44 protein-coding genes and 1 tRNA gene (1 of these 45 running past the window's edge) are annotated in these 57671 nt (G+C 56.4%); 26 read left to right on the top strand and 19 right to left on the bottom strand.

What is annotated here, in order from left to right:
• Window positions 1-2489, top strand: partial view of a UPF0182 family membrane protein gene (locus AC1EKG_RS06295; RefSeq protein ID WP_004807616.1) — the 3' portion only. 505 nt of this gene lie to the left of the window's left edge; only the last 2489 of its 2994 coding nucleotides appear in the window; its start codon lies off the left edge, out of view; it ends in the stop codon at window positions 2487-2489.
• A 72-nt stretch (window positions 2490-2561) separates the two neighbouring features.
• Here the strand turns inward: AC1EKG_RS06295 and AC1EKG_RS06290 are convergent, their stop codons facing one another.
• Complete coding sequence (locus AC1EKG_RS06290; RefSeq protein ID WP_004807619.1) at window positions 2562-2939, bottom strand: fluoride efflux transporter FluC; 378 nt, start codon at window positions 2937-2939, stop codon at window positions 2562-2564.
• 1 nt (window position 2940) lies between these two features.
• Window positions 2941-3402 carry a fluoride efflux transporter FluC gene (locus AC1EKG_RS06285; RefSeq protein ID WP_004807622.1) on the bottom strand — a complete coding sequence of 154 codons (462 nt, stop codon included), beginning with the start codon at window positions 3400-3402 and terminating at the stop codon, window positions 2941-2943.
• Window positions 3403-3435: 33 nt separating this feature from the next.
• On the opposite strand from AC1EKG_RS06285, the gene aroD reads away from it, so the two are divergent.
• From aroD to AC1EKG_RS06230, 11 genes are all read left to right on the top strand, one after another.
• Window positions 3436-4125 (top strand): type I 3-dehydroquinate dehydratase, encoded by a 690-nt coding sequence (gene aroD / locus AC1EKG_RS06280; protein ID WP_048706855.1) that lies wholly within the window; start codon window positions 3436-3438, stop codon window positions 4123-4125.
• 47 nt (window positions 4126-4172) lie between these two features.
• Window positions 4173-5009, top strand: a complete 837-nt coding sequence (locus AC1EKG_RS06275) for an inositol monophosphatase family protein (protein ID WP_004807625.1) — start codon at window positions 4173-4175, stop codon at window positions 5007-5009.
• Between the two features lie 2 nt (window positions 5010-5011).
• Complete coding sequence (locus AC1EKG_RS06270) at window positions 5012-5635, top strand: TetR/AcrR family transcriptional regulator (RefSeq protein ID WP_004807627.1); 624 nt, start codon at window positions 5012-5014, stop codon at window positions 5633-5635.
• A gap of 139 nt (window positions 5636-5774) precedes the next feature.
• On the top strand, window positions 5775-6488 hold the full coding sequence (locus AC1EKG_RS06265) for a biotin--[acetyl-CoA-carboxylase] ligase (RefSeq protein WP_004807628.1): 714 nt from the start codon (window positions 5775-5777) through the stop codon (window positions 6486-6488).
• Window positions 6485-8239, top strand: a complete 1755-nt coding sequence (locus AC1EKG_RS06260) for an acetyl/propionyl/methylcrotonyl-CoA carboxylase subunit alpha (RefSeq protein WP_004807630.1) — start codon at window positions 6485-6487, stop codon at window positions 8237-8239. Before AC1EKG_RS06265 ends, AC1EKG_RS06260 begins: the two co-directional genes overlap by 4 nt.
• Window positions 8236-9795 (top strand): acyl-CoA carboxylase subunit beta, encoded by a 1560-nt coding sequence (locus AC1EKG_RS06255; RefSeq protein ID WP_004807632.1) that lies wholly within the window; start codon window positions 8236-8238, stop codon window positions 9793-9795. The genes AC1EKG_RS06260 and AC1EKG_RS06255 overlap by 4 nt, the downstream gene beginning before the upstream one ends.
• A 20-nt stretch (window positions 9796-9815) precedes the next feature.
• On the top strand, window positions 9816-13319 hold the full coding sequence (locus AC1EKG_RS06250) for a fatty acid synthase subunit beta domain-containing protein (protein ID WP_481067784.1): 3504 nt from the start codon (window positions 9816-9818) through the stop codon (window positions 13317-13319).
• Window positions 13316-18832 carry an acyltransferase domain-containing protein gene (locus AC1EKG_RS06245; protein WP_481067783.1) on the top strand — a complete coding sequence of 1839 codons (5517 nt, stop codon included), beginning with the start codon at window positions 13316-13318 and terminating at the stop codon, window positions 18830-18832. The genes AC1EKG_RS06250 and AC1EKG_RS06245 overlap by 4 nt, the downstream gene beginning before the upstream one ends.
• Window positions 18832-19299: a holo-ACP synthase gene (locus AC1EKG_RS06240; RefSeq protein ID WP_004807639.1), complete on the top strand. Its 468-nt coding sequence runs from the start codon at window positions 18832-18834 to the stop codon at window positions 19297-19299. Before AC1EKG_RS06245 ends, AC1EKG_RS06240 begins: the two co-directional genes overlap by 1 nt.
• On the top strand, window positions 19296-19895 hold the full coding sequence (locus AC1EKG_RS06235; RefSeq protein WP_004807641.1) for a biotin transporter BioY: 600 nt from the start codon (window positions 19296-19298) through the stop codon (window positions 19893-19895). Before AC1EKG_RS06240 ends, AC1EKG_RS06235 begins: the two co-directional genes overlap by 4 nt.
• A gap of 50 nt (window positions 19896-19945) precedes the next feature.
• On the top strand, window positions 19946-20713 hold the full coding sequence (locus AC1EKG_RS06230; protein ID WP_004807642.1) for a glutathione binding-like protein: 768 nt from the start codon (window positions 19946-19948) through the stop codon (window positions 20711-20713).
• Between the two features lie 54 nt (window positions 20714-20767).
• Here AC1EKG_RS06230 and AC1EKG_RS06225 read toward each other — a convergent pair whose 3' ends face one another.
• Together AC1EKG_RS06225 and AC1EKG_RS06220 are read right to left on the bottom strand one after the other, a co-directional pair.
• Window positions 20768-22258, bottom strand: a complete 1491-nt coding sequence (locus AC1EKG_RS06225; protein ID WP_004807644.1) for a DUF1846 domain-containing protein — start codon at window positions 22256-22258, stop codon at window positions 20768-20770.
• A gap of 295 nt (window positions 22259-22553) precedes the next feature.
• Window positions 22554-23390 carry an aldo/keto reductase gene (locus AC1EKG_RS06220; RefSeq protein ID WP_004807646.1) on the bottom strand — a complete coding sequence of 279 codons (837 nt, stop codon included), beginning with the start codon at window positions 23388-23390 and terminating at the stop codon, window positions 22554-22556.
• 171 nt (window positions 23391-23561) lie between these two features.
• Here AC1EKG_RS06220 and AC1EKG_RS06215 point away from each other — a divergent pair, with 171 nt between their 5' ends.
• The gene (locus AC1EKG_RS06215) at window positions 23562-24806 is read left to right on the top strand and encodes an EndoS/ChiA family endoglycosidase (RefSeq protein WP_004807648.1); all 1245 of its coding nucleotides are present in this window, start codon (window positions 23562-23564) and stop codon (window positions 24804-24806) included.
• On the opposite strand, the gene AC1EKG_RS06210 is transcribed toward AC1EKG_RS06215, so the two are convergent.
• On the bottom strand, window positions 24787-25785 hold the full coding sequence (locus AC1EKG_RS06210) for a LacI family DNA-binding transcriptional regulator (protein WP_160309218.1): 999 nt from the start codon (window positions 25783-25785) through the stop codon (window positions 24787-24789). The genes AC1EKG_RS06215 and AC1EKG_RS06210 overlap by 20 nt on opposite strands.
• A 181-nt stretch (window positions 25786-25966) precedes the next feature.
• Here AC1EKG_RS06210 and AC1EKG_RS06205 point away from each other — a divergent pair, with 181 nt between their 5' ends.
• The 6 genes from AC1EKG_RS06205 to AC1EKG_RS06180 are packed head-to-tail and all read left to right on the top strand — an operon-like array spanning window position 25967 to window position 34514.
• Window positions 25967-28957 carry an alpha-mannosidase gene (locus tag AC1EKG_RS06205; protein ID WP_004807651.1) on the top strand — a complete coding sequence of 997 codons (2991 nt, stop codon included), beginning with the start codon at window positions 25967-25969 and terminating at the stop codon, window positions 28955-28957.
• Window positions 28957-30114, top strand: a complete 1158-nt coding sequence (locus AC1EKG_RS06200; protein WP_004807653.1) for a glycoside hydrolase 5 family protein — start codon at window positions 28957-28959, stop codon at window positions 30112-30114. The genes AC1EKG_RS06205 and AC1EKG_RS06200 overlap by 1 nt, the downstream gene beginning before the upstream one ends.
• Window positions 30104-31372 (top strand): family 20 glycosylhydrolase, encoded by a 1269-nt coding sequence (locus AC1EKG_RS06195; protein WP_004807654.1) that lies wholly within the window; start codon window positions 30104-30106, stop codon window positions 31370-31372. The genes AC1EKG_RS06200 and AC1EKG_RS06195 overlap by 11 nt, the downstream gene beginning before the upstream one ends.
• 20 nt (window positions 31373-31392) lie before the next feature.
• Window positions 31393-32703 (top strand): ABC transporter substrate-binding protein, encoded by a 1311-nt coding sequence (locus AC1EKG_RS06190; RefSeq protein ID WP_004807655.1) that lies wholly within the window; start codon window positions 31393-31395, stop codon window positions 32701-32703.
• 18 nt (window positions 32704-32721) lie between these two features.
• A complete protein-coding gene (locus tag AC1EKG_RS06185) occupies window positions 32722-33642 on the top strand; it encodes a carbohydrate ABC transporter permease (protein WP_004807657.1) in 921 nt (306 codons plus the stop codon).
• A complete protein-coding gene (locus AC1EKG_RS06180) occupies window positions 33639-34514 on the top strand; it encodes a carbohydrate ABC transporter permease (RefSeq protein ID WP_004807658.1) in 876 nt (291 codons plus the stop codon). The genes AC1EKG_RS06185 and AC1EKG_RS06180 overlap by 4 nt, the downstream gene beginning before the upstream one ends.
• Here AC1EKG_RS06180 and AC1EKG_RS06175 read toward each other — a convergent pair.
• Complete coding sequence (locus AC1EKG_RS06175) at window positions 34511-35533, bottom strand: S41 family peptidase (RefSeq protein ID WP_081499197.1); 1023 nt, start codon at window positions 35531-35533, stop codon at window positions 34511-34513. The two genes, AC1EKG_RS06180 and AC1EKG_RS06175, sit on opposite strands and share 4 nt — an antisense overlap.
• A gap of 172 nt (window positions 35534-35705) precedes the next feature.
• Between AC1EKG_RS06175 and AC1EKG_RS06170 the strand changes: the two genes are divergently transcribed.
• On the top strand, window positions 35706-37082 hold the full coding sequence (locus AC1EKG_RS06170) for an NAD-dependent succinate-semialdehyde dehydrogenase (RefSeq protein WP_004807662.1): 1377 nt from the start codon (window positions 35706-35708) through the stop codon (window positions 37080-37082).
• A gap of 53 nt (window positions 37083-37135) precedes the next feature.
• On the opposite strand, the gene AC1EKG_RS06165 is transcribed toward AC1EKG_RS06170, so the two are convergent.
• From AC1EKG_RS06165 to AC1EKG_RS06125, 9 genes are all read right to left on the bottom strand, one after another.
• A complete protein-coding gene (locus AC1EKG_RS06165) occupies window positions 37136-38653 on the bottom strand; it encodes an MFS transporter (RefSeq protein ID WP_004807665.1) in 1518 nt (505 codons plus the stop codon).
• Between the two features lie 195 nt (window positions 38654-38848).
• On the bottom strand, window positions 38849-39733 hold the full coding sequence (locus AC1EKG_RS06160; RefSeq protein WP_048706859.1) for a YsnF/AvaK domain-containing protein: 885 nt from the start codon (window positions 39731-39733) through the stop codon (window positions 38849-38851).
• Between the two features lie 515 nt (window positions 39734-40248).
• Window positions 40249-40322, bottom strand: a tRNA-Met gene (locus AC1EKG_RS06155).
• Window positions 40323-40377: 55 nt separating this feature from the next.
• Entirely contained in the window at window positions 40378-40899 is a 522-nt protein-coding gene (locus AC1EKG_RS06150) for a dihydrofolate reductase (protein ID WP_004807669.1), read from the bottom strand.
• 5 nt (window positions 40900-40904) lie between these two features.
• A complete protein-coding gene (locus AC1EKG_RS06145) occupies window positions 40905-41720 on the bottom strand; it encodes a thymidylate synthase (protein WP_004807671.1) in 816 nt (271 codons plus the stop codon).
• Between the two features lie 2 nt (window positions 41721-41722).
• Entirely contained in the window at window positions 41723-42490 is a 768-nt protein-coding gene (locus AC1EKG_RS06140) for an HMG-box domain-containing protein (protein WP_004807674.1), read from the bottom strand.
• Window positions 42491-42492: 2 nt separating this feature from the next.
• Window positions 42493-42903, bottom strand: coding sequence for an OsmC family protein (locus AC1EKG_RS06135; protein WP_004807677.1), 411 nt, complete (start codon window positions 42901-42903; stop codon window positions 42493-42495).
• Window positions 42904-42930: 27 nt separating this feature from the next.
• Window positions 42931-43425 (bottom strand): YdcF family protein, encoded by a 495-nt coding sequence (locus tag AC1EKG_RS06130; protein ID WP_004807679.1) that lies wholly within the window; start codon window positions 43423-43425, stop codon window positions 42931-42933.
• Window positions 43422-43937, bottom strand: coding sequence for a DUF2505 domain-containing protein (locus AC1EKG_RS06125; protein ID WP_004807681.1), 516 nt, complete (start codon window positions 43935-43937; stop codon window positions 43422-43424). The genes AC1EKG_RS06130 and AC1EKG_RS06125 overlap by 4 nt, the downstream gene beginning before the upstream one ends.
• Window positions 43938-43975: 38 nt before the next feature.
• Between AC1EKG_RS06125 and AC1EKG_RS06120 the strand changes: the two genes are divergently transcribed.
• Window positions 43976-45439: a sensor histidine kinase gene (locus AC1EKG_RS06120; RefSeq protein ID WP_040315299.1), complete on the top strand. Its 1464-nt coding sequence runs from the start codon at window positions 43976-43978 to the stop codon at window positions 45437-45439.
• Between the two features lie 59 nt (window positions 45440-45498).
• Here the strand turns inward: AC1EKG_RS06120 and AC1EKG_RS06115 are convergent, their stop codons facing one another.
• Both AC1EKG_RS06115 and AC1EKG_RS06110 read right to left on the bottom strand, forming a co-directional pair.
• Window positions 45499-45747: a WhiB family transcriptional regulator gene (locus AC1EKG_RS06115; RefSeq protein WP_004807683.1), complete on the bottom strand. Its 249-nt coding sequence runs from the start codon at window positions 45745-45747 to the stop codon at window positions 45499-45501.
• A 147-nt stretch (window positions 45748-45894) separates the two neighbouring features.
• Window positions 45895-48687: an FtsK/SpoIIIE domain-containing protein gene (locus AC1EKG_RS06110; RefSeq protein ID WP_004807685.1), complete on the bottom strand. Its 2793-nt coding sequence runs from the start codon at window positions 48685-48687 to the stop codon at window positions 45895-45897.
• Window positions 48688-48786: 99 nt separating this feature from the next.
• Between AC1EKG_RS06110 and ligA the strand changes: the two genes are divergently transcribed.
• The gene (gene ligA / locus AC1EKG_RS06105) at window positions 48787-51186 is read left to right on the top strand and encodes an NAD-dependent DNA ligase LigA (protein WP_004807687.1); all 2400 of its coding nucleotides are present in this window, start codon (window positions 48787-48789) and stop codon (window positions 51184-51186) included.
• Here the strand turns inward: ligA and AC1EKG_RS06100 are convergent.
• A complete protein-coding gene (locus AC1EKG_RS06100; RefSeq protein WP_004807689.1) occupies window positions 51157-52413 on the bottom strand; it encodes a phospholipase D-like domain-containing protein in 1257 nt (418 codons plus the stop codon). The two genes, ligA and AC1EKG_RS06100, sit on opposite strands and share 30 nt — an antisense overlap.
• A 76-nt stretch (window positions 52414-52489) precedes the next feature.
• Between AC1EKG_RS06100 and gatC the strand changes: the two genes are divergently transcribed.
• From gatC to AC1EKG_RS06080, 4 genes are read left to right on the top strand one after another with little or no spacing between them, the layout of a single operon-like run.
• Entirely contained in the window at window positions 52490-52786 is a 297-nt protein-coding gene (gene gatC / locus AC1EKG_RS06095) for an Asp-tRNA(Asn)/Glu-tRNA(Gln) amidotransferase subunit GatC (protein WP_004807690.1), read from the top strand.
• Entirely contained in the window at window positions 52787-54289 is a 1503-nt protein-coding gene (gene gatA, locus AC1EKG_RS06090; protein ID WP_004807692.1) for an Asp-tRNA(Asn)/Glu-tRNA(Gln) amidotransferase subunit GatA, read from the top strand. It begins immediately after the preceding gene.
• The gene (gene gatB, locus AC1EKG_RS06085; protein ID WP_004807693.1) at window positions 54286-55785 is read left to right on the top strand and encodes an Asp-tRNA(Asn)/Glu-tRNA(Gln) amidotransferase subunit GatB; all 1500 of its coding nucleotides are present in this window, start codon (window positions 54286-54288) and stop codon (window positions 55783-55785) included. Before gatA ends, gatB begins: the two co-directional genes overlap by 4 nt.
• A gap of 2 nt (window positions 55786-55787) precedes the next feature.
• The gene (locus AC1EKG_RS06080) at window positions 55788-57212 is read left to right on the top strand and encodes an NAD-dependent malic enzyme (RefSeq protein WP_004807695.1); all 1425 of its coding nucleotides are present in this window, start codon (window positions 55788-55790) and stop codon (window positions 57210-57212) included.
• A gap of 178 nt (window positions 57213-57390) precedes the next feature.
• On the opposite strand, the gene AC1EKG_RS06075 is transcribed toward AC1EKG_RS06080, so the two are convergent.
• Window positions 57391-57671: hypothetical protein (locus AC1EKG_RS06075; protein ID WP_285444862.1), on the bottom strand; the 281-nt coding region annotated here is incomplete at its 5' end.

Below are 57671 nucleotides of genomic sequence, written 5' to 3'. Positions count from 1 at the left end.
CTATTTGGGGATTTGACCTATCCTTCTTCACATTCCAGTTGCCGCTTCTAGACTTGTTGTCCTCGGCAACTCTTGCAATGGTCGCAACTGCGGCCGTGGCGACCGCGGTCATCTACTACTTGGGTGGGGCAATTCAAGTAACCCCGAAGGTGCACGTGCGGCGTGGTGCTCGTATTCACCTGGGCATCCTCGCTGGCATCTTGTCGCTGCTGGTGGGACTGCGCTACATCGTTGGGCGTTTTAACATGCTGGCGCAGCAAGGTGGGCCTACAGATGGCGCAATGTACACGGACATTAACGCGGCGCTGCCGGCGAATACCATCCTGGCCGTGATCAGTGCGCTGATCGCCATTCTGTTCTTTGTGGCGGCATTCAAAGGCACCTGGCGCCTTCCCGTTGCGGGCCTGGTCGTTCTAGTGGTGTCCTCACTGGTAATTGGCTTCGGCTACCCGATGCTGATGCAACGTTTCAAGGTGGATCCGAACGCGAAGGCACTGGAATCTACCTACATTCAGCACAACATCGACGCTACTTTAGCGGCGTTCGGCATGGACGATCTGGAATACAAGACCACCTCGGCAACAACAAAGGCCGAGGCCGGACAGTTGGCGGAAGACCAGGCTTCGACCTCGCAAATCCGTCTGCTAGACCCCGAGATCATTTCCCCGACCGTGCGGCAATTACAGCAGTCACGCCCCTATTACACCTTCCCAGAGCAGTTCGCCGTCGACCGCTATAAGGTAGATGGCGAAAAGGCAGACACGGTGATCGCGGTTCGCGATATAAACCAGGAAGGTCTCTCGCAAGGGCAGCGTACGTGGGTTAACGATCACACGGTCTACACTCACGGCTTCGGCGCAGTGGCAGCTTTCGGCAACAAGGTCACCCCGGACGGGCTACCGGCTTACTGGGAACATTCGATTCCTTCCCGCGGCAAGATGGGCGACTATGAACCGCGCATCTACTTCTCGCCGCAAAGCCCGCAGTATTCCGTCGTGGGGGCGCCCAAGGGCAGTGCCCCGCAGGAACTCGACTATCCAGACGACAATGCGGAATCAGGCCAGGTAAACAACACCTTCCAGGGCAATGGTGGTCCTTCGCTTGGAAACTTCTGGAACAAGTTCCTGTATGCTCTGCGATTCCAGTCCACTGACCTGTTCTTCAGTGACCAGGTAAACGAGAAGTCGCAGATCCTCTACGATCGCGATCCGTCCTTGCGCGTGGCAAAGGCCGCCCCATACCTGACGCTGGACCGCAAGCCGTACCCGGCAGTGGTTGACGTGGATGGGGACCCGAAGACGCCGAAGCGTCTGGTTTGGATCGTGGACGGGTACACAACCTCGAACGCGTATCCGTACGCAGAACACGTATCGGTAGATTCTGTCACTGACGATTCGCGTACTAACGACGAGGAGCAGTTCACTCCGCGCAGCCAGATCAACTACATGCGCAACTCGGTGAAGGCCGTGGTGGATGCCTACGACGGCTCCGTCTCGCTGTACCAGTGGGACAAGCAGGATCCGGTGCTGCGCACCTGGCAAAAGGTTTTCCCCGGAAAGATCAAGCCGATCTCAGAGATCTCCGGCGACCTTATGGCACACCTGCGCTACCCAGAGGACCTATTCAAGGTGCAGCGCAAACTGCTAGAGACCTATCACGTCACCCAAGCTGAAAAGTTCTACACCGGTGGCGACCAGTGGAAGCTGTCTGAAGATCCCACGGTGTCGGTACCAAAGAACGAGTCTGCTCCGGTGCAGCCGCCGTACTACCTGACCATGAAGATGCCTTCGCAGCCCAGCGCTGAATTCTCGCTCACCTCGGTGTTTATTCCCGGTGGCGGATCGAAGCGTGCAGCAATGGCAGGATTCCTGGCAGTGGATTCCGAAACCGGTTCTGAGGCCGGCAAGGTCCGAGAAGGATATGGCAAGCTGCGTCTGATGGCGCTGCCGTCCTCGACTACGGTCCCTGGGCCCGGGCAGGTACAGAACAACTTCAACTCGGATCAACGGGTATCGAAGGAATTGAACTTGCAGGACCAGCAGGGCACCAAGGTTTTGCGTGGCAACCTGCTGACTTTGCCAGTTGGTGGCGGCCTGCTGTACATCCAACCGGTCTACGTGCAGTCAACAGGTACCACTTCCTACCCGCAGCTGCGTTCCGTCCTGACCTCGTTCGGTGACAAGGTAGGCTTCGCGTCTACGCTGGAAGAATCTCTGAACCAGGTCTTTGGCGGTGACGCCGCAGCGTCGACCTCATCGGTAATTGGCGGCGAGGGTGCAAAGAAGCCCACTGCCGAAAAGGTTGAGCAGAGTGCAGACCAGAAGCTGCAAAGCGCCTTGCAGGATGCCAAGGCTGCCCTGGACTCGGGCGGAAAGGCCCTGTCTAACCAGAATTGGAGCGAATACGGCAAGTCGCAAGAAGCGCTCAAGAAGGCTCTTGAGGAGGCCGTAAAGGCTGACCAGGAGCGGGCAAAAGCTAAAACCAAGTAGCCGGCGCGTACAATAAAATAAGGATCCGGGCTTCGGCTCGGATCCTTATTTTATTGCGAAAAAACTACAGAACTACAGCCAAGTATTGGCCAGTGCGATGCCCGCAGCACACAGTGCCATCCCTAGGATCACCGGCAAGATTGCCAGCGCCAACCCGCGGGCGACTTTGCCTCCTCTTATGGCATTGACCGCCTCTAACATGGCAGTTGAAAAAGTGGTGAAACCACCTAGAAAACCGGTGGCAAGCAGGTAGTGTCCCGAGGCCCCAAGTGGCCCATCAGCCGAGAGCGCAGCAACGATGCCTATCAGAAAGCAGCCGACCATGTTAACAAGGACTGTTCCTGCCATAGACCAAAATACTTTGGTGAGCGCATCAATGCAGTAGCGGCAGACCGCTCCTAGCGCGCCCGCCAGAGAGGCGCCGAGTAGAAGTATGACGGAAGGTATCATGCTAATCCCTTACCCTGATCAACCAGGACAAACCGATCTGCCCACAAAGAAGGCCGGAGATCGCCGCAGCCAGTCCCAGCGAAATTATGGCCCCGCCCTCAACAATTGCAGACAGTGATGGCCCTTGCGCGGAATTGGACATGGCAAGGGCGAAAGAAGAAAAGGTAGTGAAAGATCCCATGAACCCAGTGCCGAACAGCAAATAGTACTTGTCGAAGACACTGGAGATGCGGTTCTCGCGGGCACGAGCTGCCCGCCCGGCAATAAAGCCGAGCAGAAAAGCCCCAAGTACATTGACAATGGCTGTCGACCAGGGAACCACTAGCCAATCTAGGGGAAGGTTCTGTTCCAACAGGTCAAAGAGTGCCCTGGCTAGTGTTCCGAAAAAACCGCCAGTTGCCACTAGCGCGATATTTTTCAGGCTCCACACGTGCCAGAGCGCAGGATTTTTTCCAAAGCGCATAAACTCAGGTTATCGCAATGCAATATAGGGGGAATGGTGAGGGAAGTTTACCTGGCAGACGTCGCGTTGGGCAGTGGGCGAGCCAAAATTATCGTGGCTGTGGCATCTGCCGAGGACGTGCGCCTAGCACTCGAATCAGAATGCGACATTGTAGAGGTGCGCGCCGACCTGGCCCCCACCGAATGGGAGGAACTGCTGCAAGCAGTGCGCGGCAGGCGCCCAATTTTGGCCACCGTGCGTTCTGAATCCGAGGGCGGCAAATGCCCCGACGCCCTTTACGAAGAAACAGTCACCCGCTTGCTAGCGCAAAGTCCTGAGGCCATCGATGTACAAGTAGACCATCCCGCGGCGGCCACCCTGGTGCAACGCGCGCACGAAGTGGGGTGCAAGGTAGTGGGCTCGTTCCACGATTTTGCGGCTACGCCCTCGGTAGAAAAGATCTGCGAAAAATTTGCGGACGCCAGCGAGCTGGGCGCCGACGTGTGCAAGGTTGCACTCATGCCACATGGTGGAAAGGACGTGCTTACCGTCCTAGAAGCGCTCCGCCTAACAGCCGCCGAAATAAATAGGCCCCTTATAGGTATTGCCATGGGGAAGGTGGGGCAGCTATCTAGGCTGGCCGGGCCCGATTTCGGCAATTGTGCCACCTTCGCTGCAGCTGGAAATGCTTCCGCTCCAGGGCAGCTGCGGGTAGATCAACTCCGGCAGATTATTTGTGACTAAGCCGCATTTTGCGCAAAAAAATGTTTTTGATGTGGGAACCTTAACACATGGAATCCTATTCGTTGCCAATTTCGGAAGCTACCAGGGACGGGCTGTGGGCGCACGCCAAAGACGTTGCTATTCAGGCCGCCCAGTTGGCAGCAAAACGCGCAAGTGAGGGCAAGAATGTTCTTGCCCAGACCAAGTCTTCGCCGGTGGATCCGGTAACCCAGGTCGATCGCGAGGTCGAATCCCTAATTAGGCAGCGCCTCAAGCAGGTCCGTCCCGATGACGGCCTCATGGGCGAGGAAGCGGGGATCGAAGGCGGCAATACGGGCCTGTTCTGGATCATAGATCCGATCGATGGCACTGTGAATTTCATTCGCGAAGTCGCCCCCGCGGCAGTATCTATTTCTTGCGTGTACGGTTCCGTAGATCCGACTACCTGGGTGCCCGTAGTAGGAGTGGTAGCCGAGATCGGTACGGGCAGGCTGTACCATGCTGGCGCCGGCGCGGGAGCCTACTTGGGTGACACCCCAATTCATGTCTCCTCCCTGCAGGATCTAGACCTGGCTCTGGTGGCTACCGGGTTCGCTTACGATGCGCAGGTGAGGGCCAGGCAAGGCAAGTTTCTTGCGACGGTGACCGCAGATGTCGCAGATGTCTACAGAAGGGGGAGCGCCGCCCTCGACCTGTGCGCCCTTGCCTCCGGCGCGGTAGACATTTTCTACGAAGAAACGTTGCAACCGTGGGATCTAGCGGCGGGCAGCTTGATCTGTAAGGAAGCGGGTGCCCTCGTGAGCGACGGGCAAGGCGGTCCGGCATGCGAACATATGCTTACGGCTGCAAACCCCACGTTGGCTAATATTTTTAACCAGAGAATTTCGTCTACTTACTGGGAGTAAAAGTGGCATCAGAGTTTGAGACTGCGAACAAACTGATCGATGCCACAAGGCAGATAGTAGTTTCCCAGGGCATAGAAGGGTGTTCACTCGAGAAGATCTGCTCCAAGGCAGGCTTTACCAGGGGTGCCTTTTATTCGAATTTCTCCACTAAAGATGAACTGTTCGAAGCCCTTGCCGAGGACGAATACGCCCGCCTCATAGATGGGCTTACCGAGACCGTGGAAGGCTGGCGGCAGCAGGATCCCAGTGAGGCAACTATGGAGAAGTTGCTCGACGAGGTTTTGCAGGTACTACAGCTTGATCGTGATTTTTACGTGCTGCATTCCGAATTGCTGAACCGTTCGGTACGCGACCCGAAGTGGGGGATGCGCCTGGCCTACATAAATGCCGAGTTCATCCAGAAGATTGCAGCCGTGTTGCAGACTATTGCCAAAGCTACCCACCGGCATTTGGTCGTCGACGCTATTCCGCTAGCGCATGCGGTTGTTGGGGTGGCGCTTCGCGCTGCCAACATTGGGGCCATGCGCACTGCGTTGAAAGGTGAACCGCTAGTGCACACGGAGCCAGCGGCTGATGTGATCAACATGTTGCTGACTTTAATTTATGCCGCTACCGAGGGCCACTAGGTCGTACAAAACAGCTTAAAACTGCCGCAAACCAGCCATGGGCAGCGGTAATGATGGACCACAGATACCGAATGGTATTTGAGTGAAGCAGCTTCCTTCCGAAGAATGTCTAGCGATAAGACACCGGAAGGAAGAAGCATTGAGCTCCAAGATTACTTTTCTGTCTGAGGTAGGCTCCACGCAAGATGTGATGGCGGAGCGCATTGACGAGGGCGCAGAACCGTTTGAAATGTTGGTTGCCCATTCTCAGACTGCTGGTCGTGGGCGCATGGGACGGACTTGGGTGTCCGGCAGGGACCGCGGTCTTTACGCGTCTACGTACCTTCATCTTCCCGAATACAGTGTGGACGAATACGGCTGGGTTACGCTGCTTGCCGGTATTGCTACCCAGGAAGCGATCTGGCAGTACGGTGTGAGGCCAACACTGAAGTGGCCGAACGATCTGCTGCTAGACGGTGGGAAGGTATGCGGCATTCTTACTGAGCTGCACGGGCCCGGACAGTTCGTAGTGGGCGTCGGACTGAACCTTACGCAGGCCCCCGACGTTGATCGGCCCACGGCTTCTCTTTCCCAGGTCATTGCCCCTCCCAGCGTCGAGGAAATGGCGCGAACACTGAGCGAGAGTCTGAAGAAGATCTTTACTACCGTAAAACCTGGCCCAGAAGCGGCCGCCCTATACCGCCAGCGTGCCCTGTTTGGCGTGCGCATCCAAGTACACACCCCGGCAGGATTGATTGCCCCTGCTATTGCAACGGACATTACCGATTCTGGCGCCTTGGTGCTGGTAGAAGACCAGGGCAAGGAAAAGCTCATTACCTGCGGTGATGCCGAGATCGTAAAGGGCCTGAAATGAAAAAATTAGAGAAGATCCTTATTGCCAACCGCGGTGAAATCGCCCTCAGAGTGGTTCGCACGGTCAGGGAAATGGGCCTGAAATCAGTGGCCTGTTACGCGGATGAAGACATCAATACCCTTGCTGTCAGAGAAGCTGACGAAGCATATGCCCTGGGCGGACTCCGCGCAGGAGACACCTACTTAAACCACGACGCCGTCCTTGAGGTAGCTCGCAAATCCGGTGCTGACGCTATTCACCCCGGCTACGGGTTCCTTTCCGAGAACGCTGAGTTTGCACGCAAAGTCGCGGAAGCGGGCATCACCTGGATCGGGCCGAAAGCGGAGGTAATCCACGCCCTCGGCGATAAGATTGATGCGCGTGCACTAGCGAAAGATGCCAATGTGCCCACAATTCCAGGTTCGGCAGGCCCCGTGCGCACCGAGGCCGAAGCGGCCGCCCTAGCCGAACAGATCGGGTATCCGGTGCTGCTCAAGCGAGCCGACGGCGGTGGTGGGCGCGGAATTATCCGCATCCGGTCCCGGAAAGATCTAACCGATTACTACTCGGTCAGTTCCCCAGAAGCACTGGAACTTACTTTCTTAGAAAAGATTTGCGAGCACGCCCGCCACGTCGAGACACAGTGCATGCGGGACGTAGAAGGAAACTTCGCCGTAGTTTCCACCCGCGACTGCTCGGTACAGCGCCGAAATCAGAAGCTGGTTGAAGAGGCCCCCGCGCCCTTGCTACCGGAAGGAATCGAACAGAACCTCACCGACTGGTCGAAGCGACTGTTTGAACAGGCCGGCTACGTCGGGGTGGGGACGTGCGAATTCCTGGTCTGCGACGGACAGGCCTATTTCCTGGAAGTCAACCCCAGGTTGCAGGTAGAGCACACGGTATCCGAAGAAGTCACCGGGCTCGATTTAGTGGCCGAGCAGATTCGGATCGCCCGCCACGAAACCCTAAGCGAAGTTCCTGCCGTGCGCGGTCACGCAATCGAAATTCGCATTACCGCGGAAGACCCGGGAGCAGACCTGGCCCCCGCAACTGGGCGAGTGCATTCGCTTTCCTGGCCAGGAGGCGCCGGTGTTCGTATCGACTCATTCCTAGAGCCAGGTTCGGTAATTGGCCAAAACTTCGATTCGCTCATCGGCAAAATTACCGTCCATGCGCCCACCCGCGACCAGGCGATCGCGCGTCTGCTCCGAGCCCTCGCCGAGACCCGCGTTGAAGGGGTACCCACCTCTAAACCGGTATTCGAAAAGGTACTCAGTTCCGCAATATTTGCGAACGTACACCACTACACCTCGTGGTTCGACGAGAACCACGTAGTCGATTCTTTGGGGCTGGAGCCCTTCAAAGCAAGCGATGCAAAGACAGTGGCGCCGGTAAAGATGGCCCTCGAAATTGACGGGCGGCGCCACAGCGTCGTCCTCGACGAAAAAGCGCTCGCGGTCTTTGGATCCGCCGGCCCGGCAGGGCCAGTGCGCCCTCGCCAGCCGCTGCGCGGAGCACGCAAGACCACTGCGGTGGCAACTACCAGCGATGACTCGGGTGCGGTCGTTTCACCAATGCAGGCCACCGTTGTCAGGGTGGCGGTAGAGGACGGCCAGAAGGTCGAAGAGGGCGACCTGGTAGCTGTCATTGAAGCAATGAAAATGGAGAAATACCTGTACGCGCCGGCGGCTGGGATCGCGCGGTGCTTGGTCAGCCAGGGGGACACCGTGGCTTCCGGACAGGTCATCGTAAGAGTGGGAGAGGAAGAATGAACCCCACCGTTGATATCGATCGCAACAAGGTTGCCAAGCGCGTCGAACAGCTGACGGATAAGGCTGAGGAGCGTGCCCGCGAGCGCCAGCATGCGAAGGGGCGGGGAACTGCCCGCGAGCGCATCAATCAGCTGGTAGACGAGGGGAGTTTCCAAGAGATTCACACCTTTGCGGGCGGCAATATTGATGCCTCCTACTTGGGGTGTGCCGTGATCACTGGGTTTGGTCAGATTAGCGGGCGTCCCGTCGCGGTGTATTCGCAGGACTTTTCCGTGAAGGGAGGTACGCTGGGCGAGGTTGAAGGGCGCAAGATTTGTCATCTTATTGATGAGGCGTTGCGCCTTCGCATCCCCGTGTTCGCGCTGCTGGATTCTGGTGGTGCGCGCATTCAGGAGGGCGTTGCGGCCCTGGCGCAGTACGGCAACATTTTTAAAAAGATTTCTGAAGCCTCTGGGATTGTGCCCCAGATTTCGGTGATTTTGGGGCCGTGTGCTGGCGGCGCTGTTTATGGGCCTGCCCTTACCGACTTCATCATTATGACGAAGCGGTCTTCCTATATGTTTGTTACTGGTCCGAAGGTTGTGCGAGCGGTCACTGGCGAGGACGTCTCTTCAGAGGATTTAGGTGGGGGCGACTTGCATAACACCGTTTCTGGGGTGGCCCACTACCTCGCTGAGGACGAAGAGGATGCGTTGCAATTCGCCCGTTCTGTCTTCACCTATTTGCCGTTGCACTGTGAAGAAGAGGTCCCTAGGTATGACTATGAGCCTGATCTTGAGGGCGAGGCACTAGCAGCCCGCGTCGGAGACTTGGTGCCGTCCTCGGCGAAGCAGCCCTACGACATTATCGAAGTCATCGAGGCGTTGGCTGACTACGGCGAATTTGTGGAAATACAGGAACTATTTGGCCGTTCCATAGTGGTGGGATTCGCCTGCTTTGATGGCCGTTCGGTTGGCATAGTGGCAAATCAGCCGGCCTTTGACGCGGGCACATTGGACGTGAATGCGTCCGAGAAAGCCGCTCGTTTCGTGCGTTTTTGTGATGCCTTCGGCCTGCCGGTAGTTACGTTGGTTGACGTTCCGGGGTACCGTCCCGGTACCGAGCAGGAACGGGCCGGCATCATTAGGCGTGGCGCAAAGCTAATCACCGCCTACGCTACGGCAACTGTCCCACTGGTAACGGTCATTTTGCGGAAAGCTTACGGGGGAGCCTACATCGTCATGGGGTCCAAGTCGTTAGGCGCTGACTTCAATTTCTCATGGCCGCAAACCGAGATTGCGGTGATGGGATCCGAGGGCGCGGTAGACATCATTTTCCGCAAGCAGCTGCGCGCTGCCGGACAAGAGGGAATAGACGTTGCTGAGCAGCGGCGCCTCTACCAGGAGCAGTACCAGCGCGAGGCAATCGGACCGAATCTGTCGTTGGAAAAGGGAGAGTTAGATTCCCTAATCAACCCCAAGAACACAAGATCCACAATTATCCGCTCCCTGTCCGTACTAGAGCGGAAAGCCCGGTCGTATCAGACCTCTAAGTATCACGACAACGCGCCCCTGTAGGGCATAGGAATGGATTGTAAATGAAATCGTTTTTTGAAGATTTGAACGCACCCTACGCCCTAATTTTCGGCGGTCAGGGAAGTGCGTGGGGACCTCAGCTATCTGCCCTGTTGCACAGCTCTTCCATTGCGAAGGAAGTGGGCGCTTCTTGGCAGAAGGCGAAGGAAAAGGTTTCGCCTCTTGCATTGCAGATTGCAACGGCTGCTCCGGGTGCGCTAGACCGTCTGGAAGCTCTCTTTGGGGGCGAGGGTGTTAGCGCGGACAAGAAGTACATTGACGCCCCCCTTTCGGTACCCGGCATCACTTTGACCCAGTACGGTGCGGTAGTCGCGCTGGCACAATCTTCGCTGGCATTGCGCGAGAAGGCACCGCTTGCCTTTCTCGGCCACTCCCAGGGCGTGTTGGGTGCCGAGCTCGCCCGCGCATACGCCGCCGGCAAGCAGGAAGAAGTAGTCGACGTGTTGGCACTGTCCCTGCTCGTTGGCACCGCTGCTGCCCGAGCCACTGCTCTGAAGGGGGCTCTTGGGACAGCCGATACCACCCCCATGATGTCCCTGCGAGGGGTAGACCTGCGTTTTGTCGAGGAAGTATGCACCGACTCGGTCTCGCTTGCCGTCTACAACGGTGACAAGGCATGCGTGCTTTCGGGGCGTCCTCGTGACCTGGAAGTAGCTCTGGCCCGGCTGGAAAACAAGGTAGAGGAATTCAATGCCTCCATTACCCAGCACCGCAGCGGCGGCAACCTGATCAATCTACAGGTGGATCAGCTCGAAGTGGCCGTCCCATTCCACAATAAACTCCTTGTAGAAGCGGTCGAAGAAGTAAGCGAATGGGCGGCCAAGTGCGGCATTGACACCGACTTCGCCCGTCGTCTGGCACATGCCATTCTGGTCGCGCCCACCAAGTGGCCGCAAGTCCTTGAAGAGGCCCACAACCAGGGTGCAAAGTGGTTCATCAACGTTGGCCCCGGCCCCGTCCTCGCGCAAATCACCGCCCCTCTTCTGGCCGGTTCCGGCAGTGGAGTAGTAGACGCCGGCGAGGAGAGCGCCCGCCAGGATCTAGACACGCCTGGCTTCGTCGTGCCCGCCCCGCTCGATTACACCGATTTCGCCCCGAGGCTGAACCAGCTTCCGGACGGCAAAGTGAGCGTTTCGACTAAGTTCACTCGCCTGACCGGCTACAGCCCAATCATGCTTCCGGCAATGACCCCCACCACGGTCGATGCCGGAATTGTTGCCGCAGCCGCGAACGGCGGTTACTGGGCGGAACTTGCTGGTGGCGGCCAGTATTCGCCAGAAGTGCTAGAAAGCAACTTGAACAAGCTCTCTGCTTTGCTTCAGCCCGGCCGCGCCGCACAATTCAACTCCATGTTCTTCGACCGCTACATGTGGAACCTCCAGTTTGGGGTTCAGCGGATTGTCCCGAAAGCCCGCGCGAACGGAGCCGCAGTCAACGGCGTAACTATCTCGGCGGGTATTCCGGAAGTCGAAGAAGCAACCAAGCTACTCGAAACTCTAGGCGCAGAAGGCTTCTCTTACGTCTGCTTCAAGCCTGGTACCGTGGAACAAATCCGCCAGGTGCTCGCCATTGCGAAGGCCGCGCCGGAGCGCGACATCATCATGCAGGTCGAGGACGGAGCTGCCGGCGGACACCACTCCTGGCAGTCCCTAGACGAACTGCTGCTCGCTACCTACCATGACATCCGCAAGGCAGGGCGCGTAGTGCTAGCCGTCGGCGGAGGCATCGGCACCCCGGAGAAGGCCGCTGAATACATTTGCGGCAAGTGGTCTCTGGCCTACGGCCGTCCGCCGATGCCAGTGGATGCCGTGATGGTTGGTACCGCAGCCATGACCGTGAAGGAAGCTACGACCTCGGCCGCTGTGAAGCAATTGCTGAAAGACACCCCCGGTATTTCTGAAGGGTGGATTGGTCGCGGCGAGGAACGCGGCGGCATCACCTCCGGGCTGTCCCACCTGGACGCGGACATGTACGAGATTGAAAACTCCTCTGCTAAGGCATCGCGTCTAATTCACCAGATTGGCACCGACGCCGTCGAACTCGAAAAGCGGCGCGATGAGGTAATCGAAGCGATCAACAAGACCGCCAAGCCCTACTTCGGGGATTTGGAAAAGATGACCTATGCGCAGTGGGCAAGCCGCACTATCGAATTGTGCTACCCCTGGGCAGACCCCACCTGGAATGACCGCGTCTGGGACCTGTTCCGGCACATCGAGGCTCGCCTAACCGAAGCCGATCACGGCGAAGTCGAAACCCTATTCCCGAATCTAGAAGACATCGAGGACGGGCCTGCCGCCCTCGAAAAGCTTCTGGCAGCATATCCGTCGGCACGCGACATCAAGGTCATCGCTACAGATGCGGCATGGTTTATTGATCTGTGCCGCAAGTACGTCAAGCCGATGCCTTTCGTGCCGGTGATCGACACCCAGATCGCCCGCTGGTGGGGGAGGGACACTCTTTGGCAGTCCCACGACGAGCGCTTCTCTGCCGACGCCGTCCGCATCATCCCCGGCCCGCTGTCTGTGGGCGCAATCGATCGCATCGACGAACCGATTGCAGACATGTTTGCCCGCTACGAACAGGGCGTGCTTTCACAGATTGAGGGCCAAGCCCGCCCCATCTACGCACGTCTGGCTGAAGCAGCTGACGTGCGCGCGTTCCTGGCCGCAACTCCGCTGCTCGAATGGAACGGCAACTTGGTAGAAAACCCGTTCCGGCACTCTCCATCCCAGTGTTCCCTGCGGGAAGACGAGGACGGCCTGACCCTGGTTATTGCCTGCGATAGCATCTGGGACGGCATGGACAATCCGCCTTACGCGGTGCCCGCCCTCGAACTGCCCCTGTCGCTGCCGGAGAGCTGCGCTCGTGGCGGTTACCCGGTCGTGGACATGGAACGCATGTCTACTACCGCCTTCAAGCTGCTGGCTGGGGCTGCGGGCGTTGGTTCTATCGCTACCTCCGGCGAAGCAATTGAGCAGATGCCGCAGATCGTTGCTGGAGCGGGCTTTGGCGAAGTACGCGATGAATTCCTGCTTGGCCAGAACCTGGGCGCTGCCCATAGTGCGGTTACCGGTGCCGCGCTTGAGGGCGAGCTGGCCCCCTGGGTGCCGGACGCACTGGTTGGTCCTTGCTGGCCCACTATTTACGGCGCGCTGGGTACTGCAACCTACGGTGATTACCCGGTTATTGAGGGCCTCATTAACGCAGTTCACCTAGACCACACGGTTCGCTTGAAGGCAGAGGTGCCATTTGGCAAGCGCGTTCACACAGTAGGCCGGTGTGCAGCGGTAGAGGAATCTTCTTCCGGTCGTCTGGTCCGCGTGGAAGTGTCCCTCTTCGATGGTGATAAAGAATTTGCTCAGCTCATCGAACGCTTTGCCATCAGAGGGCGAGTCTCCACTTCGGATCCGGCAAGCCCGGCTCCGCTGCCATACGACACTGAGGTGGACGATACCCCGCGCCTGCTGCTGCGGCGCGTGCAGGTATACAGGCTCCTGCCGAGATGACCCCGTTTGCTAATGTTTCTGGCGACTTCAACCCGATTCATACTTCTTATTCCGCAGCGCGGATGGCTGGGCTGAAGGCTCCGCTCGTGCACGGCATGTGGCTGTCGGCTACTTCCCAGCACGTCATCGAGGCAGAACTGGATAAGCAGGCTGGGCACACGATCACTTCGTGGACCTACGAGATGTTCGGCATGGTCAATTTGAACGACCAGATCTCTATCTCGGTTGAGCGCGTTGGCCGGGTCCGTTCCGGCGGCCTGATTTTGGAAGCCACTTGCAAGATTGGTGACGAGCTCGTCTCTCGAGGTACCGCTGTCACTAAGGCTCCGGTTACCGCCTATGTTTACCCAGGTCAGGGTATTCAGAAGCAGGGGATGGGCCAGGACGATCGGTTGCAGTCGAAGAGTGCCCGGCAGGTATGGCAGCGGGCGGATCGTTTCACTCGCACCAGGCTCGGCTTCTCGATTCTGACTATTGCCCAGGAGAATCCGACTGAACTGAAGGTAGCTGGCGAAACTTATCGCCACCCGCGTGGGGTCATGAACCTGACTCAGTTCACCCAGGTTGCCCTTGCCACTTTGGCATACGCGCAGACTGAGCGGCTCAAGGAAGAGGGCGTATTCCTCGAGGGGGCTAAGTATGCTGGTCACTCGCTAGGCGAATACAACGCGCTTGCTGCCTGTGCGGATATTTTCCCGCTCGAGAAGGTAATCGAGATTGTTTACCAGCGTGGTTCTGCAATGCATCACCTGGTGGAGCGCGATTCGCAGGGGCGGTCTAACTACGCAATGGGCGCATTGCGCCCGAACCAGTTTGGTGTCACTGACGAGGGCATCCGCGACTACGTGGCTTCGGTTGCGAAGAAGAGCGGGCAGTTCCTTGAAATCGTGAACTACAACCTGGCTGGTGCGCAGTACGCCGTCGCAGGCACCCTGGCAGGGCTCGCAGCTTTGGAAGAAGATGCCACTGCAAGGGCGAAGGCATGGGGTGGAAAGCCGCCGTTCATGCTGATCCCCGGTATTGACGTTCCGTTCCATTCTTCGGTGCTGCGCCCCGGGGTAAATGAGTTCCGGCAGAAGCTAGACGACGCAATTCCGCAGGTCATTGACGTTGAGAAGCTGGTAGGGCGGTACATTCCGAACCTGGTGGCTCGCCCCTTCGAAGTGACCGAAGACTTTGCCAAGGAGATCCTGGAAGTAGTGCCTTCCGAGGCCGTAGCTCAGCTGCTTTCTGACGGTTTCACTGACTCCAATGCCGCCGCCCGCACACTTCTTATTGAACTGTTGGCGTGGCAGTTTGCTTCTCCTGTCCGCTGGATCGAGACCCAGCAGCTGCTGCTTTCTGCGCCCGAGGATGGAGGCCTTGGCGTACAGCAGTATGTCGAGGTGGGTCTTTCCTCTTCCCCGACACTAGCGAACCTTGCGGATAAGACTCTGAAGCTGCCGGCACTGTCTGACAGGCATGTCGACATCTTGAACGTGGAACGCGACGCGCAGCGGGTATACCAGAAAGACACCGTGTCTTCGGTGGCTCCGGCCGTGCCGGCTGCCCCTGCCAAGGCACCCGTTGAAACGAAGAGCCCAGAGGCAGCGCCCGTCGCTGAGCCTGCTGCGCCCTCGAGCCCCGCGCCAGCTCCTGCTGGAGCAGCTGCCGCACCGGAGCTCTCCTTTGACGCCGGCGATGGCATCACGTTCCTGTTGGCCTATTCGAACAAGCTCAACCTGGATCAGGTTGAGGATGCTGACACGGTAGAAACTCTGACCAACGGCATCTCCTCGAAGCGAAATCAGCTGCTCATGGATATCGCTGCGGAACTGTCGCTTCCTGGCGTGGATGGGGCAGAAGAAGCAGACGTGAAGACGCTGCGGCAGAAGGTACGTACCCTGGCGTCCTCCTACGCGCCATTCGGGCCTGTCCTCTCTGACATCGTGGCTGCAAAGCTGCGTGCCCTTCTAGGGGGCGCCGGCCTCGACGTGGATTACGTGGGCACTCGCCTGTCCAGCTACTGGGCGCTACCTGCAGGCTGGGAGCCGAAGGTTATCGAGGCGCTTGTCTTAGGAACTAGGGAGGGCGACTCCGTCCGCGGTGGTTCCCTGTCTAGTTTGGCGGCGACGGTTTCCTCTAAGGCACAGGCAGATGAAGTCATCGATGCTGCGGTGCAGCTGGTGGCTGCTGCCGAGGGCGTCACTGTTGCTCCGGCTACGGCTGGCGGCGCCGGCGGAGGCGGGGTAGTAGACTCCGCCGAGCTGAATGCGCTGCGCGAGGACGTGCTGGGTGCTGACGGTATTTTGGCTTCGCTCGCAAAGAGCGTGCTGGACCAGCTCGGTACAACTGCGGCAACTGCCTTAGTTCCCACCAGCGATACCGAGCTACTTGGCGCGGTAGAAGCCGAGTTGGGCACCGACTGGCAGAAGTTCGTTCGACCCGCCTTTGACGCCAATAAGGCGGTCCTACTGGATGATCGATGGGCGCTGTACCGCGAAGATTTAGCACGAGCCGCAGCAGCAATTGAGCGAGGCGAACAGCGCGATGCAGACGATCGCTGGGACGGCGCCGGCGCTACCATCGCTGCGCAGGCCCGTTGGTATGCTCGTCATTCCAAAACACCTGAGTTCTTTGAAGCGGTAGCCGAGCGGGCGGAACGCACTGCTAACTTCGAATTTGCCCAGGACGTCGCCCTCGTTACGGGGGCAGCGCCGAAGGCCATTGCGGCCCAGGTAGTAGCGCGTCTGCTACATGGGGGCGCAACGGTCGTGATGACGGCTTCGCGAGTCAGCGATGCCCGTCTGAAGTGGGCCAAGGAACTATACCGCGAACACGCTCGAGGTGAAGCTGCACTGTGGCTCGTCCCCGCGAACATGGCATGTCTGCGCGACGTGACCGCTCTTGTGCAGTGGGTTGGCAGCGAACGCCGAGAATCCGTAGGCGGCAAGACCACCGTCACTAAGCCAGCACTCCTGCCAACACTGGCCTTCCCGTTTGCTGCTCCGTCCGTGCTCGGTCGCCTGGGCGAAGATCCTCGCAAGGGATTGAATGAATTCAGGCTTCTGGTCACCAGCGTGGAAGCTACGATTTTCGAACTGGCTCAGCTGGGCGCCGACACTGCCATTGGGCATAAGGTGCACGTGGTTCTGCCCGGTTCGCCGAACCGGGGTACCTTCGGTGGTGACGGTATGTACGGCGAGGCCAAGGCCGCTTTGGACGCCATCTGCAACAAGTGGAAGGTGGAAACTGGTTGGCCCGATCGCATCACGTTGGCTCACCCCCGAATTGGGTGGGTGAAGGGCACCAACCTGATGGGTGGCAACGACGCAATCGTCCCCGCTGCCGAGAAGGCTGGCATCCATGTATACGACACTGCCGAAATTGCTGACGAACTGGTTCGCCTAGCAGGGGCGCAGGTGCGTGCGCAGGCCGAACAGGCCCCCGTAGATGCAGATCTTACGGGCGGCCTGGCAGATGCCAAGGTATCTTTGCCGGAACTGGCCGCTCAGGTGGAACGAGTCTCGTCTGCTCCGGAGCCGGAGGCCGCTGCGGTGACCATCCCTGCTCTGCCGAGCCCGCGTTTGCCGCGCCAGGCAGTAACCGAGTGGGAAAAGGTAGAGACCTCTCTGGACGATATGGTCGTCATCGTCGGCGCCGGCGAAGTCGGCGCCTGGGGTTCTGCACGCACCCGTCTAGAAGCTGAGCGAGGCATTGAGCCCGCCAACCTCTCGACTAACGCAGTCATCGAGCTGGCATGGATGATGGGCCTGCTCACCTGGAAGGATGCTCCCGCATACGGCTGGTACGACCAGGATGACGAACTGGTGCAAGAAGAGCAGATCCACGAGCGTTTCGCGGCCGAGGTCGTGGCCCGCTGTGGCATCCGTCCGTTTGCGAATGATTCCATTCTTCGCGAGGGCGGCTCTAACGACGTGACTACCATGTTCTTGCCGAACCCGGTCACCTTTGCGGTTGATTCTAGGCAGGTGGCGGACGCCTACAAGCAGGCCGACCCGTCCCATACGGAGGTCTTCTTCGATGGCAAGTGGCAGGTGCGCAAGTCTGCCGGTTCTAAGGTCCTCGTGCCTACCTTCGTGCCTCTTACGCGTACGGTTGGCGGGCAGCTGCCTGAAGGATTCGATCCTTCCCGCTGGGGAATTCCTGCGGGAATGGTGGAAGCCCTGGATCGCATTGCCGTGTGGAACCTGGTTACCGCCATCGACGCGTTCACCTCTGCTGGCTTTACGCCCGAGGAACTGCTGAATGTCGTCCACCCCGCCGACGTCGCTTCGACTCAGGGCACTGGTATTGGCGGTATGGAATCCCTGCGTGAGGTCTTCCTCTCGCGCTACCTAGGCGCAGAGAGGCCACAGGATATCCTGCAGGAAGCACTGCCAAACGTGGTGGCGGCTCACACGATGCAGTCTTACGTGGGCGGTTATGGTTCCATGATCCATCCGGTAGGGGCGTGTGCTACTGCGGCTGTTTCGGTAGAAGAAGCGGTGGACAAGATCGCCCTCGGCAAGGCCGACTTCGTTATCGCAGGCGGTATAGACGACATCTCGGTTGAATCCCTAACGGGCTTCGGCGACATGAATGCGACCGCCAACTCGCAGGAGATGGCCGACAAGGGGATTGCTCCCAGGTTCTTCTCGAGGGCGGGCGACCGTCGCCGTGGCGGTTTTGTGGAAGCTGCCGGTGGTGGCACGCTACTCCTTGCTCGCGGTTCCGTAGCAGCGAAGATGGGCTTGCCAGTACTGGGCGTCCTTGCCTACGCCAGGTCGTTTGCCGACGGCGCACACACCTCTATCCCGGCTCCGGGATTGGGCGCGCTCGCCGCTGGCCGCGGAGGAACCGAAGGCCACTTGGCTAACGTCCTTTCTAAGCTTGGCTTGTCCGAGGACGACATTGCGATCGTGTCTAAGCACGACACCTCCACAAACGCGAACGACCCGAACGAGGCGGAACTGCACTCGCGGCTCGCTAAGGCTCTGGGGCGTTCGGCTGGTAACCCGCTCTACGTGGTATCTCAGAAGTCACTGACTGGGCACGCGAAGGGAGGGGCTGCACTGTTCCAGGCCGTCGGTCTTACCCAAATCATAGCTTCTGGCATAATTCCGGCAAACCAGTCTCTGGACTGCATCGATCCGGTAATGCGCCAGTGGGAAGAACTCGTCTGGCTGCGGGAACCGTTGGCCCTTGGCCGGCCCATCAAGGCTGGGGTACTCACCTCGCTTGGCTTTGGACACGTATCCGCTCTGGTGGTTATTGCCCATCCTGGTGCGTTCTACGAACGCCTCACCAGCGAGCAGGGGGCGCAAGCCGCCGCCTTGTGGCTGGAGCGCGCCAACGAGCGACTCGCCGCCGGTGAGTCTGCACTGCAGCGCAACATGCGTGGGCAGGCAAGGCTGTTTGCCGCTCCTGTGGCAAGGCGTTTCAGCGGCGACGAACAGGTAGATCACGAGGCCGAAGCAGCTTTGCTGCTAGACCCGACAGCGCGACTCAAGCTGAACGGAAAATACCTGTAATGACCCATGTGGTGGGGCTCGGCTGCGACGTGGTGGATATTGATTCCTTCGCGTCGCAGCTGAGCGAGCCCGGCTCCCTACCAGGAGCATTCTCCGCTGCCGAACACGCAGTGGTGACTAAACGTTCAGCAGCATTCGCGCCCCAGGTGCGAGCGCAGCTGGAAACTGCCTCTTATGCAGCCCGCTGGGCAGCTAAAGAGGCAGTAGTAAAAGCGTGGTCGACGGCGCTCCTTGGATGCGCCCCCGTTCTCGCCGATACGGCCGAGATATGGCCGCAAATAGAAATTTTGAATGACCGGTGGCGGCGCCCCTATGTGCGCCTAAGTAGGCAACTTGAAAGAGCTATAGCGCAATCGCTTTGCTGTGCCATCGAAGAAATGACCTGGCTAATTTCAATAAGCCACGATGGTCCAACCGCCTATGCCACCGCAATTTTGCAAGTAACTAGCAGTGAGGAAAAACGATGAAAACTGTAGCTGTGAAACCAACCGTACTAGTTGACTATCTATCGGCAAGAAAGAGCTGGGTCGCAGACTGCGCCCTGGCTCTTCTAGGCGCCGCGGTAGTGGGCCTGTCGGCACAACTATCCGTACCCATGTGGCCGGTACCTATTACGGCACAAACACTTGCTGTGCTGCTCGTTGGAGCTGCACTGGGAGCCCGCCGGGGAGCTTTGTCCATCACGTTCTATCTACTGATTGGTGTGGCAGGTGTGCCCTGGTTCGCCGGCATGACTGGCGGTCCGGCCTCCTTCATGAAGCCGTCCTTCGGATATATCATCGCCTTCATCGGTTCCGCCTGGGTTAGCGGTCGTATGGCCGAACGACGCTGGGATCGGAGCTTCGGCAAGACGCTCGGAGCCTTTGCCGCAGCGGCCGTCATTCCTTACACCATCGGTGTGCCATACATGGCCATGGTGCTGGCCGCCCTCGGGAAGCCGCTGTCTTTTGCCGAGGCAATCAATCTTGGCGTCACCCCCTTCCTAATCGGGGACACGGTCAAGTGCATAATCGCCGCAGCTATCATGCCCGCCGCGTGGAAGCTGCTAAGTAAACTTTCGTAGGTTGCCTCCTCCTTGCCTCGCATCTGTTTTAATCGGGGCAAGGAGGAACAATGATTCAATCTTTGCGTTTCGGTGAAGAACTAATCCCTGAAGCGGGCCGCTACCACCTAGTAGTTTCGCCCACCTGCCCATGGTGTCGCCGGGTAGCAATAGCTCGGCGTATTTTGGGCCTGACAGATGCGATCGCCATCTCGGAGTCTGTTGGCACTGGCGCCGACGGCTTTATTTTTGATTCGGGGTGTGGCTTCGACGAAACATTACGGGTGCGCACGGCCCGTGAACTCTACCGGCGCCAACAGGATTGGAATCCCGGCGATTCAACCACGGTGCCGGCGCTTGTAGACCTAACAACGTCCAAGATCGTTGCCAATGAGTCTGCCGACCTACTTATTGACCTGGCAACCCAGTGGAAGCAGTTCCACAAAGAGGGCGCACCAGACCTATACCCCGCCTCGATGCGGGATCAGCTAGCCGACCTCGACCAGGAAATTCACCAGAAGGTAAACAGCAAAGCCTATCCGATCAACCATTCTGAGGATCCAGACGAGGTAGCTGCGGCTAAAGAATCGATCGTGTCGTATCTGCAAAAGATCGATCTGAGGTTGCAAGAGAACACGTATCTGACCGGTGAAGAGGTGCGGGGAAGCGACATTAGGTTGTTCACGACTTTAGAGATGGTCGCGACGATGGGCCCGTTTGCTTCCTCGATCCATGGGGCATTTGCCGATACGCCGGGAGTGGCCCGCTACTTCAAGCAGCTTTGTTCACTTGAGGGATGGGTCAGCGAGGCCGAGGCAAAAGTTCTTCACCTGAGCTGAAATATTAACCAAAAGGTGCGGGAGCCCCGTAGGACTCCCGCATCTTTTCATGCCTTATCGCTTCTGGTAAAGCGCCTTCTTCTGGTATTCAGGTTCGGAGGTCACCTGAATATCCAAGTTGCGGAAGATACCTTCGTCGACCGTCCCCAAAATGGTGGTGGTGTGAACCTGACAGCCGCGCAGTTCCTTCAGCTTTCCCAGTGCTGCAGCAGCATTGGGATCAGAAGCCGCTGACACGGAAAGGGCGATGAGCACCTCGTCTGTGTGTAGGCGGGGGTTGCGCGAGCCTAGGTGCTCGGTCTTCAGCGTCTGGATAGGAGTAATAGAGGAGGGAGCAAGCAGGTCTACTGACTTGTCAATGCCTGCCAGCAGCTTGAGTGCGTTCAGCAGCATAGCCGCGGAGCACCCTAGCAAGGCAGAGGTCTTGCCGGTGACGATGGTTCCGTCGTGCAGTTCTAATGCCGAGGCCGGAGCGCCAGTTTTGGCTGCCAATTCCACGGCTGGAGGCACTACTGGCCGATCGGATTTGCCAATGCCGAGCTTGGACATGACGATCGCAATGCGCTTGGACTCAAGTGGTTCGCGCTCTTCCCTGCGCTCGGCTACTAGCGCCTTGTAGTAGCGCCGGATTACCTCTTGTTTTGCAGCATAGCGGCATACCTCGTCGTCGCTAATGCAGTTGCCTGCCATATTGACTCCCATGTCGGTGGGGGACTGGTATGGGCATTCCCCCGTCAGCTGGGTAAGCAACTGGTGCAGGAGCGGGTAAACTTCCACATCGCGGTTGTAATTTACTGCCTGCTTGCCGTAAGCCTGCAGGTGATAGGGGTCAATCATGTTCACGTCGTCGAGGTCGGCGGTAGCGGCCTCGTAAGCCAGGTTGACCGGGTGATCTAGAGGAATATTCCAAATGGGGAAGGTTTCAAACTTCGCGTATCCTGCCTTGGTGCCGCGCTTGTATTCATGGAAGATCTGAGATAGGCAGGTAGCCATTTTCCCGGATCCGGGACCTGGAGCAGTGACGATTACCAAATCCCTTGAAGTCTGCACAAAGTCGTTCTTGCCAAGACCTTCATCCGAAACAACGTGGGCGATGTCGGCCGGGTAACCCTTGATTGTGCGGTGGCGGGCTACCTTCAACCCCAGCTTTTCTAGACGCTGCTTGAATGCATGAGCAGGTTTGTTGTCGTCCTCCATCTGCGTCATTACCACGTTTTCGGCTAGGAAGCCGCGTTCGCGGAACACGTCGATCAGGCGCAGCACGTCCTCTTCATAAGGGATGTTTAGATCCGCTCGCACTTTGCCGCGGGCCACGTCTTTGGCGTTGATAACGACCAGAATCTCCAGGTCGTCTTTGAGCTGCTCAAGCATGGCAATCTTGTTGTCAGGCGTAAACCCTGGAAGCACTCGCGACGCATGCATGTCGTCAAAGAGCTTGCCGCCCATTTCCAGGTACAGCTTGCCCCCAATTTCATTGCGCCTCTTGGCAATGTGCTGAGATTGTAGAGAAATGTACTTGCTACGGTCGAATCCTATTTGACTCAACTGTCCTCCAATAGATCGTCACTATGGGGCCTCAGTTGAGCCCTAACAAGTATACAAATGGATTTTGGGTAAGCGGTAGCTCAGCTAGCGTGTTCTTAACGACTTCTACGGTTTTGTATCTTTGCGCTCTTTTCGGCCTAATTTAGCCAAATCTGCCAGTGCTATCAGCTCGAATATTATGCCTGCTATAAGTAGTACCCAAGAACTAAAAGTGGAGCCGCGGCAAAGCCTGACGATGCTCACCACAATGAGGGCGGCGAACACCGTCAGCCTTAGCGCCAGGAACCACCTCGAATTAGTCAACATCGACTTCGTCGGGATGAGCGGCAACGCGGTTACCACGTTCCAGGTCGTGGATCTTCAAAAATTCTTCGTCGGTCAGCTCGAAATCGAAGATGTCCATGTTTTCGACCATGCGTTCTTTATGAGAGGTCTTCGGGAAGATGATGTTGCCTTCCTGAATGTGCCAACGCAGCACCACCTGGGCAGGAGTCTTGCCGTGGGCCTTGGCGGCCTGGGCGATGGGCTCTTCGTTGAACAGATCGTACTTGCCCTGTCCGAGTGGGCCCCACGCCTCAATCTCGATCCCGCGGGAACGGCAGTACTCGGTTACTTCGCGCTGCTGGTAGGTGGGGTGCAGTTCGATCTGGTTTACCACCGGGACAATTGGCTCCCCACCGGGGCTGAGTAGGTTGTCCAGGTGCTTGGGCAGGAAGTTGCACACGCCGATGGACTTTACAAGGCCCGCTTCCCGCTGCTTGCCTAGTTCCTCCCAAGCATCTACATAGGCGCCCTGCTTTTCACATGGCCAGTGGATTAGGTAGAGGTCTACATAGTCAAGGCCTAGGCGTTCCAGCGACGCATCCAGTGCGTCCTTTGGATTCTTCTGATCGTCGTTCCACAGCTTGGTAGTGATGAATAGTTCGGAGCGGTCGATGCCAGACTTCTCGATGGCGCGTCCTACGCCCTCTTCGTTGCCGTAGATCTTCGCGGTATCAATGTGGCGGTAGCCGGCTTCTAAAGCTTCGGAGACTACGCGCTCTGCGTCGTTTTCGTCCACTTTGAAAACGCCGAATCCTAGTTGGGGGATCAAATTGCCGTCGTTTAGTTTGATGTTTGGAATTTCGCTCATGTGCCCAGTCTTTCATCTGTGATGGGCATCTCGCTTGGTGACGGAAGAGGTTTTCGCCAGCAGACGAAGTGTCGCTCCAAAATAGCCGTACTGAAAAGGAAAATTAGATAGATTTACTTAACCGGTTTAGTAAACGTTGTGGCGCAATGGTGCGCCCAGAAACAGGTAACAATGAAAATTGCAAACAAATTAGCCCTAGCCTGCGTTCTTGCTGTGGGGGCCAGTCTCGTTCCCGCTGGCGCTTACGGCGCCGAAGCACCTCGCCCGGTGGGGGCGCAGCAGAATTGTCCGGCGCCAGTGTTTATGGCCTACTACCGTACGTGGCGGGACAAGGCAATGCCCTCTAATGCCAACTCGGATTTGCCGGACCCGAACGTCATCTCCATGACTGATCTTCCCAAGGGAGTCGATATTGTTTCGCTCTTCCACTATGTGAATCCAGCGTCCGGGGTAGATCAGCGCCCATTTTGGAACCAGGTGAAGAACGAATACGTGCCTCGGCTGCACGAGCGGGGCATGAAGATCATCCGCTCTGTGGGTGTTGATCAGATCTACAAGTACGGACTTACGGCAGATTCTTCAGAAGCGGAGTACCGGCAGGCTGGCGCCGAAATTGTGCGGGAATTTGTAACCGACACTGGCATCGACGGCTTTGACATAGATATGGAAACGACACTCAGCCAACAGGAGCAGGTAATTCTGGGGAAGGCTTTCAAGGCTCTGCGCGCCGAACTTGGCCCTGACAAGCTCCTTATTTACGACACGAATCGAGGCGCCGAGGGGGCTTACGTTTCGCAGGTTGCTCCTTATATTGACTACTTGTTCTTGCAAACTTATGGGCGTTCTATAGATTCCATCTCCAGATCCTGGGATTCGTATGCCCCCTACATCTCGTCTTGCCAGTTCCTGCCTGGGTATACCAGTCCTGAAGAGGGCGACTTGTACAACCGCTGGTATGACACGGTGGGTCCTGTAGAGCAGTCGAATGCGGTAAAGATGGCCAAATGGAATCCGGAAGGTGGTCGCAAGGGTGGCGTTTTCGCGTATGCAATTGATCGCGACGGAATGACTTATTCCGAGGCCGATTTGAAGCGGATAGCGCCTAGCGAATTCCTGTATGCGAAGGCCGTGATCAAGACATTGAAACCCGATCTGGATCAGTCTGGCCCAGCACAACCGCAGGAACCATCTACAGAACCATCAGTACCGCCTACTTCCGAACAGCCAGAACCCGTACCGGATTCCCCTAAGAGGCACCGCACTGCTGCGGGCCAGAAAGATGTAGCCAAGCCGGTAAAGGTTGCAAAGGGACACGAGCGGTTAGCTAATGCCGGTGTTCCCGGTAGCCTCGCCGGCGTAGGCCTGGCAAGCGTTGGGGTGGGGCTCTTGGTGCGCTCTAGTCGAAAACGGTCTTAGTGGAATCACGTTCTATCAGGCGAGGAGAAAGATCGAAAGGCTCCGTCTCCTCGCCTGCTAGAAGGGTATCTGCCACCGCTTCCCCGAACCGGTAGGTATCGCGGTGGATAGCGGTAATGGGTGGCGACATAGCCTCGCATGTGAGCGAGTCTTCCAGGGAAGCGACCGCCACGTCACGCCCGATTTGTGCTCCCGCTTCCCGGAGCGTCTGCACCCCTGCAATCGTCAGCGCTTCATTGTCGAAAACGTAGGCGGTAGGGCCTGTCCCAGTTAGCTGCTTGCGCACCGCTGCCGCGGCCTGCTCGGCTGTGTAGTCGGTGTATTCGACCTCGACCTTCGGCCCCCGCCGCTTTAAAGCAACTTGCGCGCGCTGGGATACGTGGCGCAACTGCTTATTGCCGGCTACGTAGGTGACATGTTTATGGCCGCGCTCTTCTAGATGAGTCAGCATCTGCTCCATTACAACCTTGTCGTCGATATACACCGAAGGGAGCAGGGAGCTCTTTTCGCCAGCAATGACCGCTTTGAGTCCCAACTCCTTCAATAGCCGAGGGCGGGGATCGTCGCGGTGTAGGTCAACTACCGCTACCGCATCGACACGGTGTTGATCGGCCCACTGCTCGTAGATAGCGCATTCGCGTTCCAAAGAAGTCGCTACCTGAAATAGGAGGCCGTAGCCCCGTTGGGACAGTTTCGCCTGCATACCGGTCATGAATTGCATGAAGAATGCTTCTGATCCGACCGCTTTGGGGGAGCGGGCTATAACGAGTCCAATTGTGGAAGTGCGCCCGTCCGACAGGGCCCTGGCGGCGTAATGGGGTGACCAGTTGATTTCTGCTATTGCTGCGAGGATGCGCTCGCGGGTTTTCGTGGATATTCCCGGTTTGTCGTTCAGGGCAAACGAGACGGCAGTAGGCGAGACGCCAAGCGCTTTGGCGATGTCGCTAACTCTGGATTGCCGGTTTAATTTGGGACTCATCTTTTTCCTTTGCATCTGCTGGAAGGATACTCCACGTAGTAGCATTTTTCGGCATGTAGGTGCGCTTTTAGCATTCCAAGAAAAATATTAGAGATTGTAATGAAAGTAGTTGCATCTTTAACTAAAGCGGTTTAGTCTGTTGGGTGGAACGCAATGACGCTGGCCCGCAGGAGCAACTCAAATGCACGATACTCACCAACTTTTGGAAGCGCGTTTTTCTAGGGTTCTAAAAGAACGTGTCCGTCCTGCCGAACATGAAGTCCTTTCCCCACTATCCATTGCGGCTTTTGCCGTAACTGATCCGAATGGGGTTGAAGGGCAGGGCGAACCGATCAGCTTCCAGCAGGCCATGGAAGGCAATTTTGTCCCCTTCGAGGTGGGGCAAAGTTGGGGACCAGCCTGGGGGACTACCTGGTTTCGTTTCCAGGTGCGCTTGCCGGAAGAGACTGAAGGACTACAGTGCATCGTAGATTTGGGCTGGGAAGACCACTCGCCGGGTTTTCAGTGCGAGGGCCTGGTCTATACGCCGGATGCAGAAATCCTGAAGGCCATAAACCCAAAGAATCAGTGGATCCCTGTTAGCGGTAAGGCTGGCGAAACTCTTACCTTCTTTGTTGAGGCTGCCGCAAATCCGCTGCTTTTGGCAGTGCCACCCTTCCAGGTGACTTATGACGGGGATAAGCAGACGGCTAGCACCGAGCCGATTTACAGGCTGAAGAGGGCGGAGCTCGTTAGAGTGCGTCCGGACGTGCGCGCCCTCGCTTACGACTTAGAGATGGCCTCCACCCTGGCACTAACCTTGGGCGAGGCGGAGAGACTGCGTTTTGACCAGCAGATCAATAAGGCAGTAGACCAGTTAGATCTGGCTAATGTCGCTGGTACCGCCCGCGCCGCGCGGGAGCAGCTAGCACCGCTGCTGAACAATGGTTCTCTTCCCGGGGCACACCAACTCACCGCAGTAGGACACGCGCACATCGATTCGGCGTGGCTGTGGCCTGTTCGGGAAACCCGCAGGAAGGTAGCGCGTACCTTGGCAAACGTTCTGCGCTTACTTGACGACGGAGAAGAGATGTACTTCGCCCTGCCTGCAGCGCAGCACGTGGCGTGGCTCGAAGCAGATTACCCGCAACTGTTTGAGCGAGTGGTTCAGTGGACTAAGAAGGGCCGTATTGTCCCGGTAGGCGGAATGTGGGTGGAACCTGATGCTGTTCAGCCCTGTGGGGAATCGATGTGTCGGCAAATGCTATATGGCCAGCAGTATTTCCAAAATAAGCTTGGCAAACGGTGCCAGGGGGTCTGGCTTCCTGACTCCTTTGGCTACTCTGCGGCATTGCCACAAATAGCTAAATTGGGTGGGGCAAAATGGTTCCTCACGCAGAAGATTTCTTGGAATCAGACGGACGTCTTCCCGCATCACACGTTGAATTGGGAAGGGATAGATGGCACCCGCATTTTCACTCACTTCCCTCCGGTGGATACCTACGGAGCCGAGATGAGTGCCCAGCAGGTTCAGTACGCGGCTGCTAACTTCAAGGACAAGGCGAAAGCTAGCATGTCGCTGGTTCCATACGGATACGGCGACGGCGGCGGCGGCCCCACCCGTGACATGCTGGAACGCACAAAACGATTGGCCAATACTGCCGGATCTGCCGCCATAGTTCACGATAGTCCCGATTCCTTCTTTACCAAGGCGCTCGCGGATTATCCCGACGCGCCTGTGTGGGTAGGGGAGCTGTACCTGGAAATGCACAGGGGAACATTTACCTCGCAAGCAAATATCAAGCTTGGAAACAAGCAGGCTGAGGCGGCTCTGTTCCAGGCGGAACTGTGGGCGGTCAACGCTCGAGTTGCTGGATTGATGGACTATCCCACCGCCAAGTTTGAACAGTTGTGGAAGTCGGTTCTGCTTTGCCAGTTCCACGATATTCTGCCCGGCTCGTCTATCGCCTGGGCTTGTCAGGACGCGGTAACAACGCAACGACGGGTCATTGAAGAGGCTCGCGAAATCTCGGAAGAAGCACGCTGCCTGCTAGCTGGCAACGCCCAGAATTATTTCAATGCGGCCCCGCAGAACGTTGGCGAAGTGGCACCGTATTCTTTTGGTGCCAATGCGGCCCCGCCTCAGAAGGGCAAGGTAGAACGCGGTCAGGATGGGTTTGTACTGACCGGTTCCGGAATTACCGCGCACATCAATGCCCAGGGGCTAGTTGACTCATTGGTAGGAACCGATGGGCGGGAAACGATTCCATCCGTAGAGCCGCTGGGACAGCTCTGCCTATATCAAGATTTCCCAAATATGTGGGATGCCTGGGATATTGACGAGTTCTATTCCGCATCCGAAAAGACTTTGCAGCCGGTGCGAGTCTGTTCCGATGCCGAACGTGTAGTTGTGAAATATGCTTTCGGATCTTCTCAAATACAGGTGAGCTATTCGATTTCCGACGCACTGTGCGTGGACGTAGATGCTACTTGGCATGAGTCCGAGAAGCTGGTGAAGCTGAACTTCCCAGTGGACGTGCATACTGACCATGCCCTATATGACACTCAGATGGGCCATATCAGTCGGCCGATTCACCAGAACACCACTTGGGAATCGAACAAGTTCGAAGTTTCTACGCAAAAGTGGATTTACGCTCCCGAGGGCGAATTCGGGGTGGGCATCGTAAATGAGGCTACTGCCGGCTGGTCTGTGCGTCGCAAGGCCCACGAATGTGGTGGCACATACGCGGTATTTGGTGCCTCTCTACTCCGAAGCCCGAAGTTCCCTGATCCGCAGACCGACCACGGCAGCCACTCCCGCTCGTTCCAAGTCCTTCCCGGAGCAAGCCTTCGCCAAACGGTAGAGCGCGGATACGCCCTCGCCCAACCGCTGACTGCAGCAACTGGCGAAGGGGAGGGCGCAATCCCGTTGCTGCGCAGTGTTGAGGGGATTGTCATCGAGGCCGTCAAATGGGCTGAAGATGGCAGCGGATTTATAGTGCGCGGCTACGAGCCACTCGGCCAACGGGCAGGCATGTCGCTGGAATTTGGCTATGACGTTGAAAGCGTAAAGGTAGTGAACGTGTTGGAAGAGGACGCAGCTGATCTAGCACAGATCGAGGTAGTAGGTAACCGAGTGAGCGCCACCCTTCGCCCGTTCCAGATTCTAACCTTGAAAGTTGGCTGTAACTGATGAAGGTCGGGGTAAATTACGTGCCTCGGAAAGGCTGGTTCTACCAGTGGGCACACTTAGATAAAGCTGCTGTACACGACGACTTTCAGGCAATTAGGCAGATCGGATTAGACCACGTTCGAATTTTTCCGTTGTGGCCACTGCTGCAACCCAATCGGACTTTGATCTCTAATTCGGCTCTCGATGACGTGCAGTGGATGGCAGAAGAGGCCGTCCAGTGCGGATTAGAGGTAAGCGTAGACGTTCTGCAAGGTCACCTTTCCAGCTACGACTTCCTCCCGTCTTGGGTTCTGTCCTGGCATAAGCGCAATATCTTCACTGATCCGCAAGTAGTGCAGGCGCAGCGGGAATTGGTCGGGCGCATATGTGAAAGGCTTGCCCCCTTACAAGGAGCAAGTGGGATTTGCTTGGGCAACGAGATAGTGCAGTTTGCTGCCAACAGACACCCGCATCCCTGTGAACTCAATTCGGACCAGGCCGCGAAATGGGTAGATTCCCTTTTAGAGGAGGCCCAGCGAGCATGGCCGCAGGGAACGCACACCTTCTGCTTTGATGACGACGTGCTTTTTGACCCAACTCAGCCTTTTACCCCACGGGAGGCCGCCAAGGGCGGAGCGATGACAGTCCATGCGTGGATATTTGGCAGATTGGGGCCGAAGCTCGGGAAGGATCATCCTTGGCTAAACCTGTTTGCCCGCTATCTGTTGGAGCTGCTACGTGCTTGGGGGCCGCGCAAACCTCTGTGGCTGCAAGAGGTAGGGGCGCCACTGAACTATTTGAGTGCAGAACGTGCCCCCGAATTTGTTACCGAATCACTAAAGCACGCAGCTGTTGTTGAGGAGTTGGAACAGGTTACCTGGTGGTGCTCGCATGATTTGGACCCGAGCTTGGCTGACTTCCCCCAGGTTGAATACGCCCTCGGCATATTTGACTACAAAGGGAATCTGAAGCCAACCGGGCAGGCCCTAGCCGACTTCAAGCAGGGCTATGCCGATGGCACTGTTACGCCTTATCGGGCCGGCAAAGAAACCTTGCCCATAGAAGCTCCTGACAGTGGACGGATTTCTACTCGTCCCGATGGGCAACTATTTGCTACTTGGGCACAGGCAATCGAGGACGGCACCCCGTTGCGTTTGGAGGTACAACATGTCCGATAATCCGCTCAATCTTGAAGTGCCCGCACGCCAGGGCGGCCCCGAAAAAGGTTACTTAGTGAGGCGCGTCCCTGCGGATCCTACGACACCGGGTTCGCCGCAGGTTGGCAAGCATTCCTTCGAGGTAGTAGCACGCACCGATGTCCAGCGCCTTGCTGGCCAGGTTCAAGTGGCATTAGAGCAGGCTGCAGATCAGGTAGTAACCGTGGGGGTGCACGAGGCCCCGATTGGTCATCGTTCGCTCCACCTGGACGCCGGTAGACACTATTTCTCGCCCTCCCATATAAAACAGATTCTTCACCTGATGGCCTGGTGCCGCTTGAATGTGCTGGATCTACACATCTCAGATACACACGGTTATCGGGTGGCATCTGCGTTGCACCCAGAAATTGTTTCGAAACACCACCTCAGCAAAGACGAGATTGAGCAAATCGTTGCTTATGCGGCCGAACTAGGCATCGAGGTCGTGCCCTCTTTCGATATGCCTGGGCACTTGCATAAAGTTCTTGGCCCCAATCAGTGGGCAGGCTTGCGTGACGATTGCGGGCAGTTAATTCCAGGCGCCCTGAACATCTTGGATCCGCAAGCGAAAGAGCTAGTGTGGGATTTGATGGACGAAGTAGTCCAGATGTTCTCCGCAACCTCGTTCACAGTGGGGGCCGATGAATTCCTGGAATACGGCACTCGGGTGGATTCTCTGGAGAGGCAAGCAGTTGCACAGTTTGGGCCCGGCGCTCATGGCAACGACGTGTGGATAGATTTCGCCAACCAGTGTGTGCAACGCCTAGCAGAGCAGGGGATCGCGGTAAACCTATTCAACGATGGGGTCCATGTAGACGCGAAGGTATTTCCAGATAAGCGCGCCAACATTTTCTATTGGACCCGGTGGGGAGCACATATGGCGCCTCCGCAACGCTTTGCCGAGTTGGGATACAAGTTGCACAACTGGGACGGAGAGAGTCTCTATTTCATCTTGCGCGAGGAAGGCAATTGTAAGATCCCCACTTTCCAGAGTGTCTGGCGGGATTTCGATCCTTACGTTTTTCCCGACAAAGCCGGTGCAGTTCGGCTGCGCCCGGATGGTGCCAACTTCTCGGTGTGGTGCGATCAGCCTGAAACCATGACATCGGACCAGATAATAGCCAAGCTTATTGATCCACTTTTCGCATTTGGGCAGCTCTTGTGGCCACTCGGCAGACGTCGGGACGAGGCTCAGACTAGAAAACTACTGAGCCAACTACACACTTTCCAAAATCAATAAATAGTATGAAAGGAAATGCAATGAGGCATTCACTGAAAACGCTAGCCTCTGTGCTCGCAGTGGGAGCGTTCGCAGCTACCGGTCTTGCCGGGTGCGCTGGCGGAGGCTCCTCCGAGTCTGGGGTAGATGCGTCGAAAGTAAAGGACCAGGAGGTTTCTGGCAACATAACCTTCCAAACATGGTCTTTGAAAAACGAGAAGTTCACCCCCTATTTTGAGAAGTTGATCGCCGATTTTCAGAAAGAGAATCCGAAGGTCAAAGTTAAGTGGATGGATCAGCCTGGTGACGGGTATGAAGAAAAGATCCTCCAGCAGGCTAACTCTGAACAGCTACCGGATGTAGTCAATCTGCCGCCGGAGTATGGCGCTCCGCTAGCCAAGGCCGGAAAGCTACTGGATCTAGCTAAGGCTGACAAGAAAACCTTGGAAGGCTATGTAGACGGCGGTGTCGAGGCCTACCAGTACCACGGCGTAGACGGCTCCTTCGGATACCCCTGGTACCTGGGAGTTGCCTTCAACTACTGGAACACCGATGCGTTGCAGAAGGCCGGACTCAGTAAAGACAAGCTTCCCACCAGCGATGACGAGCTGTACGCCGCAGCCGAGAAAGCTGCGCAGCAGGGAGTAACTCTGATGAATACCCGTCCTGACCTGGGCTACTTGGCCTCGCGCGGCGTCAAGGTATGGGACCCCTCCTCGCGTAAGTTTGTGTTTAACAACAAGGACGCCCAGAAGCTACTACAGCGATACGCAGACCTGTACAAGAAGCATGGCGTTGCCCCCGAGATGATCGGCAAGGCTGATGACGGCGCCCAGCTAAACGAGGCGTTCTACAAAGGCACTCTAGGTGGCCTCAACTCCACCCCGTCCTTTGCCTCCGACATCAAGAAGGATGCGCCCTCCGTGGCGGACAAAGTGGTTGTAAATGAGCCGTGGGAGACTCCGAACCTCCTAGTCCAGGGCATTTCAGTGTCGGCCAATTCCAAGAATCCGGCAGCTGCGCTTGCTTTCGCTCAGTACGTCACCAACAACGCAAACCAGGAAGCTTTCGTAAAGATTGCCAAGGGATTCCTGCCCGGAACGAAGGAAGGCAACAACGATCCGAACTCCTTCATCTCGGACGAGGATACGCCCCTGGTAAAGGAAGCAATTAAGACTGCAGCCAGCACGGCCAAGAAGGCTAAGAGGCTCACTCCGATCGAGCTAAGTGAAGAGATGAAGACTGCCTACTTGCAGCAGATCACTGCCGCTATGCAAGGAGACATCTCGGTGAGCGATGCCTTGGATAAGGCAGTCGAGGAATGTAACAAGCTCGTAGAAGACAACGAGTAACCCCGGGAAGTGCGGATCATGAAGACTCATAAATGGTTTACCCCGTATTTGCTGGTGGGGCCTGCCGCCCTCTGGGTCGTGGTGTTCTCTCTTTGGCCCTTCCTTAATACGGTGGTGTTGTCCTTCACCAACGCCAAGCCTTTGCGGGCTTATAAGTTTGTTGGGCTACAAAATTACCTGGAGCTTTTTCATGATCCGCACTTCGGGGCGGCCATCTTAGTGAGCATAGTCTACGTGCTAGTGTGCGTGCCGCTGCTTACTATCTTGCCGTTGTTGCTAGCGGTACTGGTTCGGAAGAAGATTCCAGGCATTGGATTCTTCCGAACCTCCTACTACTTTCCCGTTGTCGCTTCCGTAGTAGTCGTAGGCATCATCTGGGCCTGGATGTTCAACTCGCGGGGCATCGTAAATGAAGCATTGAAGATGGCAGGGCTGATTGACCAGCCAATAAACTTCATGATCGATCGGTGGAAGCTGCTTGCTTGCGCAATTTTGCTAACGGTATGGAAGGGGCTCGGGTACTACATGGTGGTGTACCTGGCGGCGCTGGCAAATGCCTCGAAAGACGTCTACGAGGCGGCCACCTTAGACGGTGCAGGATGGTGGCATCGCTTCAGATCTGTCACTATTCCGGCAGTACGAGGCGCAATGCTACTGGTAAGTGCTCTAGTGTGCGTCTCTGCTATCCGAGTCTTCTCAGAACTGTACATACTCTCCAACGGAACTGGCGGACCCGGCGGCAAAGACCAGTCCATTGTGATGCTCATTCAACGCACTGGATCTGGCCTAAACGGCAACCTAGGGTACGCCTCTGCCCTGTCAATAGCGCTATTTTTCCTCACTGTTGGGCCACTTCTCTTAGTCGCCTATTTGAACTACGGCAAGGATGCCTTGAAAAACTCTAAGAAGAGGCCGAAAGCAAAGGTGCAGAGCAAATGAGTAAGGCAAAAGAAAAGTGGTATCAGCGTGGCTCGGCGCCGTACGAACATGTAACGCCCGCCCTCACCATTGCCAAATACGTCCTGCTAGTTCTAATTTTCATTGTTTCAGTAGGTCCATTCCTTTGGCAGCTCTCTACCGCCTTCAAAGGGGCTAGCGAAGATATCTACAAATTTCCGCCGGATCTGATGCCTTCTGCGCCCACATTGGCCAACTTTGCTGAAGTAGCGCGCCGCATCCCCATCTGGGATTACGGCATGCACTCACTAATAGTTGCGGTGGCATCGGTTATTACCAACGCCATCTTTGCAACGATGGCAGGCTATGCCTTGGCATGCATGAACTTTCGCTTCAAGAAGGTAATCATGGGCCTGTTCTTATCGACCCTGCTGCTGCCAGGCGAAGTCACCCTTACCAGCCAGTTCCTGACTGTTCGGGGATTGGGACTCGACAATACACTTGCGGGAGTTTGGCTGCCCGGAGCAATCGGGGCCATGAACGTTCTGCTCATGGCTGTGTCCTGCCGGATGATTCCTCGAGACATTTTGGATGCGGCCGTAATCGACGGCGCATCCACCTACCAGCGGCTGCGGTATGTGGTGTGGCCGAACGTGCGAGGCATGGTATCTGTAGTCGCCCTTTTCAGTTTCATTGGCGCCTGGGACGATTTCCTGTGGCCGCTGGTCGTTCTGAACGATCCCGAAAAGTACACGCTAACAGTGGGCATGCAGTATCTGCAGTCCAACTTCGGGCAGAACCCGCGCGTGGTGGCTGCAGGTACCGTGATCGCGCTGGTGCCGATCATCATCATCTTCGCCACCATGCAACGGTATTTCTTCAAGGGCGTTGAAGAGGGCGCTGTAAAGGGCTAGCGGCATCCCATTTTGGCAAGCCACTCAGTTGCTGCTTTTGGCGCCTGCTCAGCTGTAGTCGGAACGTCTGCCTTGATGGGCTGCTCTTTGTATAGATTGCCTGTGCGATCTTTGGTAAACCCGTTTGTTAGCTGCATGAGTGATCCCGTGGGAAGCTTATAAGACGAGTTTACGGAGGCATATCCTGCGGTCGGCTCGCCAAAGGTGCGCGTGTAATCTAGCCCTTTGAAAGCGATTAGCGTCTGTTCTGCAGAGCTTGCAGTGTGACCATCGGTGAGGATGGCAACGGGCACCTTGAGTTTGCGGGTAGGGATTTTGAAGTTTGTGGGGGAGTTGCCGTCTTTTGCACCTAGGTGAATGTTTCCATCTACCAGGTATAGGTCCATGGTCGCAGCGCCCGTGAAGCTAGAGAGTTTTCCTTCAGGCAAAAGAGCACTGACGCCTGAAATCATGGGGTACATGGTCCCGCCAAAGTTGTTGCGTAGATCCACTACCGCGCCGCAAATATTTTGTGCGGATGCTAACCCAGTTGCCAATTTCTTAGTGTAATCGGTCGCCTGCTCTGGGGTGCCCATCGTCTCGGGAAGAGTCGCTGTGGCAATTTTTCCTTCTACCTTTACGGTGGGAGCGGCGTAGCTGTTTTCCGATTTTTTCTGCATGTCCTTGGTGAGAATGAAGGAATGCTTGCCGCCTGCTACCTTCAAAGCCTTATTTATAACAGTCTCGGTCTCCTGCAGGGATTTTGCATCTTTGATTCCTTTGGCGGCAGCTCGTTTGGCCTCGGCCCATTTTGGTCCGTCTGCGTAGACCCCCGATTCCATCCAGCTAAGGAGCTCGTTACCGTATCGCTCCGGGGAGGGCGATGGGAACCAGATGCCGAGCTTTGGTCCGTACTTATAGATCCCAAACCCTGCCAAAGTTACCGAAGCTAGAATGATTAGCCCCAGTGCCACTAAGATGCTTTTTCCTACTTTTCCCATTGTTACTCGACTGACCCTTGCTGCTTCTCCGTCGTGCATTCATCAGTGTCTCACCGGGACTTAGCCCAGGCTATAGGGGGAAAACGAAAGTAGAGGTAGTGCTAGCACTACCTAACATAGGCTTGAGTAAAAATTTTCTATTTAACAGGCAAAAACCATTCTCACGCGTTAGGGTGGGCATTAAGTCCTACTGATTCAAAGGAGAATTCTGATGGCTAAGGAAGACGCCAAAGGCTACAGGACGCAGAACCCTGCCACCGGGGAAGTTCTGCAAACTTACGACCAAATTTCTGATGCCGAATTAGCAAAGGTGCTAGATTCCGGGCAGCAGGCAGCGGCAGAGTGGGCAGCCACGTCGGTTGAAGAGCGTGCGCAGATTGCCCATAAGGTGGGTGATCTTTTCATCCAGAAGAAGGAAGAACTAGGGCGAATTATTGCCGAAGAGATGGGCAAACCCCTGGAAGAATCGGTGGGGGAAGCCGAATTCTCTGGCGAGATTTTCAACTATTACGCGCAAAATGGCCCAGAGTTGCTGGCAGATCAAGCCAACGAGGAGGCGGTTATCCAGCGGCGGCCGCTAGGAATGTTGCTGGGGATCATGCCGTGGAACTACCCCTACTATCAGGTTGCCAGGTTTGTGGCTCCAAACTTGGTAACTGGAAATACGATCATCCTGAAGCATGCCGAGATCTGCGCCCACTCAGCGCGGACTATAGAAGAGATTTTTGAGGAGGCCGGAGTACCAAGTGGCGTGTTCCAAGTGGTGTTCGCTTCGCATGAGCAGGTTTCTACGATTATCGAGGACAAGCGAGTCCAGGGGATCTCGCTAACGGGGTCTGAGCGCGCTGGCGCCATTGTCGCAGAACAGGCCGGACGCAATCTCAAGAAGGTCGTACTAGAGCTGGGCGGTTCTGATCCTTTTGTAGTGCTTTCCTCTGACGATCCTCGCCAGATTGCCCGGGACGCGCTTGCCATTCGTCTTGAGAACACGGGGCAGGCATGCAATTCCAACAAGCGGCTCATTGTCATGGAGGACATTTACGACGAATTTGTAGATGAGCTTGTCAAGGGAGTGAAGGATCTGCAGCCGGGCGATCCGCAGCAGCTACAGGAGGGGGAGTACTCAGCACTGTCCTCGTATTCGGCAAGGGATACCTTGCTTGCACAGTTGGATCAGCTCGTTGCTGATGGCGCTAGAGTTCTGGTCGGGGGTAAGGCTCCCGATGCCGAGGGCGCCTATGTTGCCCCTGCAGTGTTGGTAGACATCAACCGCGAGGCCGACTCGTATTACCAGGAGCTGTTTGGCCCTGTTGTGAGCGTGTACAAAGTATCTTCTGCGGAGGAAGCGTTGGAGCTGGCCAATGACACGCAATTTGGTCTAGGCTCTTCTGTTTATTCGACTGACCCTGAAGAGGCCTTGCAGGTCGGTGAGAAACTGCAGGCAGGGATGGTCGGTGTGAATGGACAAGCCCCAGAGACGGCGCACTCGCCTTTCGGTGGGGTGAAACGTTCCGGTTATGGTCGCGAACTCGGCCCCTTGGGCATCGACGAGTTCGTGAATAAGCGACTGTTCTACGTGAATAAGTAGGAAGAAACAACTAGGGGTTCCTGAAGCAGGTTTGCTTCAGGAACCCCTAAGTCTTATCTAGGTCGCTTTTGGTAGTAGACGATTGCTATGACCGTGGCTAGGGCTGCGAAGGCAATTATCAGCAGATTGGCAACCGCGAAGCCGTCAAACCAGGCGGCCTTGCTTGCTCCGAAATTTGCTCCGGAAGCGAATAAGACGGCGGTTACTACTGAGTTACCGATAGCGGTCGAGATGCGCTGTGAGGTTTGCGCAATACCACCTGCCGTGCCGCCGTGGGCAACAGGTACTTCCAGCATTGCCTGCGTGGTGTTTACAGACCCCATGATGCCTAGGCCTATTCCAAGCGGGGTGATGGGAATACAAATCCAGGCAGGTGCCAGGTCGAACTTAACAATCAGGTAGGCGGTGCCGATCGTCGCAGATATCGCAACGATAGTTATTAGGAGCGCCCACACCTGCAAGAGGCGGCCGTGCGAAATGGCCTTCTTTGCGGACCAGAGCGAGGCATATCCCGAAACTGCAGCGTTGGGCAGACCAATTAGGCCGGTGAACAGTGCGCTCTGCCCCAATCCTTGTTGCACGAACAGGGCTAATAGAACGAATATCGAGGTCGAACCTAGAAACAAGACGGCGCATAGGGTAGTGCAGTAGCTGAACGACGAGATCTTGAACAGTTTTAGTTCCACCATGGGGATGTGTCCGGATCGCTCGTAATAGTATTCCCACCAGAACCAGGCAGCTAGTACTACTACTGCGGTAGGTAGTAGTAAGTAGCGGTAGGGGAAAGAGGCTGTAAAAGGAATCATGATTAGGAAGATTCCAATGCTGAGGCCGATCATTCCGATTGGATCTAGATCTAGTTTGGAGCCGCGTTTTCTGCTCGGTTTCCTTCCCGCGGCTATCTCCTGTTCCCGATAGGCCTTGGCTGCCGAGGCTTTGTCGGGGCCAATGGTGCGACGTTCTCGAGCAAAGGGGAGCCAGCGCAATGCGAAACCGATACCTATGAGTCCAAGGGGAGCATTTACTGCAAACGCATAGCGCCATCCGGGATCCTGCCCAAAAGCAGCAACCATAAGTCCCGATATTAGCGGTCCGGCAGCAACAGAGGCGGATATGGTGACGCCCATTAGGCCGTAAGCGCGGGCTCGGGTATGGCCATCAAAATATTGCTGAATCATGCCTGTGACTTGCGGCGAGAAGACGCCAGCTCCAACGGCTTGGATTACTCGCATGACGTTTAGGGCGCCGATTGAATTAACTGAAGCGCAACCTACGCAGCCGGCGCAGAAGATCAGCAACCCAATTACGAACATCAGGGAACGGCCGACTAGATCTCCGATGCGGCCTGCCGGTACTAGCACTATGCCGTAGACCAGAGCGTAGCCTGCGAGCACCCACTGAATGCCAGAGGGCGAAGCCGCAAGGCTATCCTGGACGGCGGGAAGAAGGGTGTTTACTGAAGAAACCTGCAGAAGCGCCATTACCAGCGGGAGAAGCGTGGCTGCAAGGATCTTGTCCAAATCGTACTGCCGGTTAGAACCGGGAACAGTGAAATAACGGGGGGTAGACATTTCTATCTCCGATAAATAAATAAAAAGTAAAATTCGAAATCGTTGAAGGTATGTTATGCCCCCGCAAGGTTGCGTTCCAATTCCCCAGAGGAAAAGGTAATGAGCCTTACACCAGCGATTATGAGATAGAAATTAATAGAATTAAATGCATTTGGGGGATCCGCCGGCCGGCGGATCCCCCAAACTTAGAGGAAGTTACTTCTTCAAGCCATCATCGAAGTTGGTCTCGATCTGTTCCTTCTTCAGATCCTCAGAGACAGTCTTGGAGTCCTTGACGGTCTCCTTGCCCAGCGAGATCTTCTCGACAGGTACGGATTCCTTAGTGACGTTTACGCGGTCCTCGTGCAGGGTGACGGAGGCTTCGCCCTCGGAAATGCCCTGGTCGCCAATCTTCTTGGCGTCTTCTTCGCTGATCGGGGTACGTACTAGACGGACCTCTTCGCGCTCTACGGGGACCTCAACGGTCTCGGTCTCGGTGACAATGTTCTTGCGCAGCTGGGCCTGGCCGGTGGCAACGCGTTCCTTGGCAACGTTTAGCTGCTCTTCGGAGCGGATGATCTCGCCGTCATCGGCGATGTCCTTGCGCGGTTCTTCAACGCGCTCGGTCTCTTCTGCGCGGTGGCGGCCAGCTGCCTCGCGATCCTTGGTGTGGCCTGCACCTGCGACACCAGCGGCGGTGCCGGCGGCAACAGGAGCGCCTGCTGCTGCTTCGCGGTGCTCTTCAACGTGGCCAGCCTGCTTGTTGTCGTAGGTGGTTTCAGCATCGGTTAGCTGGTCAACGCCGTAGTGGCGGTACAGAGCGTCCTGATCCTCGGGGGTCAGGTGGCCGGCATCGGCGAGGTCCGGAGCATCCTTGATGCGGTCCTTGGAGAATGCCAGGTGTAGGCCCTCGTCGTCCAGGCGGTGTCCGCGTAGCGGTACCAAGCTGGAGCCCAAGCCGAAGAGGCCGTGTGCTACCTCAATGAAGTCAGGCTGGCCGGTCGCATCGTTGGTAAAAACCTGCTTGACATCACCGAGCTTGTCACCGTCTTTGTCAAAAGCGGTTGCAGCGGCAAGTTCCTCAATAGAGTGTGTAGTCATTTATTGTCCTCTCACAATATGTTCTAGCAGGGGTGTGACGTAGGCCCCAGCTATAAAAAGATTAGCACCCATATTCAAGGCTGTCGCTTTATAAGAAGAAGTTATGTGTGGCGGGTATGCAGGGGCGTTTGAAGGGTGATTAGTTATAATTAAAAGAATTTAATATATTCGCTTCTTGGGTTTGCCTGCGAGTGTGATATGGGCTTGTTTTGTGGCGTCGCAGGGATAGTAAATAGCCGTGACTAGCGAGTATGCCGTGCCGCGACGCTTGCTGGTTGGCTGCTGTAATAATTGGGCTATTGGGGGAAAGTTAGCAAATCTCTGGTGGGAAAGAGGAAAGCCTGCTGCCGAATACTCAGATGATTTCCTGGGCAGGCGTTATATCGGATAAATATCCAAGTGAAGAAAAACCGGGCATGCGTCCCTGCCGCGCCACCTCTCTGGTCTATGTGGGCAAAGGGGCATAAAAAAGACCCCCCGATCACGCTTTCGCCTAATCAGGGGGCATTTTATAGTAGCGGGGATAGGATTTGAACCTACGACCTCCGGGTTATGAGCCCGGCGAGCTACCGAACTGCTCCACCCCGCGTCGGTGACTCCAGTGTATTGAACGATGCCCCTTTAGAGCAAATGCTGCAGGGGTGTCATTGCTCACCATGGAGGCGGCGATAGATCTCAACCTTCCACCTGGCATCTCCAGAAGCTTCTCGCCAGCTGGAATCGGACCTGGATTGGTCCAAGACGAACTCCGGCCCAATGCGCGGTGCGTATACAGCCGCGGGCCACTGGGCTATCTTGTCACTGACATCCAGATCTAGCTTGGTTACCACCAGCTCTTCTGCAAGATCCAATGCGGCGGTATAGACCTGTCCGCCTCCCGTGATCCAGATCTGCTCACCGCCGGGGCATTGGCGGGCCTTGTGTAGCGCCGCTTGCAGACTGGGGCAGACTATGGCGCCCCCTGCCTCGAAGGAGGGGTTGGAAGTAATGACGATATTGGTTCGACCAGGCAGGGGCCGACTCCCAATGGACTGCCACGACTTCCTACCCATCACAATCGGGTGCGACATAGTTGTCGCCTTGAAGTGCTTGAAGTCTGCGGGAACATGCCAGAGCATGTTCCCGCCAGCGCCCAAAATCCCGTTGCGATCTTGAGCCCAAATCATCGCGATCAAACTGCCACCGGAGCCTTGATCGTCGGATGGTGCTGGTAGCCTTCAGTCGCGTTGATGTCATCCATCTGGTAGCTGAACAGATCCGGTGCCTTCTTCAAGTACAGCGTGGGGAAGGGATACGGATCTCGGGATACCTGTTCCTTTACCTGCTCAATGTGATTGTTGTAAATGTGGCAATCTCCGCCACTCCAGACGAAGTCTCCGACCTCGAGGCCTGCCTGTTGCGCCATCATGTGAGTTAGCAGCGAATATGAGGCGATGTTGAACGGTACGCCCAGGAACAGGTCGCAAGAGCGCTGATAGAGCTGGCAAGAGAGTTTTCCATCGGCAACATAGAACTGGAAGAAGGCGTGACACGGCGCCAACGCCATTTTGTCTAGCTCTGCCACGTTCCACGCGGAGACAATCATCCTCCTAGAGGAGGGGTCAGTCTTCAGCGTCTCCAGAACCTGCGAGATCTGGTCAATGTGTTCTCCGGAAGGCGTGGGCCAGCTGCGCCACTGGTAACCGTAGACGGGTCCAAGTTCGCCCTCTGCATCAGCCCACTCATCCCAAATGGTGATGCCGTGATCTTGCAACCACCGAACGTTAGTGTCGCCGTTCAGGAACCAGAGCAACTCGCCCTTTACGGCCTTCATTGCCACAAATTTGGTGGTGATTCGGGGGAATCCCTCTTCGGCCAGGTTGTAGCGAAGTTGCCGGCCAAATACCGAACGGGTGCCTACACCGGTGCGGTCGCTCTTTGCGGTGCCATTCTCTAAAACGTCTAACAGCAGATCCTCATACTGCCTATTGATTGGGCGTTCTGCCATTGTTACCTCTGTTCTTCCAGAATCTCAGATTCAACGTTAATGGGGCCACGGAATGGTCCGAGGGCGGCTTGTGCGCCTTCGATTACGTTGGAGGCGAGCGAACGTCCGCCGATCCATCCGAGCGCAGCGCCGACTCCGAATGGGATGAAGCGGCCAAGGGACCGCCCTGCCCATCGCTTTCCTAGGCGTTTGCCCAAAGACTTTACCAACCGGGCGTTCACTGACTTCATAGCTGGGTTCGAGGCGCTCATAAAGGTCTTGCGAGCCCAGTTCAGTCCGGACAGCCCCATCTGGTCGGCTACTAGTTTGGCGCCCTCGTCGCCCATCATTGAGGACATCACTAGGGTGCGACGGGCTTCTTTGCCGTCCACGGAGATTCCGGCTAGTTCTGCCAGGCCTAGTACGTAGTAAGCAGTTTCGGTAAGGAAAGCTAACAGCTCTGCCCCCGTCAGTCCGACAGCAGCAACGGTGCCAACGCCGGGTAGGACAGCACCGGCGCCCACGGCTGCCGAAGAAGTGGCTGCCCAATTGCGGTAACGCTTGCCCAGGATCTTCGCGAGTTCCTCATTCGAAGCTCCGGGATTGGCAGTCTTCAGCGCGGCGACACGGCGTTTGATGTCAGCGGCAGGTAGCTCGAGCGCTGCATCCAGCACGCCGGTCCAGTCCATTTGGACGGCAGACGAGGCTGCTTTGGAGGCCGAGGTGACGACTGTACCTAAGTTTGCTCCTTTCGGTAGGGAGGTCTTGTCAACTTTGCTCTTACCTAGCATTACTATTCCTCAACTATCGTGGTTTTGTAGGTTGCCCCGTCTTCAACGGTGTGGCCTACGGTGCAGTGCTTTTCGATTGCCCTGTGTGCCCGCTCGATTAGTTTTGCCTTGGCGTCCTGGTCCAGGCTGGACATGTCCGTGACGATCTCTACCCGGAAGTGCTTGTAGGAGTTGCGCTCTGAATCCTTGTCAGTTTCAACCCCTACGCTGGCCTGAAAATCATCGCCGAGTTCCCTGGCCAGAGTGTGGTCGGCGGACAGGGTATTACACGTTGCTAGCGCCAGCTTCATCAGTTCTCCGGGAGAGAACTGTCCTTCACCAGTACCGATTTCTACAGTGGCGCCGTTGGCGTTGTGTCCAACGTAGTAGCGTTCACCTTTTCGTTCTGCCCACAGTGCATCATTTTGAGTCATGTCTTAATGGTGCCATGAATATTGCCTTTAGTCGGGCCTGATTGGGAAGTTTGGCTGAGCGCGCAGAATTTTGGGCAAAGTAATGATGAGCGCGGCTACCTCGCGGAGAGTCCACTTCACGAAAGATAGTGGCGGGGCAGAGGCTCCCACCCCCGTGGCGTCCAAGCCTACGGCTTTAGCCCACGCTAATGCTCGGGGGAGGTGGAAGGTAGAAGTTACTAGGAAGATTTTTTTGTCGGCAGTCGGCAACAGGGCGCTGCTAAAGCGGAGGTTTTCCTCGGTGCTGGTAGATTCTGCCTCTAAGATCAGGAACGCTGGGTGTATTCCACGGGCAACGGCATATCTTGCCATTGCTGCAGCTTCACTGATCTTTTCATCCGGCCCCTGCCCGCCCGACAAGATAAGGACATCCTTCTTCCCACGTCTATTCCACAAAGAAATTGCGCTGTCTAGTCTGCGGGCCAGAACAGGGGAGGGGGAGGTGCCTCGCAACCCAGCACCTAGGACTACTATGGCTGTCATTGCGCAAGGTAGGTCGCTGCGGCCTTCTCTTCGTAGGCTTGCGCCCGGCCAAGCTGCTCGCTGACTTTTTGCTCGATCATCTTGCCAACGAAGGGGATCTTCACACTAATCTCGCCTTCCACGACTCGCTTGGTCTGTCCTGATTGCTCAGTCAGGGTAGAGGTGGCACTGACCATTACGGGAACACCGGAAACGGCAACGGACAACGAACCGGGGCGCGAACCGCTGGAAGTGGGACCCCACGCCTCTACAACAGTTACCTGTAACTTGTCGGGGATAAAACGACGAATCTTAGCGGGTGCCTCGCCGCTCGCCACTGAGACGGTAGAGCTGGCCTGAATGCGCCCAGACCTGCACGTTAGATCAATGTCTTCCAGCGCCACACCGATGGTTTTCGCCCTCGTCCTATAAAAATTTTCGTTGCTTAGCATCTCTTCGGTTTTGGCGAATGGGGCCGGGTAGGTGATGGTGAGTTCGAATTTCAACGGGTCCTCCGAAAAACGTCGAGGCATTGGCGCCGGTCGGTAATTTATACGTTTACTCTATATGTATGAGGCAAATGACAAAGATGGGGGAGCGCTTCAACCTCCTGCCGGTTTCCGCTTCTGAAGCCGACCGCTTACATGTCTTGATGGCAGATTGGCAGATTCTGGCTGACTTGGCAATGGCAGATTTGGTGCTCTGGATGCCTACTAAAGACGACAGGTTTGTTGCCGTGGCACAGTGTCGCCCCGCTACTGGACAGACAGTGCATCTGGACGATGTGGTAGGCAAGCACGCTTCTCCGATGCGGCGGGAGCGACTGCGGCAGACCTACGCCGAAGGAAAGATCATCAGTGCAGATTCGCCTAGGTGGGCGGGTACTTACTCGGTTATGGAAACGTTCATACCAGTAGTAGTTGACGGCCACACATGCGCAGTGATGAGTCGCGAGTCCGGTTCTGGACTTTCCCGGATTGCTAATATGCAGGCTCAATGGTCAGCGAGCGCGGCCGATTTGCTCTGCCAGATGATGACGCGCGGGGAATACCCTTACGACGTGGCGCCTACAGTGGGAACGCTTGGGGCGCCTCGCGTCAGTGATGGAATCATGCTGGTCGACGGTGAAGGGCGTCTTAGCGAGATCTCTCCGAATGCTTTTTCTTGTCTTCGACGTATTGGGCTGCCTCAGGATCTAAAGGGCCAGGTGCTAGCCGAAACCATCACCGATCTTATTAGCAAGGAGGCAGATCCGGTCGAGGAAACTTTGGCCGTAGTTGTGATGGGACGAGCCTCCTGGGTTACTGAGGTGGAAACCCGTTTGGGCACCATCACCTTGAGGGCTTTGCCCCTTACAAACGGAAAGCAGCGGTTGGGCGCGATCCTACTGTGTCGTGACGTGACCGAGATGCGTCGGCGCGAACGCGAAATGATGTCCAAAGATGCCACTATTCGCGAGATCCACCATAGGGTGAAGAATAATTTGCAGACTGTGCATGCGCTGTTGCGAATGCAGACGCGGCGATCGGATAACCCCGAGGTGAAGAGCGCGCTACAAGAAGCCGGCAGGCGAGTGGGCACGATTGCAAAGGTGCACGACGTGCTTTCACAGACGCTTGATGAGACGGTCGATTTCGACAAGCTTGCTAAAGAAGTGCTTGCCTTGGCTGCCTCCATGGCTTCTTTTGAGGGCGATGCCACGGCCAAGATAGAGGGCTCTTTTGGCACGGTAGGCGCTGATGCGGCTTCTGCCCTGTCTGTGGTGCTTTCAGAGCTGGTAACTAATGCGGTCGAACATGGCCTTGAGGGGGAGCGGGGAACGATTCTTGTGCGGGCCAACCGCGATGGCGCCAAGCTCCACGTTGAGGTCATAAATGACGGCAAATCAATCCCCGAAGGAGCCACTATGACTGGGCTTGGAACTCGGATTGTGCAGACTTTGGTTCGGGGTGAACTCGGAGGCGCCGTCGAATGGTCTAACTTGCCGCACGGTGGAACAGTAGCAACTGTGAACGCTGTAGTAGATGACGTATAAATGAGTCGTTAACTATTTCAGGCGGGGCATTGCCCCGCCTGAAATCATTTTTACTGCGCCTAGCTAGCCCGGCGCGCGCGAGCGGCGCGGCGTCGCATGGATCGCCTTTCGTCCTCGCTCTTACCGCCCCAAACGCCAGAATCCTGATGGTTCTCGATCGCCCATTTTAGACAGGTTTCTTGCACGTTGCACTTAGCGCAAACTAGCTTTGCCTCTTCTGCCTGAGCGATAGCTGGCCCGGTATTTCCGATAGGAAAAAACAGTTCGGGATCGACTGTCAGGCAGGCAGCACGGCTACGCCAATCCATTGGGCACTCCTTCGATTGGGAACATTAGGTGTCCCAGAGATGACTTCTGCGTTAACGCAGATTGGAACGTGTATCCATTTTTCTTATGTATGAAAGGTTTTGCAAGGGTTTTGAGGGGCATATCTGCTGGTTGGGGGGTGGGAATAGTCACAGCGGTCCCTTTGCGGTGGCCTGTATCACCGTGGCGGTGCAACCGTCTAGGTAAACGCCACGGCCCGGACGAGCGGCCCCTGGAAGAGGCATCATTCCCGTTAGGTTGTACTCGCGAGCCCATGACCGGAAGGTGGGGGATGGTTGCAAGACCACGATCTTTGCCTTCTGTGCAAACTCGTGTAAGGGGCCAGCAAAGCTTGTAGTCAGTTCTGCTATGGAACAGGTGAGGATGCGAATTGTTGCAGAACCGTTGTAGGCGGGACCGTCTCCATCCATCACATGCTCAGCAGGTACCTTCAGGAATTCTGCTAGGGCCCGAGCAAGGGTGGTCTTTCCGGAACCGCTCGAACCGGCAATTAGCCACCTTTCTCCTTGGGGTATCCATGGAGTAGCAAGGGGGCCTATCCAACCGATGCCTACCGTGGCAACTGTGCCTGGCTCTGGCAGACTGCTGACCAAAGGGATACCGGTTGCCACGAGTACTTCAGGTAAAGCAACCTGGACTATGGTGCGTTCCCCCGCCACGACTAGCGCTCGCCCCGGACACGTAAGTTGACTTGTCTCCTTGGAACGAAGACCGACCCTAGCGCTGTCTGCCTCTTCAGATAGTCCGAGGTAGATGCGTGTTGCAAAGTTGCTGGCCCACCTGGCTCCTGCACTGGTAGGCCGAATGGTGACAATTAGGTTAATGCCGTCAACCCTGCAGACCTGTTCCAGCAAATCCACTCCTGATCCGGCTCCTTCTGCCAGGTCCAGGTTTGCTATGAGGGAATCTGCGCCGTCAATGACTACGAGCGAACCTTTTGCATTGCCTGCAAGCAAAAGACGTATTCCTAGCGCCTGCTCGGAAGCAGTATTCAGAATGGAGCAAGCTCCGCTCCATTCCCCTGGACGATTGGTGAAGACATGAACTGCTCCGGCGGCATATTGGCAGGCTATTGTCTTCGCCGTCGTGGTTGCGCCCATCCGGGTGGGGGCGCACAGAAGTGTTTTCCCTATGCTCGGTAGACAAAAAGTAGTGGTGCACTGCCTTTTTGGATAGTCCGCTATGCCGAGGACGGTACCGTCGCCACCTCCTGCTGCCGCTTCGGCCAGAGAAATGCTCTGTGGCAGAGGCTCGGCCCAGGGCGCAGGTGCTCTAAAAGTTGTACTTGCGCAGATCTTGTTTACTGCCGATGCAACCATCTCTGGTTTGGCCCAGGCTATCTGCACCTCCCGGCGGTTGCCAGCTGCATCAAGTATTGCTCTGCCAGGTATCGGCGGCAGGTTCGCAGCTGTCGAATCGCCGAGCACATCGAGCGAATCACCTGCTTCTAGTACGCGAAGGCATAGCCGCAAACTGGCATTTGCTCGAATATGAGAGTCCACTACTCCGCCCGGCCTTTGCGTGGCGAGTATGAGCGATACCCCAAGTGAACGCCCCAAGGCTGCAATGCGCGTAAGGTCTTCCATGATTTTGGGGTGGGTCAGTGATAGCTCTCGAAATTCGTCGACGACTATTACCAGCCGGGGTCCAATATCGCCGCCTTGGCCCGCTACGCGTTCGCGCCTATGCAACTCCGCTAGCAAGGAGGACAGCGCCCTCTCAGTAGCGCCTGAGTCTAAATTAGTCAGCATTCCCGCCACATGAGGTAACTGTGCCAAGGGGGCAAAGGCCGCACCGCCTTTGTAATCGACCAGTATGAAGTTGACCTGCCAGGGTGGCATCGCCAATGCCAGCCCCAATAGCCATGTGGTGAGTGCTTCAGACTTGCCCGCCCCGGTAGTCCCAGCAACCAGCGCGTGAGGCCCATCTGCTAGGTCTATATAGACCGGTCCAGAAGCATCGGCGCCTATCTGGACTCTGGTAGCTGGCTTTACCCACAATTCGGTATTGCCTGAATAAGCGGGCAAAGCATCTTCGGCATAGAGCAAAGCGGGCATCTGGCTGTTGGTTTCCAAAAATGCCTCAAACCACCGCTGTGATACTCCGACTGCCTGATCGACGGCTAGGATCCGACTAGCGCTCGCGGGCACGTCCTCTTCGTGAGGTACTGCTGCCATAGTCGCGCTGCCGTCTTTCCACGAGACTCGATATTTACCGTCAAGGGGAGTTATTTTTGCGTCACATTGGGCTAGCCACCACCACAGGCTGGTTTTTGCGCCGCTTCCAACTAGGTATACGGATTCGCCATGCTCAACTTTCAAAATCCCGCCTCTTTGCGAGGCCGATAGCCAGGCCATGAGGGGACCTGTAGATTTACCTTTTTGGGTCTTTCCGGTGGCCGCAAGATATAAACCCCACGGTGTTGGGAAGGGCAATTTCTTCTCTGCAGTTGCCCGATACTGCCAGATTGCTGCTACTAGTGCCGATATTAAAATCGCTCCCAGCGCGATGGCTGCCCATTTGTTTGCGGTTAAGGACCTCCACATTAGTAACGGCATTATCAGCATGGGGATTAGGAACAGCGCTTTAGAGAAGCTTCTCTTTTGCTTACCTGGACGGCGAAAGCGTAGGTCTGGTGGGCGTCTTGCTACTCGCACTGGTGTCTGCCCAAACATAATTCGTTGGCCGTGGCGCACGAAGATTTTCTTGCGAACCGGCCACCAATAACCCACCCGAAGTCGGATGGGGTTATGGGGGGCCACGCTCTGGGCTATGAAGCCCTTTCTATGGCGAGATATTTTGACCTGCGCTCTAGAGGCCGTAGGGTCGCCAACTAGAGCTCGGCCGAGCACGCCCTCTTCTAGACGATTTGGGCATCCTGCGTACGGGCCGGATTCAGGCGTCAGCAGTAGTTGGTTCATGCCCTCACGGTAGGGTGTAAGGGTAAAAATGGCCCGGGCTTATCCACACTGGCTGTACTTAAATAGACCTTCGAAGCGCTGTGGATAACAATAGGGGACATGAGTGAGCACGAGCGCGAAGAACAAGAATCTGCCCAGCAGCTGCATGCAGAGCTGACAGACCAGATTGAAGCTGCGAGGTACCAGTATTACAACCAAGAAGCCCCTGAGCTTTCGGATGCTCGGTACGACGAATTATTCGCGCGCCTTACACGACTGGAGGAACAGCATCCTGAACTCGTGGACGCGAATTCCCCGACCCAGTCGGTAGGGGGTAGCCCTGAGGCAGCGTTTACTCCCTTTACTCACCTGGAGCGCATGTTGTCTCTGGACGACGTATTTTCACTCGATGAAGTTTCACTGTGGTACCAACGCATGCAGAAGGCTGCGGGCACTAGTGAAGTGCCGGTTACGTGTGAAGTGAAGGTAGATGGGCTTGCCATCTCGTTGCTATACGAGGACGGCGAACTCACGCGTGCCACCACCCGTGGAGATGGCACGGTTGGCGAAGACGTGACTGCGAATATCGCTACTATCAAGCAGATTCCTAAACGGTTGCACGGAGAGGATCTGCCGAGGCAGATCGAGATTCGCGGAGAGATTTTTCTGCCGTTGAAGGCCTTCGCTGACATGAACCAGAAGGCCGCTCTGTTCAATAAGGAGCAAGAGGATCTGAAAGCCGCTGGTAAGAAGGCAAGGCCTAAACAGAAGATTTTTGTGAATGCCCGGAATGCTGCTGCCGGGTCACTAAGGCAGAAGGATCCAAAAGTTACTGCTTCTCGCCCGTTGCGGATGATTACGCACGGCTTGGGGTTTGTGGACTGGGCAAATGGACCACAGACTCAGCACGGCTGGTATTCCCAGTTGAAGGAATGGGGATTGCCAGTTTCTGAGGAGACTGAGCGGGTTTACTCTTTGCAACAGATTTATGACTACATCGACCGGATTGGGAAGAAGCGGCCGCAGATTTCGCACGGTATTGATGGAGTGGTCGTAAAGGTCGACCAAATATCGCTCCAAAAGCAATTGGGGCAGACCTCCCGTACGCCGCGATGGGCTACCGCGTATAAGTTTCCTCCGGTAGAGGTCCATACCCGTCTACTTGATATAAGAGTGCACGTGGGGCGCACAGGCAGGGTCACCCCGTATGGACTTATGGAAGAGGCTTTTGTTGACGGTTCTAACGTGTCTCGGGCAACCCTTCACAATGCGGAGGAGGTAGTTCGCAAGGGGGTACTTATAGGAGACACTGTGGTGCTTCGTAAGGCGGGTGATGTTATTCCCGAGATCGTTGGCCCGGTAGTGGCAGCGAGAGATGGTTCCGAACGTGAATTTGTCATGCCTGATACCTGTCCGTCCTGCGGAGCTAAGATCGCGGCGCAGAAGGATGGGGACGTGGATCTTCGGTGCCCTAACCAGGCCTACTGTCCTGCTCAGATCACAGAGCGGATATCGCATTTAGGTTCTAGGGGAGCATTTGACATTGAAGGGCTAGGAGACGAATCAGCGCTTGCGCTTACCCAGCCGGAAGCCAATAGGGACGAGGTGGCGGCTTCGCTAGTGCAGGGACAGAAGGTGTTACTGGAGGACGGCAACGTATTGCAATTGCGGGAGGCGGAGGATCTTCCGCATGCCGAGCAGATCTTGAAGGCCGAGGCCCTGCTGCCTGCCCCCGCTGCTCCCATCTTGTCCAATGAGGCTCCGATTTTTAGTCTTACTTCGGAAGACTTGCGGGACGTGATGACTTGGCGGAAGAAGAAGGATTGCTGGGTCCAAGTGCGCTATTTCTGGTCGAAGGGGGAAAAGCTGTCGGCCGCTGCGGCGCAGCAAGCCGGCTCTGTCTTCGGGCCGCCGAAGGAAGGGAAAACTGTCAAATCACTGATGGCAGAGCTCGAGGCTGCCAAAGCGCAACCGCTGTGGCGGGTGCTAGTGGGGTTGTCGATTCGTCATCTAGGTCCTACTGCTTCGCGAGCATTAGCTAGCCATTTCGGTTCTATGGATGCCTTGCGTTCCGCTTCTGTTGAAGAAATTGCCCAGGTCGAGGGCGTAGGTGCGGTTATCGCGCAGTCGGTCAAGGACTGGTTTAGCGAACCTTGGCATGTAGAGATCGTGCAGGCCTGGGAAGAGGCTGGGGTCCGGATGGCAGACGAAGTCGAGGCTAGCCGTCCTCAACAAACCCTGGCGGGGATGACCGTTGTTGTTTCGGGCAAGATGCCGGGTTATACCCGTGAGTCTGCTAAGGAAGCGATCGAGTCGCGGGGCGGTAAGGCCGCCGGATCGGTGTCGAAAAAGACTAGCGTTGTGGTAGCCGGTGATGGGGCAGGATCGAAGGCTACAAAGGCAGAGTCTTTAGGGATTCCAGTGCTTTCGGATGAAGACTTCGATAGCTTATTGCAGTCGGGGCGTGAGCTTCTTGTAAGTCGCGGTTTACTAGAGGATGTATCGGAGGGGACGGACTAACCGTTCGGTCATCCGAACGAAGGCTCCGCGTGATTCCCATTCTAGGAGGCTCATTTCTCTGGCGTTGGTTAGGTCTTCTAGGAAAACCTTCTCTAGATAGGCTGCCTGTTCTCGATCGGTGATCTGCAGGTTTATCTCGTAGTTGCCAGTCATGGATAGCTGGTCAATGTTGGCGGTGCCGATGGTTGACCAGCGTCCGTCTACCGTCATGGTCTTCGCATGGATCATGACGTCCTGGTATAGCCACAGTTGGGCGCCGGATTCAAGTAGTTCGGCGTAGAAGGAACGGGCTGCCCAGTCGGCAATTAGGTGATTGGATTTTTCCGGCACCAGGATGCGGACGTCCACCCCGCGGTGTGCTGCTGCGAGGAGGGCATCTTGGATCTGCGAGTCGGGAATGAAGTATGCGGAGGTAATCCACACGCGTTTGGAGGCCCGTTCGATGGCGTTGATGTAGCTGCCGCGGACGGGGAACAAGAGTTTTCGTGGGGTGTTCAGCGCAGCGGTTATCTTGTTGTCCCAGCTGCGTGCTCCGCGGTCGAAGAGGTGTTTTTGGGATCCTTTGCAGTGCTCGTTCCAGAAGTCAACAAAGGCATTGTCTAGCTCCCACACGCCGGGGCCTTCAATGCGAAGGTGGGTGTCGCGCCATTGGTCGATGTAGATTTCGCCAATGTTATATCCCCCTACGAACCCGATCTTGCCGTCGGCTACGACGATCTTGCGGTGGTCTCTGCCCATTGCCCGCAGTCCCCGTTTGAAGATGCCGAATTTGAGGATTGGAAATTGCAATACGTGAAGGTGTTCCAGTTTGGGGAAGCGCTTGAACCGTGGGGGCACGACTAGGTTGCCGAAACCGTCGTAGATTATGAAGACGTCTACGCCACGGCGCGCTGCAGCGATGAGGGCGTCTTTGAAGCGTTGGCCGGTGTTGTCACCTTTCCAGATAAATGATTCAAAGAAGACATAGGATTTGGCGTTCGAGATGGCATAGATCATGTCGTCATACAGTTCGCGCGCATCCATGTACGTGGTCAATTGGTTGTCCGAGACGGCTAGGTCTTTTGGTGCCAGGGCGGGAAATGACAAAGGCCCGGATGGGCTGCGGCGTTTCCTCCACTCGTCAACCGCCACTAGTCCCGCGGCAGCAACCGCCTGAGCTGTGAGTATGCCTCCCGCAGTATATTTGGTTACTTTCTTTGCTGTTGCGATCCTGGAACGTTTTGCCATGGATTTACTCTATCGCGAAGGGCTTATTTACTGAGCCACTTACGCCTTAGCGGTAGCTAACAGGTACCATCGAAGCATGTCGACTATTTCCACTGAAGAGGTCGCCCGGCTTGCTGGGCTGGCCCGTATTGCACTTACTGATTCGGAGATTACGCGACTTGCTGGCGAGCTTGACCAGATTGCAGATGCGGTTTCGCGCGTGTCTGAGGTTGCGACTCCTGATGTTCCGGCTACTTCCCACCCGATTGCGTTGCAGAACGTTATGCGCGAGGACGAGGTAGGTCCAACTTTGGATCGCGACGAGGTGTTGGCTGCTGCGCCCGCATCGGAGCGGGGTCAATTCAAGGTTGCGCAGATTTTGGGGGAGGAATAAATGAATAGCATTTTGCAGCTTTCCGCGCTCGAGTTGGCGCAGAAGCTTTCTGCTGGCGAGCTCACCTCTGTGGAGCTGACTCAGGCCTGTTTAGACCGGATTGCCGCGGTGGATGACAAGGTGCACGCGTTCTTGCACGTTGATGCCGAGGGCGCCCTGGAGACGGCACACAAAGTTGATGAAGCGCGCAGCCAGGGACAGGAATTGCACCCGCTGGCGGGTATTCCGATTGCGGTAAAAGACAATATTGTTACTCGTGGCATTCCTACTACCTGCGCGTCGAAGATCCTTGAAGGATGGCTTCCTCCGTACGACGCTACTGTGGTTACTACTCTGAAGAAGGCAATGCTGCCGATCGTGGGTAAGACCAACATGGACGAGTTCGCGATGGGCTCTTCTACCGAGCACTCCGCTTTCGGCCCTACCCATAACCCGTGGGACTTGGATCGTATCCCAGGCGGATCTGGTGGCGGCAGCGCAGCGGCTGTTGGCTCCTTCATGGTCCCACTTGCTCTGGGGTCTGATACGGGCGGTTCTATTCGCCAGCCGGCCGCGGTTACTGGCACTGTTGGCGTGAAGCCGACTTACGGCGCGGTCTCTCGTTATGGCCTGGTTGCCATGGCTTCTTCTTTGGATCAGATTGGTCCGGTTACCAGGACTCTGGCGGATGCGGCAGCTCTGCAGGAGCTGATCGGCGGGCACGATCCGGCCGATTCGACCTCGCTGGATGAACCTGTTGCCGATCTGCTAGAGGCAGTTCGCTCGGGCAAGGCTGAGGGGTTGCGCGTTGGCATTGTGAAGCAGCTGCAGGGCGAGGGCTACCAGGACGGAGTCGTCTCCACCTTCAACCGTGTCATCGATTCTTTGCGTGAAGCTGGCGCAGAAATTGTAGAGGTCGACTGTCCGTCCTTCGAATATGCCCTCTCGGCTTACTACTTGATTATGCCTGCAGAGGTCAGTTCCAACCTGGCCCGTTTTGACGGCGTTCGCTACGGCCTCCGCGTGGAGCCTGCTGAAGGCCACGCCACCGCAGAGCGAGTAATGGCAGCTACCCGTGAGGCAGGCTTTGGTGACGAGGTAAAGCGCCGCATTATCTTGGGCACGCACGTACTTTCCGCGGGCTATTACGATGCTTACTACGGCAGCGCACAGAAGGTGCGTACGCTCGTTCAGCGCGATTTGGATCGTGTCTTTGAACAGGTTGATGTGTTGATGTCTCCTACTGCTCCCACCACCGCGTGGAAGCTGGGGCAGAAACTGGATGATCCGCTCGCCATGTACCTGGGCGACGTTACGACTATCCCGTCGAACTTGGCCGGCATCCCTGGCGTGTCGGTGCCGATCGGACTGGATCCGCAAGAGGGACTTCCTGTTGGCCTGCAGGTTTTGGCTCCCGCTAGGGAAGACAAGCGGATGTACGCGGCTGCGGCTGCGGTCTCGAATGTCGTAGAGGCTAATCTGCCGGAGTTTTGCCCGGCTAAGACGTGGAAGGAAGACAAGTGAGCACACTTATGAAGTACGAGGACGTCGTAGCGAACTTCGACCCCGTCCTCGGCATTGAGGTACACGTGGAGCTTGGTACCAAGACCAAGATGTTTGATGCTGCTCCGAACGCCTTTGGTGGGGAACCGAACACGCAGATCACTCCCGTCTCTCTGGGCTTGCCCGGATCGCTTCCGGTGGTAAACCACAAGGCAGTTGAGTATGCGATCAAGATCGGCTTGGCACTGAATTGCAATATCGCTGAGTTCTGCCGGTTTGCTAGGAAGAACTACTTCTATCCGGACTTGGTAAAGGCATTCCAGACTTCCCAGTATGACGAGCCGATCGCTTATGACGGCTACGTTGACGTAGAGCTGGATGACGGCACGATGTTCCGTGTTGACATTGAGCGAGCCCACATGGAAGAAGACGCTGGCAAGAACACCCACATTGGTGGTGCGGAAGGCCGTATTCAGGGCGCGTCTTACTCGCTGGTGGACTATAACCGTGCCGGTGTTCCCCTAGTAGAGATTGTTACCCGTCCGATCGAGGGCGCCGGTGAGCGGGCTCCTGAAGTTGCTGCCAAGTACGTGCAGACTCTGCGCGATATTTTCAGGGCGCTAGACGTTTCTGAGGCTCGCATGGAGCGGGGCAATGTGCGTGCGGATGTGAACGTGTCGTTGCGGAAGGATCCTTCTGCTCCGCTGGGTACTCGTACCGAGACCAAGAACGTGAACTCGTTCAGGGCCATCGACAAGACCGTGCGCTACGAGATGCGTCGCCAGGGAGCGATTCTGTCGAGGGGCGGAAAGGTCATTCAGGAAACTAGGCACTGGCACGAAGAGGATTCGACTACTTCTTCTGGCCGCGAGAAGTCTGATGCTGAGGACTACCGCTACTTCCCAGAACCGGATCTTGTTCCGGTTGCGCCTTCCCGGGAATGGGTTGAGCAGTTGCGCCAGTCTCTGCCTGAGCTGCCTGTGGTTCGCCGCCGCAGGTTGCGCGAGGAATATGGCTTCACCGACATGGAGATGCGGGACGTTGTAAACGCAGGTGCTTTGGATCTGATCGTACAGACGGTGGAAGCTGGCACGAAGCCTGTGGCCGCTAGGAAGTGGTGGATGACCGAGCTCTCGCGTGCAGCGAAGGATAGGCAGGTGGATCTTGTGGATCTGCCGGTCGCCCCAGAGCAGATCGCCCAGCTGCAGAAGCTGGTTGACGACGGCAAGATGACCGACAAGCTTGCTCGTAAGTGTCTAGAGGGCGTGCTTGAAGGCGAGGGCGATCCCGCCGAGGTCATGTCCAAGCGAGGACTTGAACTAGTGCAGGACGATGGGGCGCTGGATGCGGCTGTAGCAAAGGTCGTGGATGCGAACCCGGATATCGTGGCTAAGGTTCAAAGCGGCAAGACCAAGGCGGTTGGCGCTCTGGTCGGTCAGGTAATGAAAGAAATGCGTGGCAAGGCTGATGCAGCCAAGGCCAGCCAACTCCTTCTAAAGGCATGTCAAGAAAAGTAAATATGAGGACTTCACCTTCTTACACGGTCCAGCTGCGGCTGGTCCTTTCTCAGCAGCGGATCTCTGCTGGCCAGGTGGTTGACCTGGTAACTGGTACCGGTGCCGAGATCACCGGCTTGGATGTTGCCCATTCCGAGGGCGCCGGCCTTACCGTCGACCTCACTTGCGATACTCGCGACAGTGAACATCGCAGGCAGGTTGCCAAGCTACTAGCGGAAACTCCCGGAGTGCAGGTTCAGGCGGTTTCTGATGCCACCTTCCTCGCACATATTGGGGGCAAGCTGGATGTGGAGCCGAAGACTCCAATCCGCAACCGCGACGACCTGTCTCGCGTGTATACGCCAGGGGTAGCCCGGGTGTGTACTGCGATCCACGACGAGCCTTCCAAGGCTTGGTCTTTGACAGTCAAGAAGAACACCGTTGCCGTGGTTACCGACGGCACTGCGGTTCTTGGGCTCGGCGATATTGGTCCGGAGGCTGCAATGCCCGTTATGGAAGGCAAGGCATGTCTGTTCAAGCAATTTGGCGGGGTGGATGCCTGGCCGGTTGCTTTGGATACGAAGGACACTGACCAGATCGTCGAAATCGTGAAGGCTATTGCGCCTGCTTATGGTGGCATTAACCTGGAGGACATTTCTGCGCCCAGGTGCTTCGAGATCGAGGAGCGGCTGAGGGAAGAATTGGATATTCCGGTCTTCCATGATGACCAGCACGGCACTGCCATTGTCTGCCTAGCAGCCTTGTTGAACGCGTTGAAGCTCGTCGACAAGAAGATTGAGGACATTCGGATCGTGGTTTCCGGTGTCGGCGCCGCGGGATCAGCCATCATCAAGTTGTTGATGGCCCAGGGTGCGAAAGACATTGTTGGGTACGGCCGCAGTGGAGCACTTGTGTCTGACGATGTGGAGGGCATGCACCCATCCCGTAGGTGGCTTGCCGAACACACCAACCCTCGCAAAGTGAAGGGGTCTTTGAAGGAAGGCCTGAAGGACGCCGATGTGTTCATTGGAGTCTCGCACGGTGACATCCTGACCGGGGAAGACATCGCCCAGATGGCACCAGATGCCATCGTATTCGCGATGGCAAACCCGATTCCTGAAGTGGATCCGATGGAGGCAAGCAAATACGCGAAGATCGTGGCGACGGGGCGTTCTGATTTCCCGAACCAGATCAACAATGTGTTGGCATTCCCAGGTCTCTTCCGTGGATTGCTAGATGCTCGCGTCTCGCAGATAACCACGGAGGTGCTACGGGTAGCAGCAGTCGCAATCGCCGAAGTGATTTCCGAGGACGAATTGGCACCTGAATACATCATTCCTGGTGTGTTCCATCCTCGAGTGGCTGATGCTGTTTCCACCGCGGTAAAGGAAGCTGTGGCGGACTTGCCCCACCACGAAGTAGCCGTGCAAGAGCACGTAAATTACTAAAAACGCAGTTCAGCGGCTAGTGTGCGCAGGCTCACTGGCCGCTGATTTGTATCTTAGGGTCGTTGTCTGGTTATATATTTTCCTGTCGCCCGGCGATACGGAGCGGCGGAAACAACTAAATAGCATTGCTGAGAGGCAAGTCACTCGAACTGAAGTTGACATCCTGGAAGCAAATGTTTTAGAGTTGATTTCTGTTGCGCTGGTGATTGGCCGACGCGGCAAGAACCCCTGGGGGTACTGGTAGAAACCAGGTTCCTGGTGTGGTGTGGTTGTTTTTGTTCTCGATAGTGTGTTTTTGTTTTTGCTCTTTTTTGTGTGTGGGCTTTGCGCAACTGTTTTGGTTGTGTTTGGTCTTTTTTTGTTTTTTTGGTTGGGATTGCCCTTTTTGGGGTGTTTTCTGAATGTTTTTGTTTGGAGAGTTTGATCCTGGCTCAGGACGAACGCTGACGGCGTGCTTAA

This window comes from Winkia sp. C0117E2, assembly GCF_056590455.1.
Note: the sequence above shows the minus strand (reverse complement) of the source record. Positions and strands in the feature narration are given on the sequence as shown.

Coding starts and splice junctions, on each gene's coding strand:
- AC1EKG_RS06235 (WP_004807641.1), top strand. CDS start 19,296: ATGAAAACTGTAGCTGTGAAACCAACCGTACTAGTTGACTATCTATCG.
- AC1EKG_RS06120 (WP_040315299.1), top strand. CDS start 43,976: ATGAGGCAAATGACAAAGATGGGGGAGCGCTTCAACCTCCTGCCGGTT.
- AC1EKG_RS06175 (WP_081499197.1), bottom strand. CDS start 35,533: ATGCACGACGGAGAAGCAGCAAGGGTCAGTCGAGTAACAATGGGAAAA.
- AC1EKG_RS06185 (WP_004807657.1), top strand. CDS start 32,722: ATGAAGACTCATAAATGGTTTACCCCGTATTTGCTGGTGGGGCCTGCC.
- AC1EKG_RS06205 (WP_004807651.1), top strand. CDS start 25,967: ATGCACGATACTCACCAACTTTTGGAAGCGCGTTTTTCTAGGGTTCTA.
- AC1EKG_RS06080 (WP_004807695.1), top strand. CDS start 55,788: ATGAGGACTTCACCTTCTTACACGGTCCAGCTGCGGCTGGTCCTTTCT.
- AC1EKG_RS06245 (WP_481067783.1), top strand. CDS start 13,316: ATGACCCCGTTTGCTAATGTTTCTGGCGACTTCAACCCGATTCATACT.
- AC1EKG_RS06100 (WP_004807689.1), bottom strand. CDS start 52,413: ATGGCAAAACGTTCCAGGATCGCAACAGCAAAGAAAGTAACCAAATAT.
- AC1EKG_RS06170 (WP_004807662.1), top strand. CDS start 35,706: ATGGCTAAGGAAGACGCCAAAGGCTACAGGACGCAGAACCCTGCCACC.
- AC1EKG_RS06110 (WP_004807685.1), bottom strand. CDS start 48,687: ATGAACCAACTACTGCTGACGCCTGAATCCGGCCCGTACGCAGGATGC.
- AC1EKG_RS06260 (WP_004807630.1), top strand. CDS start 6,485: ATGAAAAAATTAGAGAAGATCCTTATTGCCAACCGCGGTGAAATCGCC.
- AC1EKG_RS06240 (WP_004807639.1), top strand. CDS start 18,832: ATGACCCATGTGGTGGGGCTCGGCTGCGACGTGGTGGATATTGATTCC.
- AC1EKG_RS06145 (WP_004807671.1), bottom strand. CDS start 41,720: ATGGCAGAACGCCCAATCAATAGGCAGTATGAGGATCTGCTGTTAGAC.
- AC1EKG_RS06160 (WP_048706859.1), bottom strand. CDS start 39,733: ATGACTACACACTCTATTGAGGAACTTGCCGCTGCAACCGCTTTTGAC.
- AC1EKG_RS06190 (WP_004807655.1), top strand. CDS start 31,393: ATGAGGCATTCACTGAAAACGCTAGCCTCTGTGCTCGCAGTGGGAGCG.
- AC1EKG_RS06125 (WP_004807681.1), bottom strand. CDS start 43,937: ATGCCTCGACGTTTTTCGGAGGACCCGTTGAAATTCGAACTCACCATC.
- aroD (WP_048706855.1), top strand. CDS start 3,436: ATGGTGAGGGAAGTTTACCTGGCAGACGTCGCGTTGGGCAGTGGGCGA.
- AC1EKG_RS06180 (WP_004807658.1), top strand. CDS start 33,639: ATGAGTAAGGCAAAAGAAAAGTGGTATCAGCGTGGCTCGGCGCCGTAC.
- AC1EKG_RS06210 (WP_160309218.1), bottom strand. CDS start 25,785: ATGAGTCCCAAATTAAACCGGCAATCCAGAGTTAGCGACATCGCCAAA.
- AC1EKG_RS06250 (WP_481067784.1), top strand. CDS start 9,816: ATGAAATCGTTTTTTGAAGATTTGAACGCACCCTACGCCCTAATTTTC.
- AC1EKG_RS06230 (WP_004807642.1), top strand. CDS start 19,946: ATGATTCAATCTTTGCGTTTCGGTGAAGAACTAATCCCTGAAGCGGGC.
- ligA (WP_004807687.1), top strand. CDS start 48,787: ATGAGTGAGCACGAGCGCGAAGAACAAGAATCTGCCCAGCAGCTGCAT.
- AC1EKG_RS06135 (WP_004807677.1), bottom strand. CDS start 42,903: ATGACTCAAAATGATGCACTGTGGGCAGAACGAAAAGGTGAACGCTAC.
- gatC (WP_004807690.1), top strand. CDS start 52,490: ATGTCGACTATTTCCACTGAAGAGGTCGCCCGGCTTGCTGGGCTGGCC.
- AC1EKG_RS06285 (WP_004807622.1), bottom strand. CDS start 3,402: ATGCGCTTTGGAAAAAATCCTGCGCTCTGGCACGTGTGGAGCCTGAAA.
- AC1EKG_RS06200 (WP_004807653.1), top strand. CDS start 28,957: ATGAAGGTCGGGGTAAATTACGTGCCTCGGAAAGGCTGGTTCTACCAG.
- gatA (WP_004807692.1), top strand. CDS start 52,787: ATGAATAGCATTTTGCAGCTTTCCGCGCTCGAGTTGGCGCAGAAGCTT.
- AC1EKG_RS06130 (WP_004807679.1), bottom strand. CDS start 43,425: ATGACAGCCATAGTAGTCCTAGGTGCTGGGTTGCGAGGCACCTCCCCC.
- AC1EKG_RS06220 (WP_004807646.1), bottom strand. CDS start 23,390: ATGAGCGAAATTCCAAACATCAAACTAAACGACGGCAATTTGATCCCC.
- AC1EKG_RS06165 (WP_004807665.1), bottom strand. CDS start 38,653: ATGTCTACCCCCCGTTATTTCACTGTTCCCGGTTCTAACCGGCAGTAC.
- AC1EKG_RS06150 (WP_004807669.1), bottom strand. CDS start 40,899: ATGATTTGGGCTCAAGATCGCAACGGGATTTTGGGCGCTGGCGGGAAC.
- AC1EKG_RS06115 (WP_004807683.1), bottom strand. CDS start 45,747: ATGGATTGGCGTAGCCGTGCTGCCTGCCTGACAGTCGATCCCGAACTG.
- AC1EKG_RS06195 (WP_004807654.1), top strand. CDS start 30,104: ATGTCCGATAATCCGCTCAATCTTGAAGTGCCCGCACGCCAGGGCGGC.
- AC1EKG_RS06275 (WP_004807625.1), top strand. CDS start 4,173: ATGGAATCCTATTCGTTGCCAATTTCGGAAGCTACCAGGGACGGGCTG.
- AC1EKG_RS06290 (WP_004807619.1), bottom strand. CDS start 2,939: ATGATACCTTCCGTCATACTTCTACTCGGCGCCTCTCTGGCGGGCGCG.
- AC1EKG_RS06255 (WP_004807632.1), top strand. CDS start 8,236: ATGAACCCCACCGTTGATATCGATCGCAACAAGGTTGCCAAGCGCGTC.
- AC1EKG_RS06215 (WP_004807648.1), top strand. CDS start 23,562: ATGAAAATTGCAAACAAATTAGCCCTAGCCTGCGTTCTTGCTGTGGGG.
- AC1EKG_RS06140 (WP_004807674.1), bottom strand. CDS start 42,490: ATGCTAGGTAAGAGCAAAGTTGACAAGACCTCCCTACCGAAAGGAGCA.